Origin of the sequence: Flavobacterium sp. (assembly GCF_027531905.1) — a bacterium.
GTDB lineage: Bacteria > Bacteroidota > Bacteroidia > Flavobacteriales > Flavobacteriaceae > Flavobacterium.
This window is the reverse complement of sequence record NZ_JAPZSU010000026.1, coordinates 1-57671: the sequence shown is the minus strand read 5'-3', so window position 1 is coordinate 57671 and position 57671 is coordinate 1. Positions and strand designations below refer to the sequence as shown.

General features: G+C 35.6%; 57 protein-coding genes, 2 tRNA genes and 1 pseudogene. 37 read left to right on the top strand and 23 right to left on the bottom strand.

All coding sequences use genetic code 11. The features are described from left to right. Positions 1-23: 23 nt before the first annotated feature. From O9307_RS08255 to O9307_RS08240, 4 genes are all read right to left on the bottom strand, one after another. Positions 24-443, bottom strand: coding sequence for a nuclear transport factor 2 family protein (locus tag O9307_RS08255; protein WP_298297596.1), 420 nt, complete (start codon positions 441-443; stop codon positions 24-26). A 3-nt stretch (positions 444-446) separates the two neighbouring features. Then, the gene (locus tag O9307_RS08250) at positions 447-1754 is read right to left on the bottom strand and encodes an amidohydrolase (protein ID WP_298297594.1); all 1308 of its coding nucleotides are present in this window, start codon (positions 1752-1754) and stop codon (positions 447-449) included. A gap of 165 nt (positions 1755-1919) precedes the next feature. Further along, complete coding sequence (locus O9307_RS08245) at positions 1920-2552, bottom strand: NADPH-dependent F420 reductase (RefSeq protein ID WP_298297591.1); 633 nt, start codon at positions 2550-2552, stop codon at positions 1920-1922. Positions 2553-2570: 18 nt separating this feature from the next. After that, positions 2571-3227, bottom strand: a complete 657-nt coding sequence (locus O9307_RS08240; RefSeq protein ID WP_298297589.1) for an SDR family NAD(P)-dependent oxidoreductase — start codon at positions 3225-3227, stop codon at positions 2571-2573. A 105-nt stretch (positions 3228-3332) separates the two neighbouring features. Between O9307_RS08240 and O9307_RS08235 the strand changes: the two genes are divergently transcribed. After that, complete coding sequence (locus O9307_RS08235; RefSeq protein ID WP_298297586.1) at positions 3333-3680, top strand: helix-turn-helix domain-containing protein; 348 nt, start codon at positions 3333-3335, stop codon at positions 3678-3680. 7 nt (positions 3681-3687) lie between these two features. Here O9307_RS08235 and msrA read toward each other — a convergent pair whose 3' ends face one another. Both msrA and msrB read right to left on the bottom strand, forming a co-directional pair. Then, the gene (msrA, locus tag O9307_RS08230; protein ID WP_298297584.1) at positions 3688-4308 is read right to left on the bottom strand and encodes a peptide-methionine (S)-S-oxide reductase MsrA; all 621 of its coding nucleotides are present in this window, start codon (positions 4306-4308) and stop codon (positions 3688-3690) included. A 9-nt stretch (positions 4309-4317) separates the two neighbouring features. After that, a complete protein-coding gene (gene msrB, locus O9307_RS08225) occupies positions 4318-4869 on the bottom strand; it encodes a peptide-methionine (R)-S-oxide reductase MsrB (RefSeq protein WP_298297582.1) in 552 nt (183 codons plus the stop codon). A gap of 424 nt (positions 4870-5293) precedes the next feature. On the opposite strand from msrB, the gene idi reads away from it, so the two are divergent. From idi to O9307_RS08190, 7 genes are all read left to right on the top strand, one after another. Continuing rightward, positions 5294-5821 (top strand): isopentenyl-diphosphate Delta-isomerase, encoded by a 528-nt coding sequence (gene idi / locus O9307_RS08220; RefSeq protein WP_298297578.1) that lies wholly within the window; start codon positions 5294-5296, stop codon positions 5819-5821. A 29-nt stretch (positions 5822-5850) separates the two neighbouring features. Then, a complete protein-coding gene (locus O9307_RS08215; protein WP_298297576.1) occupies positions 5851-6261 on the top strand; it encodes a 6-carboxytetrahydropterin synthase in 411 nt (136 codons plus the stop codon). 26 nt (positions 6262-6287) lie between these two features. Next, positions 6288-6755: a peroxiredoxin gene (locus O9307_RS08210; protein WP_298297573.1), complete on the top strand. Its 468-nt coding sequence runs from the start codon at positions 6288-6290 to the stop codon at positions 6753-6755. Between the two features lie 47 nt (positions 6756-6802). Then, positions 6803-7771 (top strand): type I phosphomannose isomerase catalytic subunit, encoded by a 969-nt coding sequence (locus O9307_RS08205; RefSeq protein WP_298297571.1) that lies wholly within the window; start codon positions 6803-6805, stop codon positions 7769-7771. Between the two features lie 69 nt (positions 7772-7840). Continuing rightward, complete coding sequence (locus tag O9307_RS08200) at positions 7841-8107, top strand: hypothetical protein (RefSeq protein ID WP_298297568.1); 267 nt, start codon at positions 7841-7843, stop codon at positions 8105-8107. Positions 8108-8175: 68 nt separating this feature from the next. Continuing rightward, positions 8176-8249: transfer RNA gene (locus tag O9307_RS08195), tRNA-Thr, on the top strand. A gap of 135 nt (positions 8250-8384) precedes the next feature. Next, positions 8385-8458: transfer RNA gene (locus tag O9307_RS08190), tRNA-Thr, on the top strand. 125 nt (positions 8459-8583) lie between these two features. Here O9307_RS08190 and O9307_RS08185 read toward each other — a convergent pair. From O9307_RS08185 to O9307_RS08135, 11 genes are all read right to left on the bottom strand, one after another. After that, a complete protein-coding gene (locus O9307_RS08185) occupies positions 8584-9294 on the bottom strand; it encodes a DUF4369 domain-containing protein (protein ID WP_298297565.1) in 711 nt (236 codons plus the stop codon). 121 nt (positions 9295-9415) lie between these two features. After that, positions 9416-11275: a peptidase M61 gene (locus O9307_RS08180; RefSeq protein WP_298297563.1), complete on the bottom strand. Its 1860-nt coding sequence runs from the start codon at positions 11273-11275 to the stop codon at positions 9416-9418. A gap of 124 nt (positions 11276-11399) precedes the next feature. Continuing rightward, on the bottom strand, positions 11400-11678 hold the full coding sequence (locus tag O9307_RS08175) for a DUF2805 domain-containing protein (protein ID WP_064714311.1): 279 nt from the start codon (positions 11676-11678) through the stop codon (positions 11400-11402). A gap of 118 nt (positions 11679-11796) precedes the next feature. Further along, positions 11797-12624 (bottom strand): sterol desaturase family protein, encoded by an 828-nt coding sequence (locus O9307_RS08170; protein ID WP_298297559.1) that lies wholly within the window; start codon positions 12622-12624, stop codon positions 11797-11799. A gap of 26 nt (positions 12625-12650) precedes the next feature. Continuing rightward, the gene (locus O9307_RS08165; protein WP_298297557.1) at positions 12651-13253 is read right to left on the bottom strand and encodes an alpha-ketoglutarate-dependent dioxygenase AlkB; all 603 of its coding nucleotides are present in this window, start codon (positions 13251-13253) and stop codon (positions 12651-12653) included. A gap of 66 nt (positions 13254-13319) precedes the next feature. Further along, on the bottom strand, positions 13320-14027 hold the full coding sequence (aqpZ, locus tag O9307_RS08160) for an aquaporin Z (RefSeq protein WP_298297554.1): 708 nt from the start codon (positions 14025-14027) through the stop codon (positions 13320-13322). 49 nt (positions 14028-14076) lie between these two features. Then, positions 14077-14433, bottom strand: coding sequence for a MauE/DoxX family redox-associated membrane protein (locus O9307_RS08155; RefSeq protein ID WP_298297551.1), 357 nt, complete (start codon positions 14431-14433; stop codon positions 14077-14079). A 75-nt stretch (positions 14434-14508) separates the two neighbouring features. Then, a complete protein-coding gene (locus O9307_RS08150) occupies positions 14509-15402 on the bottom strand; it encodes a DMT family transporter (protein ID WP_298297548.1) in 894 nt (297 codons plus the stop codon). A 70-nt stretch (positions 15403-15472) separates the two neighbouring features. After that, positions 15473-16642: a DUF1501 domain-containing protein gene (locus O9307_RS08145; RefSeq protein ID WP_298297545.1), complete on the bottom strand. Its 1170-nt coding sequence runs from the start codon at positions 16640-16642 to the stop codon at positions 15473-15475. 9 nt (positions 16643-16651) lie between these two features. Beyond that, complete coding sequence (locus O9307_RS08140; RefSeq protein WP_298297542.1) at positions 16652-18034, bottom strand: DUF1800 domain-containing protein; 1383 nt, start codon at positions 18032-18034, stop codon at positions 16652-16654. Between the two features lie 55 nt (positions 18035-18089). Then, entirely contained in the window at positions 18090-19013 is a 924-nt protein-coding gene (locus O9307_RS08135) for a LysR family transcriptional regulator (protein ID WP_298297539.1), read from the bottom strand. An 87-nt stretch (positions 19014-19100) separates the two neighbouring features. On the opposite strand from O9307_RS08135, the gene O9307_RS08130 reads away from it, so the two are divergent. Genes O9307_RS08130 through O9307_RS08110 form a run of 5 tightly spaced genes read left to right on the top strand, consistent with a single transcriptional unit; the run spans position 19101 to position 22355 of the window. Next, the gene (locus O9307_RS08130; RefSeq protein ID WP_298297536.1) at positions 19101-19280 is read left to right on the top strand and encodes a hypothetical protein; all 180 of its coding nucleotides are present in this window, start codon (positions 19101-19103) and stop codon (positions 19278-19280) included. 17 nt (positions 19281-19297) lie between these two features. Continuing rightward, complete coding sequence (locus tag O9307_RS08125; protein ID WP_298297534.1) at positions 19298-19582, top strand: hypothetical protein; 285 nt, start codon at positions 19298-19300, stop codon at positions 19580-19582. Between the two features lie 31 nt (positions 19583-19613). Beyond that, positions 19614-20417, top strand: coding sequence for a DUF6671 family protein (locus tag O9307_RS08120; RefSeq protein ID WP_298297531.1), 804 nt, complete (start codon positions 19614-19616; stop codon positions 20415-20417). Positions 20418-20420: 3 nt separating this feature from the next. Beyond that, positions 20421-21377, top strand: a complete 957-nt coding sequence (locus tag O9307_RS08115) for an L-threonylcarbamoyladenylate synthase (protein WP_298297527.1) — start codon at positions 20421-20423, stop codon at positions 21375-21377. A gap of 15 nt (positions 21378-21392) precedes the next feature. Next, positions 21393-22355, top strand: a complete 963-nt coding sequence (locus tag O9307_RS08110; RefSeq protein WP_298297524.1) for a sodium-dependent bicarbonate transport family permease — start codon at positions 21393-21395, stop codon at positions 22353-22355. On the opposite strand, the gene O9307_RS08105 is transcribed toward O9307_RS08110, so the two are convergent. From O9307_RS08105 to htpG, 3 genes are all read right to left on the bottom strand, one after another. Continuing rightward, positions 22328-22759, bottom strand: coding sequence for a DUF2721 domain-containing protein (locus O9307_RS08105; RefSeq protein WP_298297522.1), 432 nt, complete (start codon positions 22757-22759; stop codon positions 22328-22330). The genes O9307_RS08110 and O9307_RS08105 overlap by 28 nt on opposite strands. Before the next feature lie 104 nt (positions 22760-22863). Further along, positions 22864-23697 carry a hypothetical protein gene (locus tag O9307_RS08100; RefSeq protein ID WP_298297521.1) on the bottom strand — a complete coding sequence of 278 codons (834 nt, stop codon included), beginning with the start codon at positions 23695-23697 and terminating at the stop codon, positions 22864-22866. A 108-nt stretch (positions 23698-23805) separates the two neighbouring features. Further along, complete coding sequence (gene htpG, locus O9307_RS08095) at positions 23806-25692, bottom strand: molecular chaperone HtpG (RefSeq protein ID WP_298297518.1); 1887 nt, start codon at positions 25690-25692, stop codon at positions 23806-23808. Positions 25693-25875: 183 nt separating this feature from the next. Between htpG and O9307_RS08090 the strand changes: the two genes are divergently transcribed. From O9307_RS08090 to O9307_RS08080, 3 genes are all read left to right on the top strand, one after another. Continuing rightward, positions 25876-26376, top strand: coding sequence for a lipocalin family protein (locus tag O9307_RS08090; protein ID WP_298297515.1), 501 nt, complete (start codon positions 25876-25878; stop codon positions 26374-26376). A gap of 106 nt (positions 26377-26482) precedes the next feature. Then, positions 26483-27172 carry an OmpA family protein gene (locus O9307_RS08085; protein ID WP_298297512.1) on the top strand — a complete coding sequence of 230 codons (690 nt, stop codon included), beginning with the start codon at positions 26483-26485 and terminating at the stop codon, positions 27170-27172. Positions 27173-27302: 130 nt separating this feature from the next. After that, complete coding sequence (locus tag O9307_RS08080; protein WP_298297509.1) at positions 27303-28247, top strand: ABC transporter ATP-binding protein; 945 nt, start codon at positions 27303-27305, stop codon at positions 28245-28247. 276 nt (positions 28248-28523) lie between these two features. Here the strand turns inward: O9307_RS08080 and O9307_RS08075 are convergent, their stop codons facing one another. After that, positions 28524-30932: a prolyl oligopeptidase family serine peptidase gene (locus O9307_RS08075; RefSeq protein ID WP_298297506.1), complete on the bottom strand. Its 2409-nt coding sequence runs from the start codon at positions 30930-30932 to the stop codon at positions 28524-28526. Positions 30933-31378: 446 nt separating this feature from the next. On the opposite strand from O9307_RS08075, the gene O9307_RS08070 reads away from it, so the two are divergent. The 12 genes from O9307_RS08070 (at position 31379) to O9307_RS08010 (ending at position 43713) form a co-directional block, all read left to right on the top strand. Next, positions 31379-32386, top strand: coding sequence for a beta-ketoacyl-ACP synthase III (locus O9307_RS08070; RefSeq protein WP_298297502.1), 1008 nt, complete (start codon positions 31379-31381; stop codon positions 32384-32386). A gap of 746 nt (positions 32387-33132) precedes the next feature. After that, positions 33133-33735 carry a hypothetical protein gene (locus tag O9307_RS08065; protein WP_298297497.1) on the top strand — a complete coding sequence of 201 codons (603 nt, stop codon included), beginning with the start codon at positions 33133-33135 and terminating at the stop codon, positions 33733-33735. 5 nt (positions 33736-33740) lie between these two features. Then, the gene (locus O9307_RS08060) at positions 33741-34748 is read left to right on the top strand and encodes a DUF262 domain-containing protein (protein WP_298297494.1); all 1008 of its coding nucleotides are present in this window, start codon (positions 33741-33743) and stop codon (positions 34746-34748) included. Positions 34749-34841: 93 nt separating this feature from the next. Further along, a complete protein-coding gene (locus O9307_RS08055; RefSeq protein ID WP_298297491.1) occupies positions 34842-35027 on the top strand; it encodes a hypothetical protein in 186 nt (61 codons plus the stop codon). A 22-nt stretch (positions 35028-35049) separates the two neighbouring features. Then, the gene (locus tag O9307_RS08050; protein WP_298297487.1) at positions 35050-35616 is read left to right on the top strand and encodes an outer membrane beta-barrel protein; all 567 of its coding nucleotides are present in this window, start codon (positions 35050-35052) and stop codon (positions 35614-35616) included. Between the two features lie 157 nt (positions 35617-35773). Then, on the top strand, positions 35774-36289 hold the full coding sequence (locus tag O9307_RS08045; RefSeq protein ID WP_298297485.1) for a hypothetical protein: 516 nt from the start codon (positions 35774-35776) through the stop codon (positions 36287-36289). Between the two features lie 85 nt (positions 36290-36374). Then, positions 36375-38108, top strand: coding sequence for a DUF4375 domain-containing protein (locus O9307_RS08040; RefSeq protein ID WP_298297482.1), 1734 nt, complete (start codon positions 36375-36377; stop codon positions 38106-38108). A 546-nt stretch (positions 38109-38654) separates the two neighbouring features. Continuing rightward, positions 38655-40103 carry an NAD(P)/FAD-dependent oxidoreductase gene (locus O9307_RS08035; RefSeq protein ID WP_298297479.1) on the top strand — a complete coding sequence of 483 codons (1449 nt, stop codon included), beginning with the start codon at positions 38655-38657 and terminating at the stop codon, positions 40101-40103. A gap of 875 nt (positions 40104-40978) precedes the next feature. Continuing rightward, complete coding sequence (locus O9307_RS08030) at positions 40979-41608, top strand: hypothetical protein (protein WP_298297476.1); 630 nt, start codon at positions 40979-40981, stop codon at positions 41606-41608. Positions 41609-42228: 620 nt separating this feature from the next. Beyond that, positions 42229-42711: a glutathione peroxidase gene (locus tag O9307_RS08020; RefSeq protein WP_298297634.1), complete on the top strand. Its 483-nt coding sequence runs from the start codon at positions 42229-42231 to the stop codon at positions 42709-42711. 2 nt (positions 42712-42713) lie between these two features. Further along, positions 42714-43163, top strand: a complete 450-nt coding sequence (locus O9307_RS08015) for a MarR family transcriptional regulator (protein WP_298297473.1) — start codon at positions 42714-42716, stop codon at positions 43161-43163. Between the two features lie 373 nt (positions 43164-43536). After that, complete coding sequence (locus O9307_RS08010; RefSeq protein ID WP_298297470.1) at positions 43537-43713, top strand: hypothetical protein; 177 nt, start codon at positions 43537-43539, stop codon at positions 43711-43713. 73 nt (positions 43714-43786) lie between these two features. Here the strand turns inward: O9307_RS08010 and O9307_RS08005 are convergent, their stop codons facing one another. After that, the gene (locus tag O9307_RS08005; RefSeq protein ID WP_298297467.1) at positions 43787-46201 is read right to left on the bottom strand and encodes a TonB-dependent receptor family protein; all 2415 of its coding nucleotides are present in this window, start codon (positions 46199-46201) and stop codon (positions 43787-43789) included. A gap of 340 nt (positions 46202-46541) precedes the next feature. Here O9307_RS08005 and argS point away from each other — a divergent pair, with 340 nt between their 5' ends. From argS to O9307_RS07960, 9 genes are all read left to right on the top strand, one after another. Continuing rightward, on the top strand, positions 46542-48320 hold the full coding sequence (argS, locus tag O9307_RS08000) for an arginine--tRNA ligase (RefSeq protein WP_298297464.1): 1779 nt from the start codon (positions 46542-46544) through the stop codon (positions 48318-48320). A 30-nt stretch (positions 48321-48350) separates the two neighbouring features. Continuing rightward, entirely contained in the window at positions 48351-49829 is a 1479-nt protein-coding gene (locus O9307_RS07995) for an SGNH/GDSL hydrolase family protein (protein WP_298297461.1), read from the top strand. A 67-nt stretch (positions 49830-49896) separates the two neighbouring features. After that, positions 49897-51225: a GDSL-type esterase/lipase family protein gene (locus O9307_RS07990; RefSeq protein WP_298297458.1), complete on the top strand. Its 1329-nt coding sequence runs from the start codon at positions 49897-49899 to the stop codon at positions 51223-51225. A gap of 59 nt (positions 51226-51284) precedes the next feature. Next, positions 51285-52931: an MBOAT family O-acyltransferase gene (locus tag O9307_RS07985; RefSeq protein WP_298297631.1), complete on the top strand. Its 1647-nt coding sequence runs from the start codon at positions 51285-51287 to the stop codon at positions 52929-52931. Between the two features lie 309 nt (positions 52932-53240). Next, the gene (ffh, locus tag O9307_RS07980) at positions 53241-54599 is read left to right on the top strand and encodes a signal recognition particle protein (protein WP_298297455.1); all 1359 of its coding nucleotides are present in this window, start codon (positions 53241-53243) and stop codon (positions 54597-54599) included. Between the two features lie 100 nt (positions 54600-54699). Then, entirely contained in the window at positions 54700-55578 is an 879-nt protein-coding gene (locus O9307_RS07975) for a tetrahydrofolate dehydrogenase/cyclohydrolase catalytic domain-containing protein (protein ID WP_159686821.1), read from the top strand. Between the two features lie 121 nt (positions 55579-55699). Beyond that, a complete protein-coding gene (locus O9307_RS07970) occupies positions 55700-56314 on the top strand; it encodes a hypothetical protein (RefSeq protein ID WP_298297450.1) in 615 nt (204 codons plus the stop codon). A gap of 6 nt (positions 56315-56320) precedes the next feature. Beyond that, complete coding sequence (locus O9307_RS07965) at positions 56321-56614, top strand: transcriptional regulator (protein ID WP_159686814.1); 294 nt, start codon at positions 56321-56323, stop codon at positions 56612-56614. Positions 56615-56912: 298 nt separating this feature from the next. Beyond that, the gene (locus O9307_RS07960; RefSeq protein ID WP_298297444.1) at positions 56913-57551 is read left to right on the top strand and encodes a DUF4153 domain-containing protein; all 639 of its coding nucleotides are present in this window, start codon (positions 56913-56915) and stop codon (positions 57549-57551) included. On the opposite strand, the pseudogene O9307_RS07955 reads toward O9307_RS07960, so the two are convergent. Next, positions 57548-57671 (bottom strand): annotated as a pseudogene (locus tag O9307_RS07955) (IS982 family transposase); the annotation flags it as partial. The gene O9307_RS07960 and the pseudogene O9307_RS07955 sit on opposite strands and share 4 nt — an antisense overlap.

The following is a 57671-nucleotide window of genomic DNA, read 5'->3' as shown; positions in this document are numbered from 1 at the left end:
TTCCATTGATTGCCTATTTTTTTTCAAATGGCAACAAATTTAAAGGTGCCAACTTCTTCTTTTCCGTTTTCGATATGTCGGAATTGATGTTGAGCTACTTCGATGGCTCCAAAATCTTTTATAGGATGTACTTCAAGGCTTCCTTTTACTAGCGTTCGAGTAAGTTTGTTTTCGTTTTTGAACATTTTTTCAAAATTGGCAAAAACAGTGTCATACGACAATAAACCACCATTGTCTTGGTACCATTCTAAGTCTTCGGTAAACAATGGTTTAAATTTGGACATGTCTTTTGCGTTGAAGGCCTCAAAAAGTTGAGTGTCCATAGTCGCAATTTCATTGTACAACTCTTGTGAAGTTGGCGCTACTTTTTTTTCTTGAGCAATCACGGTTGTTCCGAATAAAAAATTGCAAATAATATAAATGGAGAATAGATAGGTTTTCATGTATTACTTTTTAGCATTCATTTCCATATAGTCCAAAGTCAAAGCTGCCATACTTGTCATCCCCAAAACAAAGCTGCCTTCGTCTATATAAAAGTCAGGAGTATGATGTGAAGGCATTTCACTGGCTTTTTTTCCTTTGGGCATTCCTCCAATAAAATAAAACAATCCAGGAATTTTGGCTTGATAAAAAGAAAAGTCTTCGGCTCCAGTAACTGCCTCGGTTAAATGAACGTTGTCTTTTCCTGCGGCTGCTTGCAAAGTTGGAAGCATTTGTTCTGTAAGCGTGGGTTCATTGTAAGTAATTAATGTTTTTTTGGTAATGGTAACTTCTGAAGTAGCTCCAGCACTTTCGGCTATATTGGTAGCGATGGTTTTGATTCTACCATGAATAAAGTCTTGAGATTGGGAATCCAACGTTCGAATCGTACCACTCAGCGTCAACGACTCAGGGATGATATTGCTTCGAACGCCTCCATTAATTTGTCCAACGCTAACCACAGCTGCATTTTGGGTTAAATTCACATTGCGACTTACAATAGTTTGTAAGCCGAGAACAATTTGTGATGCGGTAACGATAGGGTCAACAGATTGCCAGGGATAAGCACCGTGGGATTGCTTACCGTTGACTTGTATGGTAAACCAATCTGAGGACGCCATAGTTCCTTTTGGACGGTATTTGATTTGGCCGACTTCGGTTTGTGCATTAATATGAAGACCAAAAATAACCTCTACTTTTGGGTTAGTCAGAACACCTTCTTTTACCATTAACTCCGCACCTCCTTCTTCGCCTTCTGGCGGACCTTCTTCCGCAGGTTGGAAAATGAATTTTACAGTTCCTTTAATTTCATTTTTTATCGAGGCTAGAATTTCAGCTGTTCCCATTAACATGGCTACGTGGGTGTCATGGCCGCATGCATGCATTACCCCCACAGCTTGTCCATTATATTCTCCTGTAACTTTGGAAGTAAAGGGTAAATTCACTCGTTCTTTTACGGGGAGTGCATCCATATCTGCTCTTAGTGCTACAACAGGTCCTGGTTTTCCTCCTTTTAGAATGCCAACAACTCCTGTTTTTGCTACTCCGGTTTGCACTTCTATGCCTAGTGAACGCAAATGGGCCGCTATTTTTTCTGAAGTTTTAAACTCTCGATTGCCTAATTCTGGATTTTGATGAAAGTCGCGGCGCCAGTTTACTACTTTTGATTCTAGACTGGCTGCTTTTTGTGCGACTTTAGTTTTTAATGCTTGGTTTTGGGCGGTACTGCACAATGCCATCAGCAAAAGGCAGGAAGTAATTGTTGTTTTTTTCATGAATTTGATTTTCGGTTACTAACAAATATAGTAAAAGTGAAACCTTCCTATGAAAAAAAATAGATTAGCTTTTCAGATAACTGCATGGTGCAAAAAATGAAATGTTTTTTTAATTGGAACAAATCTATTTTATTAGGGTGCTGTCTTTTGCTGTTTTAATATAACTTATTGCTTTTCCAAATAGGCCCAAACAAAGTTAGGGTGATGTCCATCTCTTCGAACCATTTTTACCCAAAGCAAAGTCATGTGTTCTAAATGTAAGGCTTGGTCTAATTTACCGGTATCTAAAGTGTCGTAACCCATATCGGAATTGATTTTAGAAACACTGTTTTTTGCTTCTGCATCATTTCCTGCAATCATCATCACAGGTTTTACAGTATAATTGGGATAAGAACTATCAATAAAGTTTTCAAAGCCATAAATTGTAAATGCCTTTACTACTTTGGCATCTGGAGTCCATTCTTGTACTTTTTCACTCCCTGAAATTTCACTTTTTAATCCGTGAGATATTCCAATCCCAACTGGGTTCGTGCAATCTACTAATGTTTTTCTGTTGAATTTCAAACTTCTTAGGATTTCTTCATTGACTTGGAATGGTGTAGCTAAAAATACCATTTCAGCTTCATCAATAGCTTCTTGAGTACTCTTTACAGAGAAGTTAGCATTTTGTTTCAATGCTTTTTTTACAGTTTCCGAATTTTCATCGTTGTTGGCGATAATAATGTCGTGTCCTTTTTTTTGAAGATTATTGGCGATGGCAAAACCCACATTGCCGATGCCTATAAATGCTAATTTCATGAGGTGTGTTTTTTAATATTAATAAATAATTTCTCCTTCAAAATTGTCTTTGGTTTGGTTGTATAATTTCCAATATTGTTCTGCAATGGCTTTTGGACTGTATTTTTCATCTTCAGAATTTACAAATCCACAAACCGTCAATTGTGCAATATGAACGTTTGTTCCTATAGTCTTTTTTTGAAATGCCTGAACTAAATTTCTCAAGGCAGCTTTACCAACACTTAATGAAGTCCATTGATCATCACCACCTAACGCAAAACCTCCATTGGTTACAAATAATTTGCCTTTGTTTTCTTTTAAACAATAGGGTACTACCATTTTCATCAAATTAAAGTATCCACCAACATTGATGTCCATTTCATTTTTAATGATTTCCCAATTTTGGTCTAATATATCCATTACTGATACTGCAGCTGCATTGTATAAAATTACTTCTGCATGTCCTTCTTTTTCTTTAATTTGGAGTATAGCATTTTTTAAACTCTCCTCATTTCCAACATCAGCAATGGCATAGGTTGCATCAATACCTTTTTTTGCCAAATCCATCACTTGTTGTTGTAACTTTTCTTCTGTTCTTGCAATTAATGCTATTTTAAAACCTTCGCTTCCGAATTTTTCTGCTACACCTTGACTTATTCCTGGTCCTGCACCAATTATTGTTATTAATTTCTTCATTTCTTCATTTTTTTATTTTTAAAAATTTATAATGCAAATTTATTTTAGGTTTTTGTTGTGAACAATATCTACGTATCTTTGTAAGCAACTAACAAAAATGTAAGTATGCCAGATTTCGTTAAAGACAAACGTTTGTTTCATACTCCTGTAGAATTCGCAATGAATAAAATAGGAGGCACTTATAAGATGCCTATTTTATGGCGCTTAAAAGACAAAAAATGGCGTTTTAATGAATTGCAAAAAAGCCTTTCACATGCATCGGATAGAATGCTGTCAAAGGCATTAAAGGAATTAGTAGAAGATGGTTTTGTGACCAAAGAAGTGTTCCCTGAAGTTCCTCCAAGAGTTGAATACTCCATTACTGAAAGAGGAATAAAATCAATTGAAATTATTGATGCTTTAAGAAACTACGGATTGGATTTAATGAAAGATTTCGGAATTGATACCCTATAAAAGTTATTTAGTGGCTCTTTAATCGGTTTTTAAAGACTTTTTCGAATTTCTCTAATTTGGGTTGTATCACGAGTTGGCAATACGGTTGAGATTGGTTTTTTTCGTAATAATCTTGATCACTGTCTTTGGCTTTATAAAAAGCAGTAAGAGGTTCTAGTGTAGTTACTATTGGGTGGTCAAAAGCTTTTGCCTTTGTTAGCGCTTGAATTATTTGCTGACCCGCTTTTTTTTGAGCTTCATTTTTATAAAATATGGCAGAACGATATTGAGTGCCTACATCAGCTCCTTGGCGATTCAATGTAGTTGGGTCGTGAACAGTAAAGAACACTTTGAAAATTTCATTTAGGTTGGTAACGGCTGGGTTGAAAGTGATTTGAACTACTTCGGCTGCTCCAGTCTCACCTGACGAAACGGCTTCATAGCTGGGATTTTTAACGGTTCCTCCTGCAAAACCAGAGACTACTTTCTCAACCCCCATTAGGTTTTCATATACCGCTTCGACACACCAGTAGCATCCGCCTGCTAGTACTATGGTATCCGTTTTTGGGGCATTTGTGTTTGTTTCAGTTTTCTTTTGAGCAAAACCAAAAGTAGTGGCCAAAAGACTAAGGAGCATTATTTTTTTCATAGCGTGAGTTTATTTAGTATCAGGGACAAAATCTAAAGAAATAGCATTCATACAATAGCGTTTTCCCGTTGGAGCAGGTCCGTCATCAAAGAGGTGACCCAAGTGACTATCACAGCGACCGCAATTGGCTTCTATTCGCTGCATACCATACGAATTATCGGGTTTGAAAGTGATACTCTCTTTGTTTTCTTGTTCAAAAAAACTTGGCCAACCGCAACTACTTACAAATTTTTGATTGGATTTGAAAAGTAAGTTACCACAGGCAGCGCAATAATAAGTGCCTTTGTTTTCAGAATTCCACATCGCTCCTGTGAAGGCTCTTTCGGTATCGGCTTCACGTGCTACGGCGTACAAATCGGGTGAAAGTACTTTTTTCCATTCTGAATTGGAAATAGTGATTTTTTTGGTGTCGGTATTGGAATAATAGGGATTCTCGGGTTTGTGAAGGACTTCTTTCATACGTATTGTTTTAGCTGTTTTAGAATTCGATGAGGTGGTTTGCCCGCAAGCCTGAAAAAGGAGGCTGTGTAGGGAAAGGAATAGAATGAGTTGTTTTTTCATTTATATTAGTTTTAAAAAATAAAAGTATAGACCAAGTAAGTTGTCAATTGACTTGAGGTTTACAGTTAGAATTGTTTTGTAATACATTTAACTTTTGTTCATGTAAATTATGATTTTATGGAAACAGGATCTCAAAATAATCAATACTTTTGAAGATTAAAATGCTTTGTTATACTTTTGATAGCAATAAAAAAAGCTAAGGATATACCTTTAGCGTACACATCAAAAAGCCTCAATGGCACATAATAAAGTACTTTACTTGTATAGATGAGCCTATTCAAAGATACAAAAGTTAAGGATTCGTGACAGCAGGTTGGAGGAATTACCAATTCACAAAAAGAAAAGGTTTCAACAAAACGAAAGTCAACGTTAAAGCGCTATGTTTTTCTAATCATTTTTGTACTTTTGAGCAGTAATAGTATTTATGGAAGAAGAAAAAGTTATCTTAGTCAACGAACTAGACGAGCCCATCGGTCTAATGCCTAAATTGGAGGCGCATCAAAAAGCAGTTCTACATCGCGCTTTCTCTGTTTTTATCTTAAATGATAAAAAAGAAATTATGTTGCAGCAAAGAGCCCAACACAAATACCATTCGCCTTTACTTTGGACCAACACATGTTGTAGTCATCAAAGAGAAGGGGAAACCAATGTACAAGCAGGTAAAAGACGTTTGTATGAAGAAATGGGCTTCAAAACCGAAATTAAGGAATTGTTTCATTTTATATACAAAGCACCTTTCGATAACGGATTGACTGAGCATGAGCTGGATCACGTTATGGTAGGGTATTATAATGATGCACCCAAAATTAATCCTGAGGAGGTAGAGGATTGGAAATGGATGAATATTGAAGAAGTAAAAGAGGATATGATACTCCATCCAGAACAGTATACGGTATGGTTCAAAATTATTTTTGATGAATTTTACCATTTTTTAGAAGTGCACACCATTTAGTTGCTTTAAATCAAAATCAAAAACACCTTATGAGAGTAACCTTATCTCGAAAAGCACATTTTAATGCTGCCCATCGTTTGTATCGAAAAGATTGGACTTTTGAACAAAACGACGCCGTTTTTGGGAAATGCAATAATCCTAATTTTCATGGTCATAATTACGAATTAATTGTAAGTGTCACTGGCGAAATAGATCCTGAGACGGGTTATGTGTTGGATGTAAAATTTTTGACCGACATAATAAAGAACGAAGTAGAAGATAAAATGGACCACAAAAATCTAAATTTAGACGTCCCTGAATTTGAAAATCTTAATCCGACGGCGGAAAATATTGCAGTGGTAATTTGGAATAAGATAAGAGCCAAAATTAAAACAGATTTGGAGGTAGAAGTCGTGCTATACGAAACACCTCGTAATTTTGTAACGTATAAAGGAGAATAATAATTAAAAGAAAGTAAGTTTTACTTATGACAATTGAATTAGGCGATTTAATGCCCCATTTTACAGCATTAGATGCACATGGAAACACATTTGATTCGAGAGATTATGTAGGAAAGAAACCATTAGTTATTTATTTTTACCCCAAAGACAATACGCCAGGTTGCATTGAGCAAGCTTGTGGGTTTAGAGATCAATATCAAGAATTTAAAGATTTAGATGTAGAAATAATAGGTATTAGCAGTGATTCGGTAGATTCTCATGTTGCATTTGCCAAACAATACCAACTACCATTTATTCTGTTATCAGATGGGGACAAAAGTATTAGAAAGTTGTTCGGGGTACCCTCAGGATTGTTAGGGATTCTCCCGGGACGCGTAACTTATGTTGTGGATAAGGAAGGAAAAGTGATTTTGGTCTTTGATAATAGTATCAATGCCACAAAACATATTTCTAAAGCACTTGAAGCAATTAAAGCAATAGGTTCAAATCAATAATATAATAGTCATTCATATTAAATGAATAGGCGATATTTAAAAAAAAAATGCAAACAAAACTATATCCCTTACAATTTGACCCAATTTTAAAAGAACGCATTTGGGGAGGTGAAAAACTCAAATCCTTATTAAATAAACCAATTGTTTCTTCAATTACTGGTGAGAGTTGGGAATTATCTACAGTAGAAGGTGATTGCAGTGTGATTGCTAATGGTGATTGGAAAGGGACTACTTTGATGCAAATTATCGAAGAACGACCCCTAGATGTATTAGGGACTCGTGTTTTTCATAAGTTTGGAAAACAATTCCCCTTACTTTTTAAATTTCTAGATGCCCGAGAGGATTTGTCGATTCAAGTGCATCCCAATGATGCGTTGGCCAAAAAAAGACACAATTCCTTTGGTAAAACGGAAATGTGGTATGTCATGCAGGCCGATCCAAAATCACGCTTGATTGTTGGTTTCAAAGAAGATTCCAACCCCACAGAATACCTTCAAAAATTAGAAAGAAAAGAAGTAGTGACCATTTTAGATACGAAAGAGGTTCAAAAAGGGGACGTATTCTTTTTGGAAACAGGAACAGTTCATGCTATAGGGGCAGGTTTAGTGATTGCCGAAATCCAACAAACTTCTGATATAACGTATCGACTATACGACTTTGATCGCAAAGACGAACAAGGAAATACTAGAGAATTACATGTTGATTTGGCATTAGAGGCGATTAATTACAAGAAAGTAGATACCCAGAAGGAGTATACTAAAGAGACTAATCACTCCAATGTGGTAGTAGATTGTCCTTATTTTACGACCAACTTCATTCCGCTCGATGGGAAAATGGAGGTAAGAAAAGGTAAGGAATCATTTACTGTGTATATGGTAGTTGAAGGAGATTGTTCTATTAAGATTGAAGAAGAAGAGTATGGCTATAAAACGGGAGATACTGTTTTGATTCCTGCTGCGCTACAGTCGTTTACCCTAAGCGGAAAAGCTTCTATTTTAGAAATTTACATTTCATAGTTCGTAATCAAAAGATTATGTGTACTTTTGCAAACGCAAATTTTAATACACTATATAAATTAAATAAAAATGGCAAACGTTAAGAATTTAAAGAAAGACATCAACTACGTTTTAGGAGATATTATTGAGGCAGTTTACTTGTATGAATTAACCACTACAGGAAAACCAACAGAAGAGACGAACGCTTTAATTGACGAAGCTATTGCTGCTTTTGATGTTTTGATCACAAAAGTGAACCAAAAGAACGTAGAAAGTAAAAAAGCACATTTCAAACAAATTAATTTGGAGTTAGAACAAACTGCAAATCAATTGATTGCTAAAATCAACGAATTGTAGATAAAAAAAAGTCTGAATTTGTTTTGGATAATACAAATTCAGACTTATATTTGCACCCGAAATAAGATGCCAGCGTAGCTCAGTCGGCTAGAGCAGCTGATTTGTAATCAGCAGGTCGTGGGTTCGAGTCCCTCCGCCGGCTCTAAATAAAACCACCTAAGTAATTAGGTGGTTTTTCATTTTATACTTTATAGTTGATTTTAATTTTGTGTCAAAACTTTCTAGATTTGTTTTGGAAATTTAAATTATGTAGTTATATTTGCACCCGAAATAAGACGCCAGCGTAGCTCAGTCGGCTAGAGCAGCTGATTTGTAATCAGCAGGTCGTGGGTTCGAGTCCCTCCGCCGGCTCTGAATAAAAACCATCTAAGAAATTAGGTGGTTTTTTGTTTTTGGTGGTTTCCGAGACAAAGTTCGGAGGGATCAAAAAAAAGGCTATCTAATACTTTAGACAGCCTTTTGATTCGTAAAAAAAATTATTCCTGTTTTTTAATGTCATTCACAAATTTGGTTAACTTTTTACCGTAAAGTGATTGCGCTACTTTTGGAGTCATTGATTTTTGTATCGTATCTAAAAATTTGATGTTGATGTCATATATTTCTGAAAGAGCAATGTAAGGAGCTACTTCATGGTCTTTATGGTTAACTGCAAAATTAGTAGCGTATAGATATCTTCTTTTTATATTTGACTCTTCTTTGACTTTTAAACTGTCTAATTTTTTGATGTTTTTGAATTTCGTAGCTTTAAATTTTTGTTCAATAATATTTAAATTTTCATCTTTAAATTGGGAATTTATTTTTACAAATTCTTCATATAAATCATGGTTTACTGAGCCTGTAACCTTTGCTCCATAAAGAAAACTGTCAAGATTAGTTTCAATATTGATGTTTCCTGGTTCAGCAAAGAATAGTAGATTGTTGTCTAGTGAATTTGACACTCCTCTGTTTAAAGACAAATAAAACATTTCTGGAGATTCTAACGGGATATTTGTTTCAAATTTTGAGTCACCATCAATTTTAATGGAATCGATAGTAACAAGTGTAGTGTCTTTAAGTCGTTGAATGTATAAGGTTCCTTTTTTTAATCCTACTACATTTCCTGTTAGATGCAAGTTGTTTTTTGATTCGTTTTTAGTACAAGCAATTATTGATGTTAATGCTACTAGAGCTAAAATAGTTTTTTTCATTTGAATATTAATTTGGCGCAAAATAAAGAAAAATGTTGAATTGCTACACTATCTATGCTTTAAATTAAAAAAAAATCCCAATCTATTTCTAAATTGGGATTCTAGTATTTTTGAAAATTGATTATCCTTTTAACCACGCTTCATTTAATGCTTTTTTAGCAACATCTGAAGCTGTTAAACTTTCTTTTTCTTCGTAGGGTAAAGCAACTTTTCCGGTAATGATTTCTTCTTTGCCGGCTCTTTTTATTTTTAAAGTGATGCTGTCATTTTCTTTCCATTCTTGACTCGTTGTTATCAATTCAAATATGTTTTCTTTACTATACGATTTGTTGTTAATAGCTAAAATTACATCTCCCCCTTTTAATGATAAGCCTTTAAAGAATTCATTTAATTCAATATTAGGCAAAATTGAAATTTCACCTGTTTGTGGGTTTATAGTGATATAGGGGTTTTGTCCTTTTAAAAATATTCCTCCTGGAACTTTTGTTGCAGATTTTGTAACACCTACTTTAGCTAAAAAGACATCATATGGGATTGGTGTTGGACCTGCTACATAAGTCTTTAGGAATTCACCAACTTCAGGGTAGGTTAAAGAAACTATTTTATCAAATAATTCTTTGTCATCAAATGCTTTTGTAACACCATATTCATTTGAAAGTTTATGCATTAGGTCAAGGATTCCTCTTTTTCCTTCAGATTTTTCACGGATGATGATATCGATACACATTCCAATTAACGCCCCTTTTTGATAGACATTTAGATATTGGTCTTTGTAGGGCTCTTGAAGTACGTTAGCACTCATGGTGGTGAATGGCATAGTGTCATTCATTCTTTTAGACTGTTCTATTTTGTCCGCTATTCTTTCGTAGAACTCCTCTTCGGTTATTAATCCTTGATTGATTTGGAATAAATTTGCAAAATATTCAGTTACTCCTTCATACATCCATAAATGCTCAGACATTTTTGGTGTGTTGTAATCAAAATACTGAATCTCTTTTGAGTGAATAGTTAAAGGGGTAACAATATGAAAGAATTCATGCGAAACTACATCTTTCATTTGTTCTTGAAGCATTTTAGCAGGAATTGTTTCGGGCATAACTACTGTAGTTGCCGTAGGATGTTCTAGGGCTCCGAAACCTTTAGCATCGTTGGGTTTCATGCTAGATAAATACAAAAGAACGGTGTATTTTTTATTTGCATTGATTTTACCTAAAAATGTTTTTTGGGCAATCATCATTTTCTTCATTTCAGGTGTGATGCTCTCTGCGGTCACTTTTCCGTTAGGGGAAAAAACTGCAATTGTGATATCCATTCCATCAACCGTAAAGGTGGTATAATCAGGTTTTGAATACATTATAGGATTCTCTACTAATTCGCCATAGCGGGAAACAATAAATTCGTCAGAATCATTTTTAGCATCCATATCAATCATAGAAGTAGCTCCCCAAAGTGTTTCAGGATGGGTAATATTTACTCTGTATGGCAATTCTTTTTTGTCTTGAAAATAGCCTACAAATCCATGCATGTTTACCATAAAATTGGTTCCTGCCTCGATGTTTGTCCCTGCTGGAGAAAAAATATCTTCTTGACCAAAACCGCTTCCTTTTTCGGTGTCATAGGTGTCGTTTACCAAGTAAGTTATTTTGTTTAATTTTTTAGCAGATTGAATAGACCAGGTATTTTCGTCTGTTTTTTTAACTTCTAATACTGCTCCTTTTTCGTCAAATGCCTTTAGTTCTTCTATATAACGTCCGTAGTTATCATTAGAATAGGTTCCAGGAACGATTTTAGGGATGCTATACGTAATTATATCGGAATTGATTTTTGGTGCATAAACGGTTACTTGCACTTTGTCATCTTTAACATCGTTAAGGTTTATGGCTACTTTAATTTCTTGCTTAATTTTGTCTGTAGTCGAAATGCTTGACTTACAGCTTAGAAGAACAGTAGCCAAAGCTAGGGATACTATTATTTTTTTCATGTTTTTTTGTTTATGTTTTACGTTAGACTATAAAACAATGTAATTGTTACATTGCATCAAAAATAGCCTTGTTTTTAGATTTCAATAAAAAAAACTCCTACTAAAAGCAGGAGTTGGTATGGTATTAATCTAATTTGTTTTTAAAGTAATATTTGCCATCTAAATCTTCATCAAAATCATCAATTTTTACAGGTTTTGGTTTTGGCTTACTTGCAATTGCTTTCTTTTTCCACATTTCGTATTTTTCAGCAGGCATTTTCTTTTTCATAAATTCTAACACTTCTTTTTCAGAAAGTCCGAATTCTTTTTTAATTATTTCGAAAGGATTTCTTTCTTCTAAGGCCAATGTAACAAGCTTTTCTGTTTGTTCCCAATTCAATTCTTTGCGGTTACTCTTTTTCATCACATGAAAATTAATTCAAAATTTGGTGTTAATGATTAATAAAATAGATCTCTAATGATATATCAATATTAACAAAAATAACAATTACTTTGATTAAAATGCTATTTTTTTTTGCTCCTTAATCTATTTCTGGCGACCTGTGTTTTTGAAAAGGAATATTTAATAAGTTTTTTAACTCATTGTGTTCTTTTGGATCTTGATGTGTGTCGATACCGTAAATTATTTCTTCTCTTGGCATAGTTTTTAATGTACCAAACAATCGATCCCAAACAGAAAAAATGTTCCCGTAATTACTGTCCGTATAGGGTAATTTATAATGATGGTGTATTTTGTGCATATCTGGAGAGACAATAATGTAGCTTAAAAGTTTATCTAATTTTGGCGGTAAAGCAATATTAGCATGATTAAACTGCGTCGCCACAACCGATAATGTTTGGTACAAGAAAACCATCCACATTGGGCTTCCAACTATAAAAACTCCTAATAGTGTAAATACAAATCGAATCACACTTTCGCCAGGATGATGCCTGTTGGCTGTTGTAGTATCAATCCAAGTATCTGTATGGTGAATCAGATGAAAACGCCATAAGACTTTTGTTCGATGTTCAATGAGATGAACTAGATAAGCTCCAATTAAATCCAATAAGAGTAATCCAATGATAGCATACAACCACAGGGGCATTTCTGGAAGGATTTGAAGGATTCCAAAATCATTTTTGATGGTCCAATCGGCTGTTTTTAATAAAAAAAACGCCAAACAAAAATTGATAACAATCGTGGTTACAGTAAAAAAGATATTGATACCTGCGTGTTGCCATTTTTTATATTTAAAATTAAATAATGGAAACGCATTTTCGATGATCCAAAAAAAAGTGATGCCTCCTACAAGGATTAAACTTCTATGTGAAGATGGAATATTTGTGAAATAGGTAACAATTTCGTTCATAATTATTTTGGTTGAGTATTTTGGTTTTATTTGATAATCCTGAAAGTTAGGTTAATTCTGGAGCCTATTTGTTTGGTTGTTTTCGGAATTTGATGTTTCCAAAAATGTTGTGTTGTTCCTTTCATTAGTAGTAAACTACCATGTTCTAAAGTTAGATTTATTTTTTGATTTTCAAGATGATTATGTTTGAGTTGAAATACTCTTTCTGCACCAAAGCTTAATGAGGCTATGATTGGGTTTGTTCCTAATTCTTTCTCATTGTCGGCATGCCATCCGTTACTGTCTTTACCGTCTCGGTAATAATTGAGCAATACCGTAGAGTAAATTGTTTCAGTTGCTTTTTCTACTTTTTCTTTGATTGTCAAAAGAAGAGGAGACCATTTATGTGGATGCATAATAAGGTTTGAGTAGGAATAGGATTTTCCTTCGTTACCAAAAAGCGCGGTTAATCGCGGTTGTGGATATACTTTTCCATAGACTTTGATGTCGTCCTGTTGCCAAGGAATTTCTTTTTGTAATGCGCCAAAAAGGATAGCTGCTTCTTCGTTTGAGAAGAAGTTAGGGTAATAACTAATGGATGCATCAGGGACATCAAAAACAATGGGTTCAGAGTCAAAAAGGGATTTCATTTGGTAAAAATAAAGAGAAAAAGAACATCAATTTTGCTCTTTTTCTCTTTTAATTATAGACTTACTTTAAGCTTCAGCGTGGTTTTGTAATAGATTTTTATAGATGAAACCAGCTGCAATGGCTCCTAAAATTGGTGCGACCCAGAATAACCATACTTGCGCCAAAGGTTCTCCTCCAACGAAGATAGCTTGTGACAATGAACGAGCAGGATTTACAGAAGTATTGGTAATTGGAATACTGATTAAATGAATTAATGTCAGTGCTAAACCAATGGCTACTCCAGCAAATTTACCATTTGCAAATTTATCGGTTGCACCAAGAATCACTAATAAAAAGAAAAGGGTTAGTACAAACTCTGCGATAAATGCAGCTTGCATAGAATAGCCATCAGGGGAGAAAGCTCCAAAACCGTTTGAAGCAAAAGCTCCTGCTTTGGTATTGTCAATCATAAAGCCTACTTTTCCAGAAGCAATCGTGTACAATGTTCCTGCTGCTGCAATTGCACCAACGCATTGTGCAATGATATAAGGTGCCAAATCTTTAGCTGAAAATCGACCACCAGCCCATAAACCCAAAGAAACGGCAGGATTAAAATGCCCACCAGAAATGTGTCCAACAGCATAAGCCATTGTTAGTACTGTTAATCCAAAAGCTAGAGCAACTCCGGCAAAGCCAATACCCAAATCAGGTATTCCAGCAGCGAATAAAGCGCTCCCACATCCTCCGAAAACAAGCCAAAATGTTCCGAAAAATTCTGCAAATAGTTTTTTCATAAGTATTTAGTTTTTATTGGTTACTAGTTTGTGGTTGATAATTAATGGTTTATTCCGTGTAGGAATATGCCCAATATAGCAACAGTAATTGCAAAGGCAAGCGTAGGTACAAAACCCATTTTGGGAGTCTCATACTTGCCTTTGGGTTGGTCAACATGAAAATATGTGTTGGAAAAACAGCAATCAGCAGCAAGATAATTCCCCAAGCAGCATAGCGGGAAATAGCAGGAATTAGTAAAGAAATCCCTAAAGCAATTTCGATAACTCCAGTTAAAATATTTAGCAATGAGGGATTAGGAAGATAAGAGGGGATGATTTTTTGATATAAACGAGGGACTCTAAAATGATTGATTCCAGCAATTATATAGAGAATAGCCATTACATACAAATGCCAAAGTGAATTCATAACAAGGTTGTTTGTTACGAATTTATAAAAAAATTAACAGTTTGATGGTGTTATTGAAAAATATTTTGGATTTGGTTATTTTTTCGAAACATTCGTATTCATAATGATGATGGCCACAATAATCAAAACTATTCCAAACCATTGTAGAAAACTTACCTCTTCATTTAATAGAACATAAGCCATAGTTACTGAAACGGGTAATTCAAGGGCAGAAACTATACTGCCAAGTCCAATTCCGGTTAACGGAAATCCTGCATTCATCAACAAAGGAGGAATAATCGTTCCGAAGAGAGCCAAAACAATTCCCCATTTCATAAAAATTCCCATTTGAAAAGGCCCTACTTGAGTTAATAGAGCAAAACCGAACACGATGATGGCACCACCAAGTAACATATATAGGCTTCGTTGAGCCGATGAAATATGATTCGCAATATGATTTGCAGTAAACATAGTAGCGGTAAAAGATGCAGCAGCTAGCAAGCCTAGTACAATTCCTCTCCAATCCAACGCAACTGTTGTAGCTATCACATTAGTTGCTAAAAAGGTTCCTGTAAGTACAATAATTACTGCAATTATTTTTTTGAGTGCTGGAAGTTTTTTGTCAATGACCATTTCTACAACAACCCCCATCCAAACGGTTTGCATTAATAATACAATAGCAATTGAAACAGGAATATATTTTACGGCTAAATAATAGAAAACACTAGTCATACCCAGTGAAGTTCCAGCGGCGATGAGTTGGAAAATGTTTTTAGAAGTTGCTTTTACAACCGTATTTCCTTTTTTGTTTTTTTGAAATAAATTAATCAATAGCATACCAAGAATACCAAGTACGAATTGAGCAGTCGTTACTTCTGGAGTTGAATAGCCTTCATCATAGGCCATTTTTACAAAAGTAGCCAACATTCCATAACTCGTTGCGCCTAATCCTACCAGAAAAACTCCCTTCAATACTTGATTCTTTGTCATTTTTTAATTTTTAAAAAGCGGGCAAAGATACGGCATTTCTTTTGAAATGATTCTTAAATGGTCAACTGGTTTAGAATAAACCTTGAAGGGGACTATTTTTTATGCCGATTTTCGTTGGGTCAAAGGCCAATTTCTGTTGTAAAAGAGAGGAATACACACTTCTAAAATCGATTTGGTATTTTAAATCGCCTTCGTCTAAATCTGTCAAGTTTGGATTTTTTCCAATAACGTTGCCTTTTGTATCGCCACCAATGACAAAAAGTGGTGCTGCTGTTCCGTGATCGGTTCCTTTTCCGTTGTCTTTTACTCGGCGACCAAATTCAGAAAAGACCACAATAGTTGTGTTTTGCAATACTTGTGCTTTTTTCAAATCACTATAACAACAAAAAATGGCATCATTGAGTTCGCTTAATTTATTTTGATGAATGGCCAATTGATTGTCGTGCGTATCAAATCCTCCAAGTGAGGTATAGTAGACTTTTGAATTCAAATTTCCTTTTATCAATTTGGCAATCCATTCTAAATTTTTGGCTAAGCCAGTTTTTGGATAGCTAACTTCAGAAGGTGTACTTTTTTTGAGAGCATCTTGAATGGCATCGGCGCCTTCTGAAACAGAATTGGCAATTTTTCTAACAAAATCCAATTGTGGGTTGTTAGATAATTGATCTTTGGTTTCTGCAGCGTTACGGCTGTTGAACCGATTGGGGTCTTTTACTGTAATACTGTTGGGTTCTTCGCCTTTTAATGCTAATGTATCAATGGTATCGATGTTGATTCCTGCTGTGGGTTGGTGGTCATTGCATTGTAAATCTAAGTAGCGTCCAAGCCAACCTTGACTAAGGTATTCTTGATTAGTAGGAGCAGTTTGCCAAATTTCTTGACTTCTAAAATGAGATCGAACAGGATTGGCATATCCCACATTTTGGATTACTGTTAAATCGCCATTTTGTTGCATTGTAGCAAAATCTTTTAGCGCAGGATGAAATCCCATTCCGTTATTCCCGGCAATAACGTTCTGTTTTGCGATTCCGATTGATGGACGGTGGTAGTAATACAGCTCATCTTGATAAGGGATGTAAGTATTGAGTCCGTCATTTCCGCCATTCAACTGAATGAAAATAACACATTCGTTGCCAGTAACGAGTTGGTTTTGTGTACCAAACGCATGTAGAAATTGAGGAAGAATTAGTGTTCCTCCTGTAAACGTTCCTGTTAGTGCTAAAAAATTTCTTCTGTTCATGACATGGATTTAAATAAGTTGAAATTCCGGTGATTTTATAATAGCATTAAAAAGCCGAACTACGGCATTATTGGCTCCAGGCGATTGGGGATCAAAGTCATATTTTAGTACTTTTTCAAGGTCTTGTTGCAAAGAAGCATCGGTAGAAAACAGCAATCGATCCGTTAATTCTTTTATGATTTCCTTGTTCGTTCCTTTTGTATTCCAATCTAATGCGATTGATAAAGTTGGTTTTATATTTCTTGTATTTCCTCTTTCAGAGGTAAGTTCACGAATGTTTTTGCCGCTACAAAGTAAGTCGGCTGCATTGTTTCGTTGTAAATAAATTTGAGAAGTAAGCCAGCTTTTTCCGCCGTTCCATCCTTTTACATTGGGTGGATTGAATAAATCCATTCCTTGTTGTTTTACGAAAAAGGCAATGGCGATGGATTGTAATTTCTCGGTTTGTAATTCGTTAGTCAATAATAAGATATATTCTAATGGATTTTTGATTTTCGTGCCTTTTGTATCATTTTTCTCAAATTCTTCCATGAAAATTTTGATTAATAACGGTTTAATTTCAAAATTGACTTTTCTAAAATAATCACCATAATAGGTTACTAAATCTTCTTTTGGTTCATCGTAAAGAAACCATTTTATAATTTTCCGCGTCAGCAAATAGGGGATTTTTGGATGATCAAAAATAGCGTCTACCATTTCCTCCAGTTTTAAATTTCCTTTTTTACCAAGGTATTCAATGGGGGAATTGTCTTCAAAAAAGCGGCGATATACGGCTGTGGTTTCTCCAATTCCCAATCCTGCCAATCCTTTAGCTCCATTTTTTATATCGTCTTCAGAGTAATTACCAATGCCAAGGGTGAAAAGTTCTAGTAGTTCTCTACTTAGATTTTCGTTTAATTTTCCTTTCTTATTGTCAACATTATCGAGATAGCGCACCATCGCGTTGGTTTGTATTGCTTTTTTGGTTAAAGTTTTAAAATTGCCAAAAGCATTTTCTCTAAAGAGTTGGTTGTTTTGGTAGATCCAATAATTTACTTTAACTTTTTGATAAGCGGTAACAAAATGATTTTGCCAAAAAAGAGTCATTTTTTCTCTTAACGGGAAATCGGCTGTTTTCATTTGATCAATCCACCAAGCCTTTAATTCATTAGACGTTTGTATTTCTTTTTTTAAAAGTTCTTTGGCCACTTCAGCATCTTCTTTTCTGGATTGTCTAATTTTTTTATAATCGTCCAGTGATTTTGGACTTTCGCCGAGTAACTCAGGAATACTGGTGTTAAAAGGTGAATCAAACGATTGTTGAAGAAATCGCTCTATTCCTAATTTTTGAATCGCTGCGGCTTCTTGATTGCTAAAACCTAGTCGCTGAGACCAGAGAAACTCTTTTTTCATATTTCAATCCATTTTGTTGTAAGACCCTAATGGTGAGCAAAAGTTTAATTTGTCGTTAAAATGAGTTGACCCAATCAAATTTGTTTTTGATAATATCTTGTTTGTATTCTTCTAAAAAAGCAAGATAGGCCTTGGCTATGGGAGAGAAATTTTTGTTTTTGTGCCAAATTAAATTCCATGTAGATTGTATGGGTAAGCCACGCACAGTTATGATTTGAAGATTACCTATCGAGATTTCATTTTTTAGTCCAATAATAGGCATAATGGAGCATCCTAATCCAGCAATAACTGCTTGTTTTACGGCTTCATTACTAGTGAGTTCTAGTTTTTTCTTAACTTTCAAATTGTTCAAAAGCATAAATTGCTCCATACTTTGTCGGGTACCTGATCCCATTTCTCTAGAAATGATAGGAATGTTTTCTAAAATGGTTTTGTCGTATATTTTTTCTGGAAATTCGGTAGCTGAGTTCGAAACCAGAAATAACAGATTGGGCATTAACTCTATTCTATTAATCTTTAACGTTTCGGGTAAAATGGAAACTAAAGAAAAATCGACTTCATTTCTTTCTAAACTTTTGATCACTTTTGATTTGTTGGTTACATCCAAAATTAATTCTACATCGGGATGCAGTTTTAAGAAATCGGCCAGAAAAAAGGGCATGATATATTTGCCTGTGGAGACGATAGATATTTTAAGTCTACCGCTCAATTTTCCCTGATACGCTTGCATTTTATAATTGATGGCATGTACTTCGTTGATGATTTTTTCGGCTGCCAGTACAATTTCTTTTCCAAAATCAGTTACATATAGTTTTCTTCCAATAATTTCTGTTAGCGGAATTTCAAATTGGTCCTGAAAGTTTTTGAGTTGTATCGAAACTGCGGGCTGCGTCAAATGTAGTTCTTCCGCTGCTTTAGTTATGCTTTGGCATTGTGCTACTTTTAGAAAAACTTGTAATTGATGGAGGGTATAGTTCATAAAAATATTTAATGATGTTTATTACAAATATAAATAAAAATTAATGATTTGATTTACTCAATTTTGCAGCGGACAAAAAATAAAATTATGAACCATCAAGAACTTACACTATTTGAAAAAATGAGACTTACAGCGGTGCTTATTGTATTGCTTGTCTTGCTAGCCTTTGCTTTTTTTGTACCTGAGAATTCTTTTTTTAGTGTTTTGTTAGCCCTTGGAGTTCTTTGTGGAACTCAGATGTTGAAAGATTTAAATTATAAACTTTAATTAAAATAGCCCTTTTTATGGAAAAAGACTTCCAATTTCAATTAATAGATGGAGAATTTACTCCAATAGGAGCCGCCAAAGTGCTGTTTCCTTTGATTAATGACAAAATTAATTATCATTCTTTAGAGAGTTTTAGTAATGAAATTCGGTTTGATAAAGATGTTACAAACTCTAAGAAAAGAATTTCAGAATTGGAACAAGTACAATTGTTGATTCAAGAATTATTAGAAAAAGCTGAAGCAAACGGATCAAAGTTAAAAATCACTAGTCAGATTAAAATTGAATTCGACAACGCTAAATAGTTTCAAAGGGCGCCAGCTTGTGATTGCAACAATGCATCATAAAGAGCAAGTGATGGCGCCAATTTTAGAAAAAGATTTAGGAGTTATCTGTAGCATTCCAAAAGATTTTGATACGGATGGTTTTGGAACTTTTTCAGGAGAAATAACTAGAATTTCGGATGCCTTGACCGTGGCACGACAAAAATGTTTGGCCGCCATTGTTGCGACAAATTGTGATTTAGCAGTTGCCTCAGAGGGTTCTTTTGGTCCACATCCATCCGCTTATTTTGCTTCTGCAGATGATGAATTGGTGGTGTTGATAGATCGAAAAAACCAGCTTGAAATTATCGGTCGAAGTATAAGTTTTAAAACTAATTTTTCGGGAACATCAATTACTACGGAGAAGGAACTTTTGGATTTTGCTTCTCAAGCCCAATTTCCAAGCCACGGACTAATTCTCAGATCCAGTCAGCATAGTGTCGAAGATATGGTCAAAGGAATTGTTTCTCCAGAAATTTTGTTAGCACAATTTCATTATTTAAAATCGAAGTATGCTTCGGTATTTGTAGAGACCGATATGAGAGCTATGTATAATCCTACTCGTATGGAAATTATTAGCATGGCCACTAAGCAATTGGTAGAGAATGTACAGTCCTTGTGTCCAGAGTGCCAAACCCCGGGTTTTACTATAACCGAAGTTAACACAGGCTTACCATGTTCTTGGTGTGGCAGTCCAACTTCTTCAGTATTGAGTCATTTGTATAATTGCAAAAAATGTAGTTTTACCAAAGCATTCATGTATCCTAATCATAAAAAAACAGAAGACCCTGGTTTTTGTAATTATTGTAATCCTTAATCTATGAGTACTCCTTCTAATCTTGCGAAAGCGGTAACGTTATTAAATAATGAATCACTTGTGGCTATTCCTACAGAAACGGTGTATGGTTTGGCAGGAAATATTTACAGTGATACTTCCATTCAGAAAATTTTCGAATTGAAAAAACGCCCTTTCTACAATCCTTTGATTGTGCATTTAAAATCCTATACCGAATTAGAAAAAGTAGCTGCTGCTGTTCCTGAAAAAGCTAGAATATTAGCAGAAACTTTTTGGCCAGGACCACTCACTTTGGTACTCAAAAAACAAAAAAACATTTCTGACTTGATTACAGCAGGAAAAGATACTGTGGCGGTTCGAGTGCCTAATCACCCATTGGCTTTAGCCCTGTTGCAGGAGTTGGATTTTCCTTTAGCCGCTCCAAGTGCCAATCCGTTTGGATCAATTAGTCCTACAACGGCTGCTCATGTTGCTACTTATTTTGATGCGGGTCAATTGTTTGTTTTGGATGGCGGTGCTTGTACCAAAGGGATTGAGTCAACCATTGTTGGATTCGAAGAGGACCAACCTGTTTTGTATCGTGCTGGAGCCACTTCAATAGCTGAGATTGAGGCTATTGTTGGCCCATTGAAAATAGTTACGAAGGATGATGTGGCTCCGGCCGCTCCTGGAATGTTATCCAAGCATTATGCGCCATCCACACCCACTGTTTTTTCTACAGACATAGACAAAACACTTTTGGACTATAGCGACAAACGAATAGGCGTATTGTCCTTTTGTTCTCAACGTGAACATCCCAGCATAATCCATCAAGAAGTGTTGTCGAATAAGGGTGATTTAGACGAAGCTGCCGCTCGGTTGTATGCAGCCATGCACGAATTGGATAGTAAAAAACTAGAGCTATTGCTAGTGGAACAATTGCCTAATGAAGGCATCGGCATCGCCATAAATGATAAGCTCAAGAGAGCTTCAATATTATAAATTAAAAAAATAACAATGAATTTAGACTTATTAATTGAAAACATTACCAATCCCGCTTTACTTTTTTTTCTATTAGGTATTATTGCCGTTTATCTAAAAAGCGATTTAGAAATTCCTAATAACACCTCAAAGTTTATCTCGCTTTATCTGCTCTTTTCGATAGGTTTTAAAGGTGGACAAGAATTGGCTCATAGTGATTTTTCGATTGAAATCATTTGGTCAGTCGTTTTCGGGATGGTTATTTCTACATTTATTCCATTGTATACCTTCTTTATTTTAAAGAAAAAATTCAGTAACGAAAATTCTGGTGCTATAGCAGCTGCCTATGGTTCGGTAAGCGCGGTAACTTTTGTGACGGCTATCTCTTTTTTAGAAATGCAATCCCTAAACTTTAGTGGGCACATGGTAGCTGTCATGGCTTTGATGGAAGCCCCAGCAATTATAGTGGGTGTAATTTTAATTCAAATTTTTTCTAAAAAAACAGCTGTTGATTCTAAAATTGGCCCCATCATTAAGCACTCTTTTACTAACGGTAGTGTATTATTGATCATTGGTAGTTTGATCATCGGTTTGTTAGCTAGTGATAAAGCAGCTTTAGGCATAAAACCTTTTACTACTGATATTTTTAAAGGATTTTTAGCCATTTTCCTTTTGGATATGGGGATTGTAAGCGGAAGAAAATTAGGGGACTTCTTTAAAAGTGGTTGGTTCAGCTTTGCTTTTGCAGTTATCATTCCATTAATCAACGGAAGTGCAGTGGCTTATATGAGTCAGTTGGTAACGGAAGATGTAGGGAATCGCTTCATATTTGCCGTATTAGCTTCAAGTGCGTCTTACATTGCCGTTCCAGCAGCTATGAAAATTGCGGTACCTAAGGCGAATCCTGGTCTCTTTCTGCCAATGGCTTTAGCAGTTACGTTTCCTTTCAATATTACTTTTGGAATGCCAATTTATTTATGCATCGTAATGGCAGGATAATCATTGGTTTTTCCTTTTTGTGTTAGATCGCTCAAATGAAGACGTAAAGCGTCAACTGAAATATTGATTTCCCAAAACGATAATCCCAAAGAGACCAATAAGGCGAATAAACTAAAACCGAATAAGTAAATCCCAGCAATTTGTTGGTTAAGATACAGCAATAACATGGCGAAAACAGATAGAAATAAACTCATTACGCCTGCCATTTGCATGTACCGAATTAGCGTTAACCGCAAATTAAGATTTTTAATTTCTAATAAAATCATGCTGTTCTCTTTTTCTTTGTAAGCTTTCTTTAACCCACGAATGATTGTGGCTAAAGTTAAAAATCGATTGGTATAAGCCAATAAAATCAAGGAAGTTGCAGAGAATAGTAGTGCTGGGGTTTCTATTTGTAAGGTCATCTTTTTTATTACAAAGGTCGGTTAACTTTGGTTTTGTTTCAAAAAAAAAAAATCTTCGTTTCAATTATAGACTGAAACGAAGATTTTTAGTTTATAAGTTTATGTTACATGGTTAAGTTAAAAACCATACCATTTTCGTGGGTATAAGTTAATTTATTATCACATTCGCCATTCCCATAATCAAGGGTTCCGTTTAATAATGGTCCTTTTACATTTAATTTCCCTTTGGAAACATAATTACAATCGTATTTTTTTACCAAAGGAACTGCAACCGAAAGGGTCAACTTAGCACCGTTTTCTTTACTCACCATATGGTCTCCACTAATCATTTCGTATGTATTGTCGGCTAGTATTAATGGAGTATTTGCGCCTTCTGTTTGTCTGATGGTATGGCTGCCTGAGTTAAAATATACGGATCCATCTACGCTAGTTAGTTTACCATTCGTAATGGTTCGGCTCCATTGTGGGATAGCAGCTGTGGTGGTTTCGTTAGTATATAAAATGACACCTTCTACTTTCATCCCGTTTACATAATAATTCTCTCGTTCAATTTTCATGGTTGACTTTGGTGTGCTTACTAATCCAGATAAAGTAATTTTTAATTTTCCTTTTCGGGTAATCCCGTTGGTGGTGCAGCCAGTTCCAAAATCAATTGTAATTATTTTTGGAAAAGAATTGGGGGTTACATTATCGATAGTAACGACAGCGCAGGCACCTAGTAAGGATTTAACATTGGAAGCGCTTGTAGTTTTGGATAATGCATTTTCAAAAGTAACTTGAGTTCCTGTTTGGAAATCTAATTCGTTAATCCCATCAATAGTGGCTGAGGCTACAATTGAATTGGTATCGGTAAAGTTGACAACTTCGTCTTTAGTACAAGAATTAAAAGTGAACGAAATAACGAGTAATGCGCAAAAAGCTAATGAGAAATTTTTCATAAAAGTTGTGTTTTGATTTGGTATGCTAAAAGTAATAAAACAAATGAATTGCCCCAAAAAAAAACCTGCAAATCTTGATTTGCAGGTTAATCATTAGGTTTGAAAATTTTATTTAATCATTTCAAAACTTCTTTTTACAAAGGCAGTCAAAGCTTCCCCTTTCAATAAGTTTTGAGATAGTTTCGCTAAATCTAAAGCTTGTTTTACCAAGTTTTCTTGAACGGTTTTGTCTTCGTTGTTCAAAATGCTAGTAGCCAAATCAGAATTGGTGTTCACTACTAAGTTGTACATTTCTGGGAAATTACCCATTCCGAACATTCCACCGCCACCAGTTTGACTCATTTCCTTCATACGACGCATGAATTCTGGTTGCGTGATGATGAATGGCGCTGCACTGCTATCCAAAGCTTCTAACTGAACAGTGTACGTTTGTTTTGGAACGATAGTTTCCACTACCGTTTTCAAACTTTCTTGTTCTTCTGTAGATAATTTAGAAATCGCAGTTTCTTCTTTTTTGATTAAATTATCAATGTGGTCAGAGTCTACACGAACAAAAGTTAATCCGCTATTGTCAGATTCTAATTTTTGAATCAAGTGAGGAATGATTGGAGAATCTAGCAACAATACTTGATACCCTTTGTCTTTAGCAATTTCGATATAAGAGTGTTGTGCTTCTTTGTTTCCAGCATACAATACTACCAATTTACCATCTTTATCCGTTTGGTTTTCTTTGATGGCTTCTTTTAATTCGTCAAGCGTGAAATATTTATCATCTACCGTTGGATACAATACGAAGGCTCCTGCTTTTTCATAGAACTTGTCTTCAGAAAGCATTCCGTATTCTAATACAATTTTGATGTCGTTCCATTTGGCTTCAAAATCGGCTCTGTTTTCGTTGAACAAAGATTTTAATTTATCCGCCACTTTACGAGTGATGTAGTTTGAAATTTTCTTCACAGCACCATCAGCTTGTAGTCCAGAACGAGAAACGTTCAACGGAATGTCTGGTGAATCAACTACTCCGCGAAGCATCATCAAGAATTCAGGAACAATACCTTCTACGTTATCGGTTACGTAAACTTGGTTTTGGAACAATTGAATTTTATCTCTTTGGATTTGTAAATCAGCTCCTAATTTTGGGAAATACAAAATACCCGTTAAGTTGAAAGGATAATCAACATTTAAGTGAATGTGAAACAACGGATCTTCAAATTGCATTGGATACAATTCGCGATAGAAGTTTTTGTAATCCTCATCTTTTAAATCTACAGGTTGTTTGGTCCAAGCTGGATTTGGGTTGTTGATGATGTTGTCAACTTCAATAGTTTCTGAAGTATAATCTTCTGGAGCATCTTCAGGTTTAGGAAGCGTTTCAGTTTTGGTTCCAAATTTAATTGGAATCGGCATGAACTTGTTGTATTTGTTCAACAATTCTCTGATTTTGCTTTCTTCCAAAAACTCTAAAGAATCTTCTGCAACGTGCAACACGATTTCAGTACCGCGGTCGGTTTTGTCGCAAGGTTCTAGTGAAAATTCTGGGCTACCGTCACAAGTCCAGTGAGCGGCTGGTTCGTCTTTGTAAGATTTGGTGAAGATTTCTACTTTTTCAGCCACCATAAAGGCAGAGTAGAATCCTAAACCAAAATGACCGATAATACCGGAGTCTTTAGCAGAATCTTTGTATTTGTCCAAAAACTCTTCTGCACCAGAAAAAGCCACCTGATTGATGTATTTTTCTACTTCATCAGCAGTCATTCCAAGACCTTGGTCAATGATGTGAATTTTTTTTCCTTCTTTGTCAATTTTAACTTCAATGATTGGATTGCCATACTCTACTTTAGCTTCTCCTATACTCGTTAGGTGCTTTAATTTTAGAGTAGCATCGGTTCCATTTGAAATCAATTCACGCAAGAAAATTTCGTGATCACTGTATAAAAACTTTTTGATTAGAGGAAAGATGTTTTCTACTGAAACATTAATTTTACCTGTTGTCATACTGCTTATAAATTTAAAGATTAATTTAATGCTAATTGGTTCTTCAAATAGAATACCATTTGTCATAATATTGACAAAATGTCACGACTGTTATTTTTTTTGTTAAAAACACAAATATTCGTGTTATAGCAATTTTTTGAATTGTATATTTGCTAATGAATTAATAGTAAACCAGTTATATTTATGAGGAAATTTATTCTATTGGGCACCTTTGTTTTTTTGTTTTTTGCCTGTAAGTCAAGTGCCCCAGCAGTTGCCCCCACCGCTCCTGTTGCAGCAACCAAGTTGGACAAGAAGTCACAAGTAGCCATCAAAGGAAATTGGCAAATTACAAATGTTACGTATCCCGGTTCTGAGTATTTTAAAGTAAATTCATTCAATATTGCAGATTCGAAATGCTTTATTGGTAGTACTTGGAATTTCATTTCCAACAACAACAAAGGAAGTATGGCATTGGCTGGAGCTGGATGTACCTCGTTTTCTTCGCCCATTGTTTGGAGTATCAATAATGAAGGAATGTTTGTCCTGAAAATTGTAGAGGCAGGTGTAAAATCCAAAACCGTGCAATCCGGATTTTTATTGAAAGTAGCCAATCAAACCGAGACAACTTTCGAACTTATCGATAAAATTGATGTTGCGGGACAACAAAAAGACATTGTTTATCATTTTAAAAGAACTAACTAATTTTTAGGACACATGAAATCGCCATTAACAACAGGTTTGTTGAAAACAAACACCCATAAATAAAGGCGATACGATATATGACCGCTATTAAATAAATTTTACAGCTATGAAAAAAATCACCATACTAAGTTTGACAGCACTATTTCTATTCAGCAGTTTATTTACAGCTTGTACTTCTGTAAAAAATGCCAATAATACGCAAAAAGGAGCGGGAATTGGTGTAGCAGCCGGCGCAATAATTGGAGGAATCCTTGGGAATAATTTAGGAAAAGGAGGAAATGCTGCCCTAGGAGCTGCTATTGGAGCTGCTATTGGCGGAGGAGCTGGAGCCTTGATTGGAAACAAAATGGACAAGCAAGCTCGTGAAATCAGTCAAGCTATTTCAGGTGCTGATGTACAGCGTGTTGGCGAAGGAATTCATTTGACATTAAATGAAAATGCTGTGCGTTTTGATTTGAACAAATCGAGTTTGACTCCTCAAGCGCAAGCCAATTTAGATAAACTAATTCCTGTTTTTAAAGAATATGGAGATACTAATATCGAAATTTTCGGGTACACTGATAGTTCAGGAAAACCAGAGTACAATTTGACCCTATCTCAAAAAAGAGCCGAATCCGTAAAAACCTATTTGATTGGAAAAGGACTAGCCGCCAGCCGTTTTAAAACCTCAGGTTTTGGAATTGCAGACCCCATTGCTCCAAATGATACACCAGAAGGTATGGCCAAAAACCGTAGAGTTGAATTTGCGATTACCGCCAATGCCAAAATGATTCAAGATGCCAAAAATGGTCAATAATTCGATATAGAAAAGTAAGCTAAAAAGCTGTTTCTTTGGAGACAGCTTTTTTTTATATAAAATGAAATTTTCAACCGCTTATTTTTTCTAAAGCCACTATCTTTGTTTTTTATTAATGATACAATAAATAATGCTTGAAGTTCAAAATATTTCCTTCGCTTATACAGACAAAGCGATTATTCAGAATGTTGATTTTACCGTAGAAAAAGGACAAAATATTGCACTAATTGGCGAGAGCGGTTGTGGCAAAAGTACTTTGTTGAAACTTATTTATGGTATCTATGATTTAAATGAAGGGAAAATTTTCTTTAATAAGACACGTGTGCTAGGCCCCAAATACAATTTGATTCCGGGGATGCCCTTTATGAAATATCTGGCACAAGATTTTGATTTGATGCCTTATGAAACGGTAGCCGAAAATGTAGGCAAGTTCTTGTCTAATGGTTTTATGCCTTTAAAAAAGTTGCGTATTCAAGAGTTACTCGAAATGGTCGAAATGACAGAGTATGCCAAAGTGCGCGCCAAAGATTTGAGTGGAGGACAGCAACAACGCGTAGCCTTAGCCAAGGTTTTGGCGGTAGAACCTCAGGTGTTGTTATTGGATGAACCGTTTAGCCATATTGATAATTTTAGAAAAAACGCTTTACGTCGTAATTTGTTCGCTTATTTAAAGAAAAAAGAAATTACCTGTATTATTGCTACGCACGATAGTACCGATGCACTCTCTTTTTCTGATGAAACCATCGTTTTACAACAAGGGAAAATAATTGAGAAAGCACCTTCTGCAGAAGTCTATCAATTTCCGATTAATAAGTATGTGGCCTCTTTATTTGGAGAAGTCAACGAATTGAGAATGTCGCAATTAATGCCGATTGAGGGTGAGGATGAAATGGTGTTGCTGTATCCGCATCAATTGAAGGTCTCTCCAGTTGGAACGGTGAAAGCGGTGGTCAAACAATCCTATTTTAAAGGAAGCCGTTTTCTAATTAAAGCCGCTTTTGATAGAAAAGCCATTTTCTTTGAACACGAAACCGCATTAGAAGTGAACCAAGAGGTACTATTGAAAATTATGTAACTTCTAATTGAGAGTATAAAAAAAGAGACAACTTTTCGGGTTGTCTCTTTTTTTTGCACCAAATTGAATTTATGTATTTTGCACTTTGGTTGAAATTATTTTTTTACCACATAGAAACATAGAATTTATAGCTTTATTAAAGAAAAAATAGACGTTTTACTGTTCACATAGATATTCTATGTGTAAAATAGTGCTATTTCTATTTTTTCTTTGGCTAGTGATCATTAATCTATGATTCTATGTGGTTATTTTTTTATTTTAAGTTCGTCAAAAGCCTTAGTTTTTCAAATGCTTTTCTAAGAATTGGTCTTGTTCCCATAGCAAGTGCAAGATATTTTCTTTGGCGGCGTAACCGTGACTTTCTTTAGGTAGGATTACCATACGAGCTGGGCCACCCAATCCTTTTATGGCTTGGAAATAACGTTCTGTTTGCAAAGTAAAAGTACCAGGATTATTGTCTGCTTCTCCGTGAACTAATAGTAAAGGAGTTTTCATTTTGTCTGCGTGCATAAAAGGCGACATCGTATTGTATACCTCAGGGGTTTCCCAATAATTACGTTGCTCACTTTGGAAACCAAAAGGAGTTAACGTTCTGTTGTAAGCGCCGCTTCGAGCAATCCCACAAGCAAAAAGATTGGAGTGTGTCAATAAATTAGCGGTCATAAAAGCACCGTAGGAGTGCCCACCTACAGCTACTTTTTTTCTGTTGATATAGCCCAAAGCATCAACCGCATTGATGGCAGCTTCAGCATTGTCTACTAGTTGAGAAATAAAGTTGTCGTTAGGTTCGGTTTTGCCTTCTCCAATAATTGGGAACGAAGCGTCGTCTAAAACCACATAGCCTTTGGTCACCCAATACACAAACGAACCATAGTTAGGAAAGGTAAATTCGTTAGGATTTTGAGTACTTTGTCCCGCGCTGTTTTTGTCTTTGTATTCGGCAGGGTAGGCCCAAATTAGTAACGGCAATTTTTCTTTTTTGGCTTTGTCATAACCAACAGGCAAGTACAAGGTTCCAGATAATTCTACACCATCTTTACGTTTGTATTTGATTACCTCTTTGCTCACATTTTTAATGCTTTCAAATGGATTTTTGAAGTCGGTGATAGGAGTGAGTTTGTCTTTTTGGTTGATGTTTCTAAAATAGTAATTTGGGTAATCGTTTTTGGACTGAATTTGTACCAAAACCGTTCCTTTTTTGAAATCCTCTACTTCGATTAAATCTTCTTTTTTGTCTTTAAAAGTAGAAGTATACAAACGTTTGCTTTGTAATGTTTTTAAGTTCAATTCGTCAATGAATGGGAATTGTCCTTCTTTTGTGTACCCATCTCCAATACGGAAAGCTTTGTCGTTTTCGATAGCCAAAACATAGCGGTTGTATTGGTTTTTTCTAGTTTCAAAATTACCCGGATCAGCGTAAACGTCTTGTGAGTTTCTGTCGGTAATTACTTTTGGTTGTTGAGAAGGATTCGATGGATTGATAAGATATGTTTTGGTATTTCTAGTGTCATACCATTCGTCAGAAACGATGGCAACATTGTCATTCCCCCAAGTAATATCGCTAAAACGTTGCGGTGTTTTTACTAACGAAGTTGGATTAGCAGTGAACGGAGCTTCCCATAAAAACATTTCGTCTCTAAAGGCAACTTTATTTGCTGGATCTCCCTCGTCTAGCGCTTGAACAAAAGCCAAAGTAGCTGGTTTGTCGTTTCTCCACATCACGGATCTTTTTCCTTTTTGAACTGCCATAAATCCTTTTGGCATAATTTCGGTCAATGGGGTTTCGTTTACGATTTTTACTTCCCTTCCGCTTTTGTCATAGACTACGGATTTCATTGGGAAACGATTCAAAGGAACTATGTAAGAAAACGGTTTTTGAATCGTAGTAATCATAATATAATTCCCGTCAGGAGACAAACTCTGACCTGCAAACATATCTGCCGATTTGAATAGCGTTTTGTTACCACTTAAGGTGATTTTGTATAATTCAGAAGTGATGATGTTTTCAAAATTGATCTCGTCATTTTTGTTTTTCAACATGTCTGGGTAGGTTCTGTTTTGGGATTTTGCACCACTAGCATTCGAGATAATTGGTCCCGCAGGCAAATCTTTTTTGGCATCCAATAAAGGTTTTCTGTCGTTAGGCAATAGTTTTACTAATACTGTTTCGTTGTCGCCAAACCAGCTAAACGGAGCGCCTAAGTTGGCATTCAAATTCGCCTCGGTTAATTTTTTGGCTTGAGCCGAAGCCACGTCAATTACCCAAAGTTCTACACCATTGGCAGCGGTATTTGTAAACAAAATTTTAGTGTCGTTCGGTGACCAAGATAGATTGCTGATTTTTGCATTAGCTGGTAATCCCGCCACTTGAACTTCGTTTTTGTCTTTAATTTTTCGAAGTTTTAAGTTGTTGATGTACGTTACTGTACTCGAAATGTTGGTAATAGGATTGATACGCAATCCGCCCAAACGCAATTCTTCTTGGTTGAGGTCGTCAAGCGTTTTGTAGGTGTTTCGGTAAGAAAGCAAAAGGTATTCTTTTTTGGTGTCCATCGAAACCGAAGGGGCTCGTTCGTAATCCGCTAAGTCTAAAATGGATTTAGAAGGTTTCTGATAGCTCAGGTTTTCTTGAGCCATCATAGAAAAACTGAAACCTAGAAACAGGAGGGTGAGTTTTAACTTCATGAAGTATTGATTTATGTATTTGAATTTGTATGTAATAAAATTAGACTGATTTCCTCACAAAATGTTACATCAATTCTAAGTTTAATTGTTTTTTTTGAAAACTGAAAGTCAGCTAAGCAAGCTCGATTGGTTATTGATTTCAGGTTTGATGAGGTTAGATTTGATTCTTGCTTTTTTGAGGATTTTTGGATAAGTAAATATTAATCCATTAGTAGTAATTATTTTATCTTAAACTTGATCGCATTGGCCTTATGTTCTGACCGAACATTCAAAAGATTCTTATTTATTCGCTTATTTATAGCACAAATTAAAGAAAATTAAAGAAGGTGAAGGACTTATTTTTTTAGGTTAAAAATGATTATATCAAAAAAATGAGTAAATTGTGAGTTGTCTTTTTAAAAGATGTTTAATTTTGTCACTCAATTTTTAATGAAAAACAAATACTTATGTATCACTCTAAAATAGCAGGATTAGGATTTTATGTGCCTTCGAATGTGGTTACAAATGACGATTTATCTAAAATAATGGAAACCAATGATGAATGGATTCAAGAGCGCACCGGAATCAAAGAGCGTCGCCACATTATCAAAGGGGAAGATACTACCACTACAATGGGAGTAAAAGCAGCCGAGATTGCTATTCAGCGTGCCGGTATTGCCAAAGAAGATATCGATTTTGTTGTTTTTGCTACTTTGAGTCCCGATTATTATTTTCCAGGACCAGGCGTTTTGGTGCAACGTGATTTAGGTTTAAAAACGGTTGGTGCTATTGATATTCGAAATCAATGTTCGGGTTTTGTGTACGGATTGTCAGTTGCCGATCAATACATCAAAACTGGAATGTACAAAAACGTTTTGGTGATTGGATCTGAAGTACATTCAACAGGATTGGACATGACAACACGTGGTCGTGGTGTATCTGTAATTTTTGGAGATGGAGCAGGAGCCGCTGTTTTGTCAAGAGAAGAAGATTTGACCAAAGGAATTTTGTCCACACATTTGCATTCAGAAGGGCAACATGCTGAGGAATTATCGCTTATTGCACCGGGAATGGGTGGTCGTTGGGTAAATGATATTTTGGCCGATAATGACCCGAATGACGAAAGTTATTTCCCTTACATGAACGGACAATTTGTATTCAAAAATGCAGTAGTTCGTTTTGCTGAGGTAATCAACGAAGGCTTACAAGCCAACAATTTAGAAGTTTCAGATATTGACATGTTGATTCCGCATCAAGCGAATTTGAGAATTTCTCAGTTCATTCAGAACAAATTCAAGTTGAGAGATGATCAAGTATATAACAATATTCAGAAATACGGAAACACAACCGCAGCTTCTATTCCAATTGCTTTGACTGAAGCTTGGGAACAAGGAAAAATCAAGTCGGGCGACACTGTGGTTTTAGCTGCTTTTGGTAGTGGTTTTACTTGGGCAAGTGCGATTATTAAATGGTAAGCTAAAGTTACGACTAAGCATACGAAAAGGTCTAGAGCAAATGTTCTAGACCTTTTTTTTGTTAATTCCTATCGTTAGATCTTCTATATTTCCCTAATTTGGTCACCACCCAAAAATCCCATTGCAACCAATTGTTGCCATTTTCTAAAAACTTGCTATAGTTTTAATTACTGAGGATTTACTCATCTTTGCTACCGTTTCCGAAGAAATACTAATCATTACTTCTAAAAACCGAAAAAAAATCAAGCATCCAAGTTTCGGTGGCTCACTCCGTGTTGGAAAAAACACGAGCTACCCGAGCCGTGTACTATCCTTCCGCCGCGATTACCGACCACAGCGAACTTCCCAACCCCACCGAAGTCGCCCTGCTAAAACAGCAATTGAATACCCTTTAAAATCCTATTTTGGGCATGTCCCCGAGGCACACGATTTTGCTCAACCACAACTCTCTGCACCTCGGGGTCGGGCTGTACGCTATATCTCTTGGGGCGAACCCCGCCCCAAGAGGATGCCGCTCCCATCCCTCATGCAAGGCAAATTAGCAGTTATTAGTGCTCAGAAAGCAGTAAGCAATGGTGAAATTTTGTAAGAAGATTTCAGAAAATTTTTATATGTTTTGCTGAAAAAAAGGATATATTTGAGGAGCTAAATGAGCAATCCAATTGATTCAATTCGTATTTTTTAGGATGAGCTAGAAGAGTATACGTACAAATTAGCTGCAAATATAAAAAAGACAAAATTTAAAAATGACTTTAGAGGATTATAGAGCAGAACTTTTAAAACTTTCAACAGATATTGAAAGAACGACTTTTATTCAAAGGAATTTTTTTAATGGCACTCCTTATGTATTTCAGTTTAGAGATGGTGATTATTTCGATTTTTCTAAACGAATTGCAGACAATTTTAATATAAGTTATACAGATGTTAATATTGTAGGTTCATCAAGATTTGGATTTAGTCCCTATAAATTTACCGAGTTTTCATATGAATCTGATATTGATGTTACAATTTGCAATGAAAATTTATTTGAACAGTATTTTGAGTTAATCTCTGATTATACATATAAGATTAGATTCCGAGAAATATTTTTAAGAAAAGACCAATATAACCAATATGTAAAATTTTTGAAATACTTTAGCACAGGTTGGATGAGGCCTGACTTACTTCCTTCGAATACAGTAGAGTTTGTTGAAATGAGAGAAAGATGGGATGACTTTTTTAAAAAAATTTCGTATGGAAAATCTGAGGTTGGTAATTATAAAGTAAAAGCCGGATTATTTAAAAATCAGGCATATGCTGAAAAATACTACAAGAGCAGTTTAGCTCAATTACAAAATGAAATAAAATAATAAATATGGCAAGGCAAATACAAGCACAACCTGATAAGAAAACGATTTCTGATCTAATTGGTAAGATTCAAAGAAATGAATTAATTCTGCAGCCAGAGTTTCAACGAGGATTTGTTTGGACACAAGAGCATATGGAGAATTTCATTAGGACTATTCTTGAAGGTTATCCATTCCCTGAGATATATATATCACAAAAGGGAATTGACTTAGAAACACTTTCGACACAAAATGTCGTTGTAGATGGTCAACAAAGATTAACGACAATAAAAAAATATATTGAAGGGACTCATAATTTCGAAAAGCGAATTCCAAAGTTTGCTGATTTGTCAGGAGAGGATAAAACTGATTTTTTAAATTATGATGTTACTGTTCGTGATCTAAAAGACGTAAATCCAGAAATAATGATTGAGATATTTCAAAGGATAAACTCTACTAAATTTACACTTACAGCAATTGAAATTAATAATGCTATCTATGATGGACAATTTATTAAATGCGCAAAAGAAGTACTAGAAATTTTCAAAAATGTAAAATTTAAAGTGCCAATTTTTAGTGAAAGTGAACTTACAAGGATGGCTGATTTGCATTTTTTACTACTAATTATGGCAACTATTGAGGAGGGTGGATATTTTCCAGCGGACAATGAAGTTGAGAAATATATTGCACAGTACAATGACGAGTACCCAAGGTTTGAAGAAATGAGCAACTTGTTATCACGAACTATTTTATCAATTAACGAAAGTGATCTTACTACAGATTCCTTTTGGTATAGAAAATCAAATTACTTTACACTCGTTTGTGAATTATTATGGAGCAGAAAACTAATTAGTGAAATAATTGATCAACTTAATATATTTGAGGCTAATGTATTAGCCAACAAAGCATCTGACAGAAATACAAATGTTTTTGCTATTTACTATGCAAATATGTATGCTGGGACTAATAGTAGAAATGCAAGAGTTAAAAGGAGTGAAATTTTGAAAGAATATGTCAATATTACTAACTCCCGCTAGCCCCCTGTCTCGTCTTAAAATAAGTTTGAATAATTATATTAATCCCACTGTGTTCCCAGAATGTTGGCGATAATTTTACAAACGAAAATCAAAATGACAAAATTAATTTTCACAATCATCGCATTACTAACTATTACGACTGCGACTTTCGGACAGAAAATCACTTATGAAGACTTCAAAGAAGTAATTCCCTCAGCTACCGCGAGCGTCCCGCTCGTGCCCATAACGATGTTTCATCCTAAAATAAGTTTACATAATTATAATAATCCATTTATCTAGTTTTCAACACAAAATGAAGTATTTGTCTTTTTCCTTTCGTGCTATTGTTGCATTCGTTTTTTTTCTTTTTTCTTTTTCATCCCAAGCGCAATTGCAACCGGGGCGTTATTTTAATGCTTCGTTGGGTATTGGGTATAGCTTTCCTAATTCAGATATTGATGTAAGCGGTTCTGGATTTTATGCTCAAGGGGAGTATGTGTACAATCTAACCAAATGGTTCGGACTTCGTCCTTATGCAGGTGTTATACTTACCTCTCCCGATGATAACAAAGACCAACAATTCCCAGGAGATTTTCAGGTTAGTACCAAGGCTTTTGTACTTGGAGGAAAAGCTCGTGTTGCAGCACCCATTCCGTGGGTAGCTCCTTATTTTGAAGTCGGTATTGGAGCTTCGATGGGTTCATTCAAAACCATCACACCCGAATTCAATATCAAAAAAAGCGGCGTTTTGATGCACGTGCCTTTAAGTTTTGGTTTGGCTCTTGGTCGTAAGCATAATTTTGATGTTGGATTTACGTATTATTATCACGATGCTGCTAAACAATTTAATGGTGCTTTTGCCATTGGATATTCTATTCCTTTAGACTAATATTTAAGTGACGTAGATTCCTAGATATTAACTTGGATTTTCATTTATTCGACCGCGAACAGCTACGGAAATGAAACCAAGGATTTTAAAACTTACTGCTGATTTAGTAGAAGAGAGAATACAAAACAGGGACTAAATAATTTTAAAAAATATAATTATGTTCGAATTAATTTGGGGGGTATTTAATGGAATACTGCTTTTGTACTTCATTGTTATTTGTTTTAAATCAGTAAAGCTTGTTAAAGAAGAAATAGGATTTCTAGCATCCTTAGTTTTTGTTTTAGGTTTGTTGTCATTTATGTCAAAATCAAATGATAAAAATTTAGCCGATAAGAATATTGATTTTTTAAACCAGACAAACCCTAAAAAAACTTTTAATGGAAATTCTTTTTCTCATGAAGTTCTATTAGAAGATAATTTAACTTCTAAGATTGGATTGTCAATAATTGTTGGCGAAAAAGGAACTGAATTAATAATTTTAGAAGCCAACTGTTATAGAACTGGTTTTATAAGTGGTACAAATTGGGATGTTGAACACGTAGATATCGACAAACAAAAAGACAAAAATTACTGTTCCTACTTCGTCAGAGGAAAAATGGATTGGAAAATTCTGGGAATTACAATTTTTTCAGATTATAAAATATTTCGAGGAAATGCATTACTAAGAAAGTAGCGTTTTCCTCGCTAGAGTGATTTTTGTTATAGTAGAGCCACTTTTATAGTTGATACAATAGTTGTAATAACGAACATTTTTACTGATGAAATATTTAATTATAAGATCGATAGTTCTAATAAGTTTTTTAAACTTTTTTGTTTGTAAAGCTCAAAATGAAGACGATCCTTATTGGAAGTTTGATAAAGACAAGCATTTTCGTCCTCAACTTGAAAAGGGAGATTTTTTTAAGTTAAAAGGTTATGATTTTGGTTGGTTTGTAGTTGAACCCATATCTAAATTTTTAAAGGATAAGAAGCAAGAAGTTCAACTTGTTCAGTCTTTGTCTTTTGGACAAAAAGCACTTTACTACTGGCTTAATTTCGATTCTCTTGTTGCAAATGGAGGGTTTTCTCTATTTTATGAAAATGATAATTCAAAGTATGTACCGGCAATTATTAAAGGTCTAGAATATGTTGGAGCACCAGAGGCGGCAAGTCTTGTGAAAAAATCATTTATAATATATAACAAAAACAAAAAACAAGTAGATAAAAAGCAGGATACTGATTTGTTAGATATTGATTTTAGTGATGATTTTGATGAAATGTCTTTGTTGGATGAAGAATATATCCGAATTAATGAAAAGACGATGACTATAATTGAAAATTACATTCGTAAAAATTCAAATGAGATATGTCTTGATGAAAATGGTAATGAGTTTGATGTAAATTTTAAAGGACTTCAAAAGACATTTTATCCCAATAAAAATATTAAAGCAGAATTTAGTCTCGAACAAGGTTTGATAAATGGGAAATTCAGGTCTTTTTATGAAAATGGTAATCCAAAAGAGATAGTAGAATATAAAAATGGAAGACAAACAGGGGAGCGTAAAGAATATTTTGAAAATGGAAAATTTAAATATGATGTTTCAATAGATGAAAAGAAAGATTTAGCAATTCATAAATGGTATTATGAGAATGGAAAAGAAAAAAAACTTGAAACAAAACTACTCAATAAAGACGAAAGGTTTGGAGAGTACAAAGAATGGCACGAAAACGGAAAACTAGCAGTAATTGGATCATATAAATCAGGACGCGATGGACAATGGCTTGAATTTTATAAAAATGGAGGAAGGAAAATTAAAGCAACTTATGTTGTTGGAGATTACAAATTAATTAATTGTTGGAGCGAAAAAGGGGAACAGACACTTACAAATGGAACTGGATTGCATATTTATGAAATTTTAACGTTCGATAATAAAGTTGAGAGGCATGAGGAACAGTATAAAAATTATAAAAGACACGGCAAGCAAAAAATCTATACTAATGGAATTCTGACTTTCTATCAAGAAATGGAAAACGGAAAGCAAAACGGAATTACTAGAAGATATTATTTAAATGGGAATTTAAGGGATGAAACTATTTATGAAAATGATAAGGGGATTTCTTCATTCAAAAGGTCAAAATTTCAAAACCCAAAAGTGAGCACTACTATAGTGTCAAAATTATGTTCGGAATGCTATATAAATTATGAGGATTATGTATTGCCTGATAATACCCCTTCACCAGTAAATCATTTAATAATCGCAGAAAAATTTAAAGCAGAAACGTCGATTTTCGAGCATTATAATGATGACTATATTTTGACTTATGGTTATTTTTTACATGTAGATGAAAAAGGAGCCATAGTTGAGATAAATTTTGCTGTAGCTGATAATGGGTTGTTGGATGAGCAAGTTAAAGCAAGTATGTCTGAATTGCTATTTGAACCAGCATTGAAAAATGGAAAGCCTGTAAAAAGCATACATTATGTTCAGTATAAATTAAAATTGACGGAATAGTCTATATCCCACTCCTCGCACTATTCTTACTTCTAAATAAATTTATTATATGTGCTGCTCGAACGACTCTGACTTCGAGCTATTGTACGTCGTGTTGCCATCCGTAGACGTGATTAAAGTCTCACGACTTTTTACGAAAATTATCTTTCGAATGATTATTTCTTCAAAAGGTTGAAAAAACTACAAAATAATCGTTGGGCTATTTTGTAGTTTTTTGTTTTTTATAAGTTGTTATTGGGTTCTGAAAACAAAACGTCTCGCCTAGCCCCGATTGCAGCGGAAATCCTCTTGTGCCGGGGTTCGGCATAAGAGATTGTAACGGAAAGCGGGACGACTCGTGTGGTGCGCAAAGAAGTGGTGCTTCTAGAAAAAATCACCGTTGTCGCCAATGTTCCCTCGGCTAAACATCATAGACATTATCCCTACCGTACTTTTCTATTCCTGATTTTTATTTGTCCCTTCCTTAGTAGTACAGCAACTCCAAAAAGCAGACTCGTATTTTATCGCTATTTTTGCACCCGATACGGTTGAGTAGTAGAATAGGATATGGATAAAAAGAATACGCCTTGCTGGAGCAGTTGTCCAGACTGTCAGGGGCAAGGCAAGAAAAGCCAAAGACTACGTAAAAAAGTGCGATTGCAGTACCAGCAGTTGGTAGCCAAACTTTCGGCTGATGGTGAAGTGGTTGTGCCTGAGGCGCCCAAAGCGCCTTTGGTGTCTTGTTCGTTATGTGGTGGTTCGGGTTTGGTTCCTTCGGAAGGGTTTCCTGTAGTTGCTACTGAAAACTATCCGCATATTGCCATTATTGGTGGCGGAATTGGTGGCGTGGCGTTGGCTGTGGCTTGTTTGCATCGCGGCATTCCGTTTACGCTTTTTGAACGCGATAACCACTTTGAGGCGCGTTCGCAAGGCTATGGACTGACCTTGCAGCAAGCAAGCAAAGCCATAGAAGGTTTTGGAATTTTTTCTTTGACCGAAGGCGTTGTTTCTACACGGCATTTGGTCCACAAAGCAGACGGAACCGTAATAGGCGAGTGGGGGATGAGAAAATGGGTGCAGCCCACCGAAAAAAAATACACCAAACGTTCCAACATTCATATTGCGCGACAAGCGTTACGTTTGGCACTCGTGGAGCAACTCGGCGGAAATGACAGTATACAATGGGGACATCAGTTGCTCGATTTTCAAGAGGAAGCTTCGGGTAAAATCCAGTTGCGCTTTCAAGTGGGTGCACAAATCAAAACGATTCCAACCGATTTGGTGGTGGGTGCTGATGGCATTCGAAGTGTCGTCCGTCAGCAATTGATTGGAGAGGAAGTTACTCCTTTGCGCTATTTGGGTTGTCTTGTGATTTTAGGAATTTGTCCTTTGGATGCCCTGCCAACGGTAACTTCAGAGTTGTTGGATTCGGCTACAGTTTTTCAGACCGCCAATGGTCACGAACGTATCTATATTATGCCTTTTACAGAAGATTCGGTAATGTGGCAATTGAGTTTCCCGATGGAAGAAGCCGAAGCCAAAAAACTTAGCGCTCAAGGCGCACAAGCTTTGAAGGAAGAAGCGTCTCGAAGAACGCAATGGCATTCACCAATTCCACAAATAGTCGATGCCACAGCGGCTGCTCAGGTATCGGGTTATCCCGTATATGATAGAACTTTGTTGACCACAGCCCAGTTTGAAAACGCAGGAAATAGCACTTTGATAGGCGATGCCGCGCATCCTATGAGTCCGTTCAAAGGGCAAGGAGCCAATCAAGCTTTGTTGGATGCTTTGGCGTTGGCTCGTGCCATCACCAAAGGCTGTAAAGCTTCCTCTCAATGGAGAACAGAAGGATTGCGAAAAAGTGTTTTACTTCCATTTGAAGCTGAAATGATTGCCCGAAGTGCTGTTAAAGTCAAGGATTCTGCCGCCGCCGCTGAATTTCTGCATTCGGATATTGTACTTTATGAATCGGATGAACCGCGTGGCCGAATACTCAAACGCAAAAAGCAGTAAGATTTAAAACTAGAACGCGGATGCCACGGATGGTACGAATTTTCGCGGTTTGTTTTTATATTGAATCTGTTTAAATCTGCGTCATCAGCGTGCCATTTTCAAAGTATTTTCAATAACAAGTTGTTGAAGGGAAAGTATAAATTTTAATCATTATTAGAACGCGGATGACACGGATGGTACGGATTTTCGCTGGTTTGTTTTATATTGAATCTGTTTAAATCTGCGTCATCAGCGTGCCATTTTCGAAGTATTTTCAATAACAAGTTGTTGAAGGGAAAGTATAAATTTTAATCATTATTAGAACGCGGATGACACGGATGGTAGGGATTTTCGCTGGTTTGTTTTATATTGAATCTGTTTAAATCTGCGTCATCTGCGTGCCATTTTCAAAGTATTTTCAATAACAAGTTGTCGAAGTGAAAGTATGAATTTTATCATTATTAGAACGCGGATGACACGGATGGTACGGATTTTCGCTGGTTTGTTTTATATTGAATCTGTTTAAATCTGCGTCATCTGCGTGCCATTTTCAAAGTATTTTCAATAACAAGTTGTTGAATTGAAAGTATAAATTTTATCATTATTAGAACGCGGATAACACTGATTGTAGGGATTTTTGCCGGTTTTGTATAGAATCTGTTTTTATCTGTTTAAATCCGCGTCATCCGTATTCCATTTTCAAAGTGTTTTCAAGTAACTAATTGTCGAAAGCTAAGAGAAAATTTTGGCTTGCTTTTTGGTTGAAGTGTAGATAGTGTTCTTTGCTACAGCATTTTATTATTGGAAAGAAGGTTTTGGATTCCATTGCATTCTTCTCTATTTTATAAAGTTGCTTGTAGTTAAAGTGCGATTATTAACTATTAAAACCAAAAAAGATGAAAAAAGTAGTGCTGTTATTTTGTGTGCTAGGAATTATTTCTTGCAAAAAATCAGAAGTAGCGTTTGCTGAAGCGCAACCTGAAAAAACCTCTGATTTATCGTCGTTTCCCAAACACTTACTGGGGGGATATTATAACGTAGAACAAGAAAAAGGCTTGAAAATTAGTCCGTTTCAAATCGTCAGAACGATGGTTATGAAAGATACCTTTAGCCGAAAAGATTTATCGAAATATGAGCGTATTATTGAGGATACATTGACCAATTTACAGACTTCAGAAAAATACGTTATCAAAAAAATCAACGATTCTCTTTTTACAAATTATGTGTTTGTGGATACTGTTTTTACTATCAATAAGGATAATGTCTTGCGCAAAATGAAAGGCTATTATTTCCTTAATTCGAAAAGCAGCAATGATGTATGGTTGGTAAAAAAACTTTTTCTTAAAAAAGGACAACTGGGTATTAATGCAATTGCCAGCAAAGAGGATATCGCCTTGCTAGAGCAAATTACAGAAACCAAAAGAGATACAACAACGCCATTTATAGTGCAACCCACAAAAAAGCAATTTAGAGCATTTATCAGGAAAAATGGTTTCTCGGAAGGCGAGGTGTATTTGAAGAAATAGTTTTTTCCCTTTATTACTTAGCTTACAAAGAAGTAGAGGTTGAATAGAAGCACGAATTTCTCGAATTTTATCATCAATATATTGGGCTTGTTTGTTGACAGTCATAAATAAATTGGTGTTAATTCGTTTAATTCGTGTTTTTTTATTTACAAAACGCTTACATTTGCATCGCACACGATTTAATCGTAAAAGATAAAAAAATGAAAACAACATTCTTTCAAAACAGTATGCGCATTCTTTTGGGCGCATTTATGACTTACGCAGGTGTAAGTCACTTAACATTTAACAGAACGGCATTTTTAGCACAAGTTCCCAAATGGCTTACAACAGACCCTGGTTTTATGGATTTTGTGGTGTTGTCTTCTGGGATAGTCGAGATGGCATTGGGATTGGTACTTATTTTTTGGGTGAGTCAAAAAATATACGTTGGGATAGCGCTTGGGATATTCTTTATTTTGATTTTTCCTGGGAATCTTTCACAATACTATTACGGCATCGATTCTTTCGGATTGAATACCGATAACAATCGATTGATTCGTTTGTTTTTTCAACCTGTTTTAGTGCTTTGGGCACTTTGGTCCACTGGAGCTTTGGCTTATTTATTGAAAAAGAGAAAGGCTATTTCGCAACAGTCTTTTTATGATTTTGAAGCCGAATCCATTCAAGGCAAACGCATTCCAATGAGTGCTTATAAAGGAAAAACGATACTTGTTGTCAATACCGCTAGTCAATGCGGATTGACGCCTCAATACGAAGGTCTTGAAAAGTTGTATCAAAAATATGAGAGTCAAGGTTTGGTGATTCTAGGGTTTCCTTGCAACCAATTCGGGAAACAAGAAAAAGGAAGCGCGACAGAAATTGAAACCTTTTGTCAAGTCAATTATGGTGTTAGTTTTCCAATGTTTTCCAAAGTTGAGGTCAATGGAAGCCAAGCGCTTCCTTTGTTTGTGTATTTGAAAGCAAGTTTAGGAGGTGTTTTTGGAAGTACCATAAAATGGAATTTCACTAAATTTGTCATCGATAAAAACGGACGTCCTGTACAACGTTTTGCACCAATTACAACCCCTGAAGCCATCGAAAAATACCTTCAAGAAATCCTCTAAGAATGGAAAAAGATTTTAGCACGTTATATCTCGAGAACCAACTTTGTTTTCCGTTGTATGCGGCTTCTCGTTTGACCACAAAGCTGTATACTCCTTTTTTGGAAGACTTAGGGATTACGTATCCGCAGTATTTAGTGTTACTGGTTTTATGGGAAAAGAATGCACAAACTGTAACAGAAATAGGCACTCGTTTGGCTTTAGAATCCAATACGTTGACGCCTCTTTTAAAACGCCTCGAACAAAAGGAATTGCTCACTAGGTCACGTTCTTCGAAAGATGAACGAGCGGTTTTGGTTACTTTAACAGCAAGCGGGCAAGCACTCAAAGAACAAGCCGTTTGCATTCCGCAAAAAATTATGGAATCTTTTGCGAATGCTTCTGTCAGCCAAGAGGAGCTTTTAGCTTTTCAAAAAACATTGACTAAGTTGGTGGAGTTGTTGCGGGAAGAATAGTGGTTGTGTTTTCCTTACACAAGGTAGCCTTTTATTGTCTGATTTTTTTGGTAGTATTGTATCAAAGGAAATAGTTTTTATTTCATTGAATTACATAATCTATAAAATTGTATTTTAATCTTTATAACACAAGATAGAAGTAACATATTTGCGAAATTATTTTTTACCACATAGAAACATAGAATTTATACTTTGAAAAGAATGAATAGACGTTTTACTATTCACATAGTATCCTATGTGTAAAATAGTGCTATTTCTATTCATTCTTTGTTTAATCAAGTTTATCTATGAATCTATGTGGTTATTTTTATTTGTATTTTATCCAATGAGATTGGTGGTTTTTTAATTTGTAATTTTGAAAAAAGATTGGAAAATGGATTTACAAACACGAAAATTAAATTTCATCCAATACTTTCTAAAATTAGAGAGTGAGAAAACGATTGCTCAATTTGAAAAGTTACTTAGGAACACAGCTGTGAATGAGGAAGAACATACAATAGTAAATGCGATTGTAACTATTGTTTTACTCCGTGCATTTCAAAACAAATAACCCCTAGAGTTGGCAGTCTCTAGAGGTTCTTTTTCTACAAGTAAATAATAAAAAATAAGAAAAGGATTCTGGATTAAAACATACCTCCGCCTCCTTTATTCGTATTGTCATCTCTTTGTTTGCGTTGTAAACTTTTGTTTTTTCCGCCACCAAAACCGTAGGTTACACCCAAATATACTGTTCGGCTTTCCCAAGTAAATTCTCCAGATTGTGGGTAAGGATATTCAGCATCGAAAGCATAACGCATAGTGTTGAACATATCATTGAAACGCACACTAATATTCATTTTTTTGTCTAGCAAAGTGTAGCGAACACCGCTGTCAATTTTGTACATTTCTTTGCTATTGTTTTGCAATCCATCCACACTTCCTCTGTAGAATCCGAAAAGCAAAAAGCTTAAGCGCTTGTTGGCTTTGAAGTTAGAGTTCAATCGTCCGTTGAAAGCTGAAACAGTCACATTTCTTTCCAAAGGTTTGCTGGTGTTGGTTACTGGGTCAAAAGCAAAAACTACGCCTTGTTGTTTGATGCTTGAGAAATCAATAGCTGGTTGTATGTCCCACCATTTTGTGATTTTATAATTAGCGGACACTTCAAATCCAGAAGCCGTATTATTATCGAAGTTGGTGTAGGTCAAAATCTGTCTTTGGCCACTTGGGTCATTTTCGTCAGGGTACAAGATACGGCTGATTTGGTCGTTGATGCTTCTTACGAATACGCCTGCGGTAATGCTTCCTTTTTCTAACACTTTGGTATAATTCACTTCAATCGAATTGGTGAATTGTGGCAATAATTCTGGATTTCCAAAAGAAGTTACGAGAGGAGTTGCAAATTCACGAATAGGTTTGGTTTGTTCTAAGCCTGGACGGTCTACGCGACGGCTATAACTGAATTGCAACGTATTTTTCTCATTCAAATTATAAGTCAAATAAGCAGAAGGATAGACAGTAATGTAATCGTCATCAAAGGTGGTTTTTCCTCTGTTTAGGTTAGCAGCTACTTTGTAACTTTCAAAACGGGCTCCCACTTGGTAACTAATCTTTTTGAATTTTTGACCAAAAGTGGCATAGGCAGAATAAATATCAATATCGTACGTGTAATTCGATTGTTGATCCGCTGGAGCTACTAATGGATTTCCTGTGCTATAGTTGTTCTCTGTTCTAGTGATTCTGGCTTCGGCACCAGCTTCAAGTGTTGATTTTTCGTCGATTGGATTAACATAATCAATATTAAAAGTGCTTAGTTTTTGAGCATCTTTGATATTGTCTTTGAAAAAAACAGTGCTGTTTGTATTGTTAGTCGTAGTCGTTTCGGTATCAAAACTTGCTCTTTGAGTTTCTTTGTAATCGTTAAAATTGGCTTCTACATCTAGCGTGTGGCCTTCTTTTTTGAAAATATGTTTGTACGCCAAGTTGTAAGTTCCAGTTTGATTAGGTCCTTCGTAAGTGGATTTTTGCAGTATTCTATCAATCGTTCCACCGTTGTTGTAGTCAATATTGGTGTTTATATTTCCAGTTCCATCCGCTTTGTTTTGGTTGGTGTAAAAAGACAAGGTATTGTGATCGTTGATTAAATAATCCATTCCTATTTTGTACAAATACGAATCGTTTTCATTTGCAATATCTAATCGTTGCAATAAATCTTGGTCCAATCTCGCGATTTTTCCATCGTTGAAATAAGTACCAAAGTTACGTCCTCCGTTACCAAAGAAATTCACTTTGCCTATTTTGTAATTCATATCCAATGATTGGTTGTATTTGGCAGTTTCACCAAAGGTAATGCCACCACTAAAACTTCCGTTAAAACCAGTATTGGCATTTTTGTGCAAGATGATATTGATGATGCCCGACATTCCTTCTGGATTGTATTTGGCACTAGGATTGGTAATCAATTCTATTTTTTTGATAGAAGTCGATGGGATTTGTTTTAGTAATTGCGCTGGGTCAATGTTGGTTGGTCTGCCGTCAATTAAGACACGTACATTTTCATTGCCACGCAACGATAATTTTCCGTCTTGGTCCACATTTACAGAAGGAATATTGTTCATAATGTCAGAAGCCGATGCACCTGCCGTGGTCAAATCTTTTCCGACAGTGATTACTTTTCGGTCGATTTTTTGTTCAATAGTAGAGCGTTCGCTAACGATGTTTACGCCTTTCAATTGTGTTGCTTCTTCTTCTAAGCTAACTTTGAAGGTGGCTTCTTTTTTGCTTTCACTTAAAATGGCTGAACCGATGTGTTTTCTAAATCCGATGTATTGAATTTCGATGGTGTAGCTTTTTAACGCTAAATTTTTGATTGTGAATTCGCCATTGTCATCAGTGTTTGCGCCCGAGATAACTTTTCCGTTGTCTTTGATTGAAACGATAGCATAAGATATCGGAGCGTTTGAAGTTTTTTCAGTGATTTTTCCGGTGATTTTCCCAGAATTTTGTGCCGTTCCTATTCCAACGACGCATAGTAGTAGAAAGGTGATTAGTTTGATTTGCATGATTGATTGATTTTGATTGATGTTTTATTTAGACTGAAAAGCTTGCGATATGTTACAAGAAAAATTAACAAATGTTTAGTTTGGAACTCATAGATTACTATTTTTTGGCGGTTTTATGCAGTTTTTAGGGGAATAGTGCTTGGTTTTAATTGTTTTTTAGTCAGATGTTTATCGATGAAAAGGATGCATTGAAAAAATTTTTGGACTCAATTCAAAAAAAAATATAAAACAGCCTCTTTTTTTTAACAGCTTTAGGAAAAATCAAACAATTTCGATGAGTTAGCGGTTTTCTAATTGCTAAATAAGCAGTATCTTTGCCCACTTTTAAAATATAGTTTACATGTCATTACAACAGATTCTTACTCCATCTATTCATAAAGCCGTTCAAACCTTGTTTGACGTAACTCTTGATAAAGTTGAATTTCAAGCGACTCGAAAAGAATTCGAAGGAGATATTACCTTAGTTATTTTTCCCTTATTGAAAGTAATCAAAAGCAATCCAGTAGAATTAGGAAACAAAATAGGAACGTATTTGGTAGAAAATGTAGCTGAAGTGGCTCGTTTTAACGTAGTATCTGGTTTTTTGAATATTGTCATTGCCGATGCCTACTATTTGAATTTCTTCAACGGAATCAAAGACGACACTCGTTATGGTTTTGTAACGCCAAGTCCAGATGCGAAAGCAGTAATGGTAGAATATTCTTCTCCCAATACGAACAAACCTTTGCATTTAGGGCACGTTAGAAACAATCTTTTGGGGTATTCTGTTGCTGAAATTATCAAAGCTTCTGGAAAAAAAGTATACAAAACACAAATTATCAACGATAGAGGAATCCATATTTGTAAGTCGATGTTGGCTTGGCAAAAATTTGGAAACGGAGCCACTCCAGAAAGCACAGGCTTGAAAGGAGATAAATTGGTGGGGAATTATTACGTGGCTTTTGATAAGGCGTACAAAGAAGAAATCAACCAATTAATGGCTGAAGGTAAAACCGAAGAAGAGGCAAAAAAACAAGCGCCTATTCTTTTGGAAGCCCAAGAAATGCTGTTGAAATGGGAAGCGGGAGACGAAGAAGTGAAATCACTTTGGAAGATGATGAACCAATGGGTGTATGATGGTTTTGCGACTACTTACAAAAACTTAGGAGTTGATTTTGATAGTTATTACTACGAAAGCAATACCTATTTGCTAGGAAAAGACGTCGTGCAAGTAGGATTAGATAAAGGTATTTTCGAAAGAGACCCAGATGGTTCGGTTTGGATTGACTTGACTGATGAAGGTTTGGACCGTAAGATAGTTTTGCGTTCAGACGGGACAGCGGTTTATATGACGCAAGACATTGGAACAGCCATTCAGCGTGTAAAAGACATGTCTGATGTAGGAGGAATGGTATATACAGTAGGAAACGAACAAGATTACCACTTCAAAGTATTGTTTTTGATATTGAAAAAACTGGGTTTTGACTGGGCTTCTAGCTTGTATCACCTTTCGTACGGAATGGTAGATTTGCCTTCAGGAAAAATGAAAAGCCGTGAAGGAATTGTAGTAGATGCCGATGACTTGATGCAAGAAATGACCGATACCGCTCAAAAAATTGCAGAAGATTTAGGGAAATTAGACGAATATTCAGCCGAAGAAAAGGCTGCTTTATACAGCACCATTGGATTAGGAGCTTTGAAATATTACATTCTAAAAGTTGACCCTAAAAAGCGCATTTTGTTTAACCCAGAAGAATCTGTAGATTTTGCTGGAAATACAGGTCCGTTTATTCAATATACTTATGCCAGAATCCAGTCGATTATTCGTAAAGCGGCTTTTGATTTTTCTGCGCCAAGTGCTCTCAACGAATTGAATGAAAAAGAAAAAGAACTCATCAAACAATTGGAGTTGTTTCCAGAAGTGATTCAGAATGGAGCTCAATATCATAGCCCTGCTTTGATTGCCAATTATACGTATGAGTTGGTTCGCGAATACAATTCGTTCTACCAAGCCGTTTCTATTTTAGGAGAAGAGGATTTGCAAAAGAAAGTCTTCAGAGTACAATTGTCTAAAAAAGTAGCCGATACGATTGCGGCAGCTTTTAGTTTGTTGGGAATTAATGTTCCAGAACGTATGTAATTTTAATCGTAAAAACCAAAAGACATTCTTGTGAATACACCAAAATCGTATTTTCTTCGCTCTTTTCTGATTATCCTAATGTCTGCTTGCTTTTTCTTAGGATTAAAAGAAGTGTTGCCAAAAAAAATATTTGCAGCGGCCAAAGGTCCTTCTAAAAATGTATTGATTGACAGTATGTTGATTGATGCTTTTGAGTCGGAGCCCGACAGTGTAGCGATTACGCCCAATGATACGATGTCCGATCAAAAAATTGTTTTTGAGGAGTCCTTTGGCGTAACTTTTCCTGAAGAATCAATGGATAGTTACAAGGGATATCAGTATTTGATTCCTTTTTACGAACGATTGTATCAATTAGAAACCAATCAAAACGGTAAAGTTCGTATCGCTTATTTTGGTGATTCTATGACCGATGGTGATATGATTGTGCAAGATGTTCGTTCGGCATTTCAAAATAATTTTGGTGGAAAAGGGGTTGGTTTTGTATCGATAACATCTGAATCTGCCGCTTCTAGAAGTTCTGTGTTGCACCAGTTTTCAGATAGTTGGAAAATGCAATCCTATCTGAATGTGAAAAATCCTATTCGTCCTTTTGGGGTCAATGGTCACGTGTTTTTCGCTAACAATCCCAATAAAGAAAATTGGGTAAAATTTACCGCAGGGAGTAATAAAAACACCGCTATTCTTACTAATCCTACGTTGTTTTATGGAAGCTCAGACAATGCTTCGGGGCAGATAAGTTATCCATTAGATAAAGATACTATTTATAAAAATTTAACTGCAAACCATTTGCTCAATACAATTGTTTTGAAAAATGGTAGCATGAAAACAATCAAACTGAATTTTAAGAACGCACAATCGGTGCCTGTATATGGCGTTAATTTTGATGATGGCAAAGGCGTTCATGTAGATAATTTTTCGCAGCGTGGCAATTCAGGCATTCCTATTTCAAAGTTTGATCCTGCTTTGATGCAAGCCTTTCAAAAGAAATTAAACTATAATTTAATCGTTTTGCATTATGGTACCAATGTGTTGAATTATGGCACCAAAGACTATTCTTGGTACGCCAGAAGCATGACCAAAACCGTCAACCGTTTAAGAGAAGGTTTTCCGGGAGCTTCGATTTTGATTGTTTCGACTGCTGATAAAGCTTCGAAATACAAAACCGAAATGAAAACCGATTCGGCTGTAGTACCTTTGACTAATGCTCAGCGCAACTATGCCCTCAAAACCCAATCCGGATTTGTGAATTTGTACACGCTTATGGGCGGAGATGGCTCAATGGTAAAATGGGTTGAGCAAGAACCCGCTATGGCCAATAAAGATTATACGCATTTCAATATGAGAGGGTCTAAAAAGGTAGCAGGGATGATTTATGACCAAATTATGAATGGCTATCAGGAATACAAAAGATTGCGTAGAACAATAAAAACCGTAAAACCGGTAGCTCCTAAGGATAGCGTCATTGCGCAACCCGTTGTTCCTAAAACAGAAGAAACCGATGAGAACTAAATTCCTTTTTTTCTTTTGCTTTGTAGTCTTTAAAATGTTTTCTCAAAACACGCTTTTACCTGTGCTTATGTCAATATCATCTGTTAACGAAATGGTGGATCCTGAATTCTATCCAAGAGGAATTCAGAACACGGAGCGACTTACGACATTTTTTACCAAATTAAAAGTGTTGCAAAGTACCCAAAAGGGAAAATTGAATATTGTCCACATTGGGGATTCCCATATTCAAGGGGATGTAATGACGGCAGTTTGTAGAAACAATTTGCAAAAGAGTTTTGGGAATGCTGGTCGTGGTTTGGTGTTTCCATATACACTAGCGCATACGAATGGCTCTCCAGATGTCCGTTTTTCATCAAATGTAAAATGGACGAATCACCGCAATATCTTGCCTTTGAATGGAAGTCCAGTCGGTATAAGCGGTATTTCGTTGATTAGTAAATCAAAAAGTTTGCGTCTTACGTTACAGGTAAAAAATAAAGACTATTTTTTTAATACTTTAAAAATAATCACCCCAAACAACGAATCCCTTTTTGAAAGAGCGGGTGAGGTTGAAAAAACGGTTACAATCAAGACAGTACCCAAGAAGGTCGTTCATACCATTAAAAAAGGCGAAACGCTTTCTACCATTGCGGATCATTACAACGTAAGTACAGCAAAACTTAAAAAAGAAAACAAACTCACAAGTACTAAAATTACGGCGGGTAAGACATTAAAAATTCCTACCAACCAAACCAGTGAGAAATCGGTAGTAAAGACAAAGTATCATTCTGAATCTTTTGAAGAAGATATGAATTATCATTTTTTTGAGTCCGAAAAACCATTAGATCGTTTTGTTCTTTTGCCAAATGAAGAAGCTCCCTTGTATGCCTTGAATGGAGTGGTTTTAGAAAGTAACAACCCCGGAATTATCTATCATAATATTGGTGTAAATGGCGCTAAATACTCTGATTACAATAAATATCCTCTGTTTTTTGAACAATTAAAAGCCTTACAACCCGATTTGATTATAGTATCTCTCGGAACCAATGAATCCTATGGCAAAATCGCACCCTTGGATTATCTCCGACAAGTGCAGGAATTTTTATTGAAAGTGAGAACACAAAATCCAGAAGCTGATGTTTTAATTGTTACGCCACCACCTTCGTTTTTGCCGCATCATCGTCTTAATACTTTTGTCGATGAGTATGCCAAAAGTTTGGTGAGTTACGCAGCGTTAGGACATTATGCGGTGTGGGATTTGTTTCAAACCTTAGGAGGTATGCATGGCGTTAGTAAAATTTATGGTAAAGGATTGATGAGTCCAGACCGCGTACACTATACAACAAACGGGTATCAGCTACAAGGAAATATGCTGTCGAATGTGCTGCTCAACGCTTTTAAAGAATTTAATAAATAAACTAGATTGTGATTACTATTTCAGATATAACAAATTGGTTAAAAACCACTTTTGGTACTATTGATGCAGCTCAAGTAAATGAATGGATTACGTTCAATCCAAAAGAACCCATTCTGTTTAATACCGCTTTTTTCTTAGGATTATTTTTGTTGTTTTATCCTATTTATATTCTAACGACCAAAGCTAAAACTAGGGTGTACCGACACATTTATGTTTTTGCTTTTTCGTTGTTCTTTTATTATAAATCTAGCGGCATCTATTTTTGTCTCTTGTTGTTTTCTGGTTTGGTCGATTATACCTTGGCTAAATTCCTCTATGAAGAAACCAAAGAAGGCTATCGTAAATTCTTTTTGATTCTTAGTGTTATTTTCAATTTGGCCTTTTTGGGCTATTTCAAATATTCTAATTTCTTAATTGATAATTACAATCAACTATTCGAAGGTCAAATTCATTTTATCGATGTGATTTTGCCTGTAGGAATTTCGTTCTATACCTTCCAATCCATGAGTTACATCATCGATATTTATAGACGAGAGTTGGAGCCTACTAAGAACATGTTGGATTATATGTTTTTCGTGTCCTTCTTTCCACAATTAGTGGCGGGACCTATCGTTCGTGCTTCGGAGTTTATTCCTCAAATTTACAGCAAGATTCAATTATCTCGTGCCGATTTTGACTCAGCGGCCTTCCTTATCATGGGCGGTTTAATCAAGAAAACCGTCATTTCCGATTATATTTCTTTAAACTTTGTGGATCGCGTATTCGATGCACCCAAAAGTTATACCGCCTTCGAAAACCTTATGGCATCCTATGGCTACACCATTCAGATTTATTGTGACTTTTCAGGCTATTCCGATATGGCTATCGGAATTGCTTTGTTGATGGGTTTCAAATTGTCAGTCAACTTCCGAACCCCTTATCAATCGGCTTCCATCACCGAGTTTTGGAGAAGATGGCACATTTCCTTATCTACTTGGTTGCGCGATTATTTATATATTTCAGTAGGAGGAAACCGCAAAGGAAGTTTTGGAGGGTTTTTATTCCCTTCGTTGTTTTTTGCAGGATTAATTGCTTGGGCAACTTGGTATTATCCAGTGAGTCCAATTCCGTTGATTATTGCTATTGCTTCATTAGTAGTTTTCTGTTTGACTTTTTTATTGGCCAAAGACAAGAAAAGGACAATGTTTACCAATGTGAACTTATTGACAACCATGTTATTAGGCGGCTTTTGGCATGGTGCAAGTTTGAAGTTTATTATTTGGGGTGCATTGCACGGCATTGCTTTGGCAGTCAATAAGTTATATTCTGATTATTTTCCTTCTTCCAAAGACAAAAAAATCACGTTTTGGAAAGCCATCACCACAATTATTTCGGTACTACTTACCTTTCATTTTGTGGTTTTCTGTTGGGTCTTTTTTAGAGCCAAAGATTTCTCTGTGGCCTTAGATATGATTACCTCAATCGGGGAACTACAATTCAATTGGGAACAATGGGCGATAGTCATTTCAGGCTACGAAAACGTGTTTATAATGATTGCCATTGGGTACGCGCTGCACTTTATTCCGGCTAACATCACTCAAGGATTAAAAACGATTTTCGACAGGTTACCTATGCTTTTCAAAGCCCTAATTCTTGCGCTTACCTTCTGGTTGGTTGCTGCAATGGCGTCAAGCGAATTAGTACCTTTTATTTATTTCCAGTTTTAGCATACAATAAATTTTAGGAGCGGAGGGAATAGGCTTTTTTGTAAGCAAGTTTCCCGCTGTCCTTCCAATCTTTTTTTATCCCCAACAGTTTAGGACTGTTGGGGATAAAAAAAGGATTTTCCCTCCCATCGGGGCTAGTTAGGAAACATGTTGCATTTTGGGTTTCATTCCAAAAACAAAATAGAAGATGCTACCCAAAAAGGTCATTTTTAGTTTTCAAAAACACCTAAATTCTCCAAAGTTTAAACTTCAAATCTTTGTGCCTCTAAACCTTTGTAGTATATTTGCACTTCAAAAAAACAGAAAATTATGTTCGATAATTTAAGCGATAAGTTAGATAAAGCGTTCCATATTCTTAAAGGACACGGAAAAATCACCGAAGTCAATGTAGCCGATACCTTAAAAGAAGTTCGTCGTGCTTTGTTAGATGCCGATGTTAACTTTAAAATTGCCAAAGATTTTACCGCCAAAGTAAAAGAAAAAGCCATTGGTCAAGACGTGTTAACCACCTTGCAACCTGGTCAATTGTTGGTAAAACTAGTCAAAGACGAATTAACCGAATTGATGGGAGGCGATGTTGCTGGAATTAATCTTTCAGGTAATCCATCCGTTATTTTGATGTCAGGGTTACAAGGTTCTGGTAAAACTACCTTCTCGGGTAAATTAGCCAATTATCTTCAAACCAAAAAAAATAAAAAAGTACTGTTAGTTGCTTGTGATATTTATCGTCCAGCAGCGATTCAACAATTATATGTTGTTGGAGATTCTATAGCCGTTGAGGTGTATGCTGAACCAGAAAACAAAAATCCTGTTGAGATTGCACAAAACGCAATTAAGCATGCCAAATCCAACGGATTCAATGTGGTAATTGTCGATACCGCAGGTCGTTTGGCAGTCGATGAAGAAATGATGAACGAGATCGAACGCGTTCACAAAGCCATTCAGCCACAAGAAACCTTGTTTGTAGTCGATTCGATGACAGGTCAAGATGCCGTAAATACAGCAAAAACTTTCAACGACCGTCTAAACTTTGATGGAGTTATCTTGACAAAATTAGATGGTGATACTCGTGGTGGAGCAGCCTTGTCTATCAAGACTGTTGTAAACAAACCGATTAAGTTTGTAGGAACAGGAGAGAAAATGGATGCCATTGATGTGTTCTATCCTGTTCGTATGGCAGAACGTATCCTTGGAATGGGAGACGTTGTTTCTTTGGTAGAGCGTGCTCAAGAGCAGTTCAACGAAGAGGAAGCTAGAAAATTACAAAAGAAAATTGCTAAGAACGAATTTGGTTTTGATGATTTCTTAACCCAAATTCAGCAAGTAAAGAAAATGGGTAATATGAAGGATTTGGTTGGAATGATACCAGGTGCTTCCAAAGCAATGAAAGATATCGAAATTGAAGACGATGCTTTCAAACATATTGAAGCCATCATCCATTCTATGACACCTGGAGAAAGAAGCAAACCAGCCCTAATCGACGCCAAACGTAAGATTAGAATCGCAAAAGGTTCTGGAACCAAAGTCGAACAAGTAAATCAATTGATGAAGCAATTCGACCAAATGAGCAAAATGATGAAAATGATGCAAGGTCCAGGCGGAAAGAATTTAATGAAAATGATGGGTGGAATGAAAGGAATGCCGGGAATGCCAGGTATGCCTAGATAATAAAGAAATCAGTTTTCGGCATCCAAATTTTGATACTACAAATTGCCTAGTACCTATTGAGTATTTTAAAACAATCAACTACAAACAATAAACAGTTCTTATGCAACTACTAGACGGAAAAAAAACATCAGAAGATATTAAGAAAGAAATTGCCATCGAAGTGCAACAAATGAAAGACAATGGGGAGAAAGTGCCTCACTTGGCTGCGGTAATTGTGGGTACTGATGGTGCTAGTTTGACTTATGTAGGTAGTAAAGTACGTTCTTGTCAGCAAATTGGTTTTGAATCAACATTGGTGAGTTTGCCGGAAAGTATTACAGAAGCTGAGTTGTTGTTGAAGATTAAAGAATTGAATGAAGATGATGATTTAGATGGTTACATCGTACAATTACCATTGCCAAAACATATTGACGAACAAAAAATATTAATGGCAATTGACCCTGACAAAGATGTTGATGGTTTCCATCCAGCTAATTTCGGAAAAATGGCTCTAGATATGGATACTTTTATTCCTGCAACACCCTTCGGAATTATGCAATTGCTAGAGCGCTATAAAGTGGATACAGTAGGGAAACATACGGTTGTAATTGGAAGAAGTCATATTGTAGGTCGTCCGATGAGTATCTTGATGAGCCGCAAAGGAAACCCAGGTGATTCAACCGTTACTTTAACGCATAGTAGAACCAAAAATATTGAGGAATTTACTAAAAATGCCGATATCATTATCACCGCATTGGGTGTTCCTAATTATTTGAAAGCGGATATGGTAAAAGACGGCGTTGTTGTTATCGACGTAGGAATCACTAGAGTGGAGGACGCTTCTCACCCAAAAGGTTATGTAATCACCGGAGATGTTGATTTTGATGGAGTAAGCAAAAAATCATCATTTATCACTCCTGTTCCTGGAGGAGTAGGTCCAATGACCATCGCGATGTTGTTGCAAAATACATTATTAGCGAGAAAAATGAGAATGAAGTAACATTTTTTAAAATTTATAGTTAGCCACTTTTTATTAAGTGGCTTTTTTTTTGAAAAAAAATGATGAAATGTAATCATAATTGATTTATTTTTATAGCTTTGTATTTCAAAGTACTTTTATTATGACTGAAAAGCATCAAGAAGATTTAGTGCATATCCGTTCCATGATGGAGCGTTCTTCCCGTTTTATTTCTTTAAGCGGTTTGTCCGGCGTTTTTGCAGGTTTGTCTGCTCTACTCGGAGGGGTATATGTTTATCAATTGTTTAAAGCCAATGGTATTGAGTATTTTGAAGACAATAATCAGTTGTATTCTGCTAGTTTAATTACCGAATTAATCCTTACAGCATTTGTTATCTTGTTCTTTGCACTTGCTTTTGGTGTTTTTTTTACAGTTAGAAAAAGTAAAAAATTAAACTTGCCAATCTGGACTTCAGCTACAAAAAATATGCTTTTCAATTTAGCAATTCCTCTAATTGCTGGTGCTATCTTTTGTTTTGCCCTTATTTATCATCAGTTGTTTGTTTTGGTAGCGCCTAGCACCTTGATTTTTTATGGTTTAGCCTTGTTGAATGCCGAGAAATACACGTACTCAGATATTAAGTACCTTGGTTTTTCAGAGGTGATTTTAGGAAGTGTTGCTTTATTCTTTTTAGGATATGGTTTAGTTTTTTGGATTCTCGGTTTCGGTATATTGCACATTTTCTATGGTTTATTATTATTCAAAAAATATAAATAACCATCGATGGGAATTATAGATAAACTAAATAAAGATTTCGAGAGTCGCGTCAGATTGGGCATTATGTCTATTTTGATGGTCAACGATTGGGTAGATTTTACCGAAATGAAATCGTTATTGGATATAACCGATGGAAATTTAGCCAGCCATTCCAGTGCTTTAGAAAAGGGAGAATATATCGAAGTTAAAAAAGAATTTGTTGGTAAGAAACCCAAAACTTCGTATCGAGTAACGAATAAAGGACGTGTTACCTTTGAACAACACCTCAAAAGTCTTGAAAAATTATTGAAAACTAAATAACTATTTTTTTGTCTAATTACTTTGAAACACAAAGTACTTTTAAATTTTAACCATGAGAAAAGACCATTTCATTTTCGCCTCAAGCTTTGTTTTTACCTTGCTTTTTTACAATCAATCTGTTGGTTTAAACCTTGCTATTTTTGGTTTGTTCCTGACAGCAATGATTGTTTGTTTTTTTTAAAATCAGTTCGCAAACAAATCCCATTGGTGGCTAGTTTTTGCTTCTGTCTTATCTTGTTTGTCGTTTGCTTGGTATGGCGATTTTGCTTCTTTTTTAGCGCTTTTTCTCTCCATTATTATGCTACAATTTAGGACGCAATTGGTCGAGTTAAAATTGATTCAATTGGTTCCATTGATTGTTGTTAATGGATTTGCTTCTTTAGGTCGCCCCTTTTTGTTTTCGCAATGGTTACCTAAACGAGAATTAAAAAATGATTTTGCCAAAAAGTTGATTGCTTATGTGATGATTCCGCTAGTGTTTTTAATGCTATTTTTTGTTGTATATTCTTTTGGTAGCGACCATTTTTCGGCACTTTTTACAGACTACACTTTAGATTTGGATATTTTTGAACTGCTTTTAATCGTCTTGATTGGGTTTTATATTTCTTTTAGTTTTTGGAATTATTGGGTTCCTGACATGTCCTATGAACTTAATGAAAAGTTATCTAATGACTTCGTAATAGCCGAGGAGGTAAATCAACCCACTTTTTCTTTTTTGGATTTGGATTTTGAAAGGAAAAGTGGTGAAATCACTTTGTGGTTGCTTAATACCATGCTTTTGGTTTTTATAGCGACTTATAACTACGAACAATTTTTTGAAGTAACAGCAAGTAGCTCTTTGAGTAAAGCGACGCATGAAAGAGTGAATGCCGTTATTTTTTCAACGATTATGGCGGTTGGTGTTTTATTGTTTTACTTTAAACCTGAACTCGATTAATAAAAGACCGCTAATTGGTTAGTTTTAACCGTTTCGTATTTCAAAGAAGGCTTTTTAGGCAGAAAATTATAAGCAATTATTCCAGCGATAAGATTAGACAAAAAGTTAGTAAATGATCGA

Coding starts and splice junctions, on each gene's coding strand:
- O9307_RS08255 (WP_298297596.1), bottom strand. CDS start 443: ATGAAAACCTATCTATTCTCCATTTATATTATTTGCAATTTTTTATTC.
- O9307_RS08250 (WP_298297594.1), bottom strand. CDS start 1,754: ATGAAAAAAACAACAATTACTTCCTGCCTTTTGCTGATGGCATTGTGC.
- O9307_RS08245 (WP_298297591.1), bottom strand. CDS start 2,552: ATGAAATTAGCATTTATAGGCATCGGCAATGTGGGTTTTGCCATCGCC.
- O9307_RS08240 (WP_298297589.1), bottom strand. CDS start 3,227: ATGAAGAAATTAATAACAATAATTGGTGCAGGACCAGGAATAAGTCAA.
- O9307_RS08235 (WP_298297586.1), top strand. CDS start 3,333: ATGCCAGATTTCGTTAAAGACAAACGTTTGTTTCATACTCCTGTAGAA.
- msrA (WP_298297584.1), bottom strand. CDS start 4,308: ATGAAAAAAATAATGCTCCTTAGTCTTTTGGCCACTACTTTTGGTTTT.
- msrB (WP_298297582.1), bottom strand. CDS start 4,869: ATGAAAAAACAACTCATTCTATTCCTTTCCCTACACAGCCTCCTTTTT.
- idi (WP_298297578.1), top strand. CDS start 5,294: ATGGAAGAAGAAAAAGTTATCTTAGTCAACGAACTAGACGAGCCCATC.
- O9307_RS08215 (WP_298297576.1), top strand. CDS start 5,851: ATGAGAGTAACCTTATCTCGAAAAGCACATTTTAATGCTGCCCATCGT.
- O9307_RS08210 (WP_298297573.1), top strand. CDS start 6,288: ATGACAATTGAATTAGGCGATTTAATGCCCCATTTTACAGCATTAGAT.
- O9307_RS08205 (WP_298297571.1), top strand. CDS start 6,803: ATGCAAACAAAACTATATCCCTTACAATTTGACCCAATTTTAAAAGAA.
- O9307_RS08200 (WP_298297568.1), top strand. CDS start 7,841: ATGGCAAACGTTAAGAATTTAAAGAAAGACATCAACTACGTTTTAGGA.
- O9307_RS08185 (WP_298297565.1), bottom strand. CDS start 9,294: ATGAAAAAAACTATTTTAGCTCTAGTAGCATTAACATCAATAATTGCT.
- O9307_RS08180 (WP_298297563.1), bottom strand. CDS start 11,275: ATGAAAAAAATAATAGTATCCCTAGCTTTGGCTACTGTTCTTCTAAGC.
- O9307_RS08175 (WP_064714311.1), bottom strand. CDS start 11,678: ATGAAAAAGAGTAACCGCAAAGAATTGAATTGGGAACAAACAGAAAAG.
- O9307_RS08170 (WP_298297559.1), bottom strand. CDS start 12,624: ATGAACGAAATTGTTACCTATTTCACAAATATTCCATCTTCACATAGA.
- O9307_RS08165 (WP_298297557.1), bottom strand. CDS start 13,253: ATGAAATCCCTTTTTGACTCTGAACCCATTGTTTTTGATGTCCCTGAT.
- aqpZ (WP_298297554.1), bottom strand. CDS start 14,027: ATGAAAAAACTATTTGCAGAATTTTTCGGAACATTTTGGCTTGTTTTC.
- O9307_RS08155 (WP_298297551.1), bottom strand. CDS start 14,433: ATGAATTCACTTTGGCATTTGTATGTAATGGCTATTCTCTATATAATT.
- O9307_RS08150 (WP_298297548.1), bottom strand. CDS start 15,402: ATGACAAAGAATCAAGTATTGAAGGGAGTTTTTCTGGTAGGATTAGGC.
- O9307_RS08145 (WP_298297545.1), bottom strand. CDS start 16,642: ATGAACAGAAGAAATTTTTTAGCACTAACAGGAACGTTTACAGGAGGA.
- O9307_RS08140 (WP_298297542.1), bottom strand. CDS start 18,034: ATGAAAAAAGAGTTTCTCTGGTCTCAGCGACTAGGTTTTAGCAATCAA.
- O9307_RS08135 (WP_298297539.1), bottom strand. CDS start 19,013: ATGAACTATACCCTCCATCAATTACAAGTTTTTCTAAAAGTAGCACAA.
- O9307_RS08130 (WP_298297536.1), top strand. CDS start 19,101: ATGAACCATCAAGAACTTACACTATTTGAAAAAATGAGACTTACAGCG.
- O9307_RS08125 (WP_298297534.1), top strand. CDS start 19,298: ATGGAAAAAGACTTCCAATTTCAATTAATAGATGGAGAATTTACTCCA.
- O9307_RS08120 (WP_298297531.1), top strand. CDS start 19,614: ATGCATCATAAAGAGCAAGTGATGGCGCCAATTTTAGAAAAAGATTTA.
- O9307_RS08115 (WP_298297527.1), top strand. CDS start 20,421: ATGAGTACTCCTTCTAATCTTGCGAAAGCGGTAACGTTATTAAATAAT.
- O9307_RS08110 (WP_298297524.1), top strand. CDS start 21,393: ATGAATTTAGACTTATTAATTGAAAACATTACCAATCCCGCTTTACTT.
- O9307_RS08105 (WP_298297522.1), bottom strand. CDS start 22,759: ATGACCTTACAAATAGAAACCCCAGCACTACTATTCTCTGCAACTTCC.
- O9307_RS08100 (WP_298297521.1), bottom strand. CDS start 23,697: ATGAAAAATTTCTCATTAGCTTTTTGCGCATTACTCGTTATTTCGTTC.
- htpG (WP_298297518.1), bottom strand. CDS start 25,692: ATGACAACAGGTAAAATTAATGTTTCAGTAGAAAACATCTTTCCTCTA.
- O9307_RS08090 (WP_298297515.1), top strand. CDS start 25,876: ATGAGGAAATTTATTCTATTGGGCACCTTTGTTTTTTTGTTTTTTGCC.
- O9307_RS08085 (WP_298297512.1), top strand. CDS start 26,483: ATGAAAAAAATCACCATACTAAGTTTGACAGCACTATTTCTATTCAGC.
- O9307_RS08080 (WP_298297509.1), top strand. CDS start 27,303: ATGCTTGAAGTTCAAAATATTTCCTTCGCTTATACAGACAAAGCGATT.
- O9307_RS08075 (WP_298297506.1), bottom strand. CDS start 30,932: ATGAAGTTAAAACTCACCCTCCTGTTTCTAGGTTTCAGTTTTTCTATG.
- O9307_RS08070 (WP_298297502.1), top strand. CDS start 31,379: ATGTATCACTCTAAAATAGCAGGATTAGGATTTTATGTGCCTTCGAAT.
- O9307_RS08065 (WP_298297497.1), top strand. CDS start 33,133: ATGACTTTAGAGGATTATAGAGCAGAACTTTTAAAACTTTCAACAGAT.
- O9307_RS08060 (WP_298297494.1), top strand. CDS start 33,741: ATGGCAAGGCAAATACAAGCACAACCTGATAAGAAAACGATTTCTGAT.
- O9307_RS08055 (WP_298297491.1), top strand. CDS start 34,842: ATGACAAAATTAATTTTCACAATCATCGCATTACTAACTATTACGACT.
- O9307_RS08045 (WP_298297485.1), top strand. CDS start 35,774: ATGTTCGAATTAATTTGGGGGGTATTTAATGGAATACTGCTTTTGTAC.
- O9307_RS08040 (WP_298297482.1), top strand. CDS start 36,375: ATGAAATATTTAATTATAAGATCGATAGTTCTAATAAGTTTTTTAAAC.
- O9307_RS08035 (WP_298297479.1), top strand. CDS start 38,655: ATGGATAAAAAGAATACGCCTTGCTGGAGCAGTTGTCCAGACTGTCAG.
- O9307_RS08030 (WP_298297476.1), top strand. CDS start 40,979: ATGAAAAAAGTAGTGCTGTTATTTTGTGTGCTAGGAATTATTTCTTGC.
- O9307_RS08015 (WP_298297473.1), top strand. CDS start 42,714: ATGGAAAAAGATTTTAGCACGTTATATCTCGAGAACCAACTTTGTTTT.
- O9307_RS08010 (WP_298297470.1), top strand. CDS start 43,537: ATGGATTTACAAACACGAAAATTAAATTTCATCCAATACTTTCTAAAA.
- O9307_RS08005 (WP_298297467.1), bottom strand. CDS start 46,201: ATGCAAATCAAACTAATCACCTTTCTACTACTATGCGTCGTTGGAATA.
- argS (WP_298297464.1), top strand. CDS start 46,542: ATGTCATTACAACAGATTCTTACTCCATCTATTCATAAAGCCGTTCAA.
- O9307_RS07990 (WP_298297458.1), top strand. CDS start 49,897: ATGTCAATATCATCTGTTAACGAAATGGTGGATCCTGAATTCTATCCA.
- ffh (WP_298297455.1), top strand. CDS start 53,241: ATGTTCGATAATTTAAGCGATAAGTTAGATAAAGCGTTCCATATTCTT.
- O9307_RS07975 (WP_159686821.1), top strand. CDS start 54,700: ATGCAACTACTAGACGGAAAAAAAACATCAGAAGATATTAAGAAAGAA.
- O9307_RS07970 (WP_298297450.1), top strand. CDS start 55,700: ATGACTGAAAAGCATCAAGAAGATTTAGTGCATATCCGTTCCATGATG.
- O9307_RS07965 (WP_159686814.1), top strand. CDS start 56,321: ATGGGAATTATAGATAAACTAAATAAAGATTTCGAGAGTCGCGTCAGA.
- O9307_RS07960 (WP_298297444.1), top strand. CDS start 56,913: ATGCTACAATTTAGGACGCAATTGGTCGAGTTAAAATTGATTCAATTG.